The sequence below is a fragment of the Tsukamurella sp. II2bb genome (genome assembly GCF_057815145.1).
Window position 1 is genome coordinate 233,398 of sequence record NZ_JBYPZI010000003.1, and the last position, 57,671, is coordinate 291,068.

The 57,671-nt window shown below is 69.6% G+C and carries 50 protein-coding genes and 1 riboswitch (2 of these 51 only partly in view); of the genes, 32 read left to right on the top strand and 18 right to left on the bottom strand.

The genetic code is table 11. The annotated features are described in order from the left end of the window. Both AC21LY_RS09635 and asnB read right to left on the bottom strand, forming a co-directional pair. Positions 1–5,266 carry the 5' portion of an amino acid adenylation domain-containing protein gene (locus tag AC21LY_RS09635; protein ID WP_489046237.1) on the bottom strand. The gene continues 377 nt to the left of window position 1, outside the view, so only the first 5,266 of its 5,643 coding nucleotides appear in the window; the start codon lies at positions 5,264–5,266; the stop codon falls past the left edge of the window. A gap of 46 nt (positions 5,267–5,312) precedes the next feature. After that, the gene (gene asnB, locus AC21LY_RS09640) at positions 5,313–7,277 is read right to left on the bottom strand and encodes an asparagine synthase (glutamine-hydrolyzing) (protein ID WP_489046238.1); all 1,965 of its coding nucleotides are present in this window, start codon (positions 7,275–7,277) and stop codon (positions 5,313–5,315) included. 231 nt (positions 7,278–7,508) lie between these two features. Between asnB and ctaC the strand changes: the two genes are divergently transcribed. The 3 genes from ctaC to AC21LY_RS09655 all read left to right on the top strand — a co-directional run bounded on the left by ctaC (position 7,509) and on the right by AC21LY_RS09655 (position 9,888). Next, positions 7,509–8,615 (top strand): aa3-type cytochrome oxidase subunit II, encoded by a 1,107-nt coding sequence (gene ctaC, locus AC21LY_RS09645; protein ID WP_489046240.1) that lies wholly within the window; start codon positions 7,509–7,511, stop codon positions 8,613–8,615. A gap of 4 nt (positions 8,616–8,619) precedes the next feature. Continuing rightward, positions 8,620–9,051 carry a cytochrome c oxidase subunit 4 gene (locus AC21LY_RS09650; protein WP_489046241.1) on the top strand — a complete coding sequence of 144 codons (432 nt, stop codon included), beginning with the start codon at positions 8,620–8,622 and terminating at the stop codon, positions 9,049–9,051. Between the two features lie 114 nt (positions 9,052–9,165). After that, positions 9,166–9,888 (top strand): hypothetical protein, encoded by a 723-nt coding sequence (locus tag AC21LY_RS09655; protein ID WP_489046242.1) that lies wholly within the window; start codon positions 9,166–9,168, stop codon positions 9,886–9,888. 327 nt (positions 9,889–10,215) lie between these two features. On the opposite strand, the gene qcrB is transcribed toward AC21LY_RS09655, so the two are convergent. From qcrB to ctaE, 4 genes are read right to left on the bottom strand one after another with little or no spacing between them, the layout of a single operon-like run. After that, complete coding sequence (gene qcrB, locus AC21LY_RS09660; RefSeq protein ID WP_489046243.1) at positions 10,216–11,841, bottom strand: cytochrome bc1 complex cytochrome b subunit; 1,626 nt, start codon at positions 11,839–11,841, stop codon at positions 10,216–10,218. After that, positions 11,841–13,022 carry a cytochrome bc1 complex Rieske iron-sulfur subunit gene (gene qcrA, locus AC21LY_RS09665; protein ID WP_489046244.1) on the bottom strand — a complete coding sequence of 394 codons (1,182 nt, stop codon included), beginning with the start codon at positions 13,020–13,022 and terminating at the stop codon, positions 11,841–11,843. The genes qcrB and qcrA overlap by 1 nt, the downstream gene beginning before the upstream one ends. Continuing rightward, a complete protein-coding gene (gene qcrC / locus AC21LY_RS09670; protein WP_489046245.1) occupies positions 13,019–13,960 on the bottom strand; it encodes a cytochrome bc1 complex diheme cytochrome c subunit in 942 nt (313 codons plus the stop codon). The genes qcrA and qcrC overlap by 4 nt, the downstream gene beginning before the upstream one ends. Positions 13,961–13,998: 38 nt before the next feature. Further along, entirely contained in the window at positions 13,999–14,613 is a 615-nt protein-coding gene (ctaE, locus tag AC21LY_RS09675) for an aa3-type cytochrome oxidase subunit III (RefSeq protein WP_489046246.1), read from the bottom strand. Positions 14,614–14,762: 149 nt separating this feature from the next. Between ctaE and AC21LY_RS09680 the strand changes: the two genes are divergently transcribed. From AC21LY_RS09680 to AC21LY_RS09695, 4 genes are read left to right on the top strand one after another with little or no spacing between them, the layout of a single operon-like run. After that, a complete protein-coding gene (locus tag AC21LY_RS09680) occupies positions 14,763–15,218 on the top strand; it encodes a hypothetical protein (RefSeq protein ID WP_489046247.1) in 456 nt (151 codons plus the stop codon). Positions 15,219–15,240: 22 nt separating this feature from the next. Further along, a complete protein-coding gene (gene trpD / locus AC21LY_RS09685) occupies positions 15,241–16,287 on the top strand; it encodes an anthranilate phosphoribosyltransferase (RefSeq protein ID WP_489046248.1) in 1,047 nt (348 codons plus the stop codon). Further along, positions 16,284–16,751, top strand: coding sequence for an aminoacyl-tRNA deacylase (locus AC21LY_RS09690; protein ID WP_489046249.1), 468 nt, complete (start codon positions 16,284–16,286; stop codon positions 16,749–16,751). The genes trpD and AC21LY_RS09690 overlap by 4 nt, the downstream gene beginning before the upstream one ends. A 43-nt stretch (positions 16,752–16,794) precedes the next feature. Next, positions 16,795–17,652 (top strand): HpcH/HpaI aldolase/citrate lyase family protein, encoded by an 858-nt coding sequence (locus AC21LY_RS09695; protein ID WP_489046250.1) that lies wholly within the window; start codon positions 16,795–16,797, stop codon positions 17,650–17,652. Positions 17,653–17,685: 33 nt separating this feature from the next. Here the strand turns inward: AC21LY_RS09695 and AC21LY_RS09700 are convergent, their stop codons facing one another. Together AC21LY_RS09700 and AC21LY_RS09705 are read right to left on the bottom strand one after the other, a co-directional pair. Beyond that, on the bottom strand, positions 17,686–17,961 hold the full coding sequence (locus AC21LY_RS09700; protein WP_489046251.1) for an Lrp/AsnC family transcriptional regulator: 276 nt from the start codon (positions 17,959–17,961) through the stop codon (positions 17,686–17,688). Positions 17,962–17,986: 25 nt separating this feature from the next. Continuing rightward, positions 17,987–19,816 (bottom strand): DEDD exonuclease domain-containing protein, encoded by a 1,830-nt coding sequence (locus tag AC21LY_RS09705; protein ID WP_489046252.1) that lies wholly within the window; start codon positions 19,814–19,816, stop codon positions 17,987–17,989. A 118-nt stretch (positions 19,817–19,934) separates the two neighbouring features. On the opposite strand from AC21LY_RS09705, the gene AC21LY_RS09710 reads away from it, so the two are divergent. The 4 genes from AC21LY_RS09710 to AC21LY_RS09725 all read left to right on the top strand — a co-directional run bounded on the left by AC21LY_RS09710 (position 19,935) and on the right by AC21LY_RS09725 (position 23,476). Continuing rightward, positions 19,935–20,204 (top strand): hypothetical protein, encoded by a 270-nt coding sequence (locus tag AC21LY_RS09710; protein WP_489046253.1) that lies wholly within the window; start codon positions 19,935–19,937, stop codon positions 20,202–20,204. Between the two features lie 131 nt (positions 20,205–20,335). After that, positions 20,336–20,485: riboswitch (cyclic di-AMP (ydaO/yuaA leader) on the top strand. Positions 20,486–20,499: 14 nt separating this feature from the next. Then, the gene (locus AC21LY_RS09715) at positions 20,500–21,225 is read left to right on the top strand and encodes a C40 family peptidase (protein ID WP_489046254.1); all 726 of its coding nucleotides are present in this window, start codon (positions 20,500–20,502) and stop codon (positions 21,223–21,225) included. Positions 21,226–21,286: 61 nt separating this feature from the next. Further along, positions 21,287–22,330 (top strand): C40 family peptidase, encoded by a 1,044-nt coding sequence (locus AC21LY_RS09720; RefSeq protein WP_489046255.1) that lies wholly within the window; start codon positions 21,287–21,289, stop codon positions 22,328–22,330. Positions 22,331–22,345: 15 nt separating this feature from the next. After that, the gene (locus AC21LY_RS09725) at positions 22,346–23,476 is read left to right on the top strand and encodes a glycosyltransferase family 4 protein (protein ID WP_489046256.1); all 1,131 of its coding nucleotides are present in this window, start codon (positions 22,346–22,348) and stop codon (positions 23,474–23,476) included. 77 nt (positions 23,477–23,553) lie between these two features. Here AC21LY_RS09725 and AC21LY_RS09730 read toward each other — a convergent pair whose 3' ends face one another. Continuing rightward, entirely contained in the window at positions 23,554–25,353 is a 1,800-nt protein-coding gene (locus tag AC21LY_RS09730) for an AMP-dependent synthetase/ligase (RefSeq protein ID WP_489046257.1), read from the bottom strand. A gap of 144 nt (positions 25,354–25,497) precedes the next feature. Between AC21LY_RS09730 and AC21LY_RS09735 the strand changes: the two genes are divergently transcribed. From AC21LY_RS09735 to AC21LY_RS09795, 13 genes are all read left to right on the top strand, one after another. After that, positions 25,498–25,890 carry a hypothetical protein gene (locus tag AC21LY_RS09735; protein ID WP_489046258.1) on the top strand — a complete coding sequence of 131 codons (393 nt, stop codon included), beginning with the start codon at positions 25,498–25,500 and terminating at the stop codon, positions 25,888–25,890. Then, positions 25,883–26,347, top strand: a complete 465-nt coding sequence (locus AC21LY_RS09740) for an SRPBCC family protein (protein WP_489046259.1) — start codon at positions 25,883–25,885, stop codon at positions 26,345–26,347. The genes AC21LY_RS09735 and AC21LY_RS09740 overlap by 8 nt, the downstream gene beginning before the upstream one ends. Beyond that, positions 26,347–27,570: an ArsA family ATPase gene (locus AC21LY_RS09745; RefSeq protein ID WP_489046260.1), complete on the top strand. Its 1,224-nt coding sequence runs from the start codon at positions 26,347–26,349 to the stop codon at positions 27,568–27,570. Before AC21LY_RS09740 ends, AC21LY_RS09745 begins: the two co-directional genes overlap by 1 nt. Continuing rightward, positions 27,563–28,006, top strand: a complete 444-nt coding sequence (locus tag AC21LY_RS09750; RefSeq protein WP_489046261.1) for a hypothetical protein — start codon at positions 27,563–27,565, stop codon at positions 28,004–28,006. The genes AC21LY_RS09745 and AC21LY_RS09750 overlap by 8 nt, the downstream gene beginning before the upstream one ends. Further along, positions 28,003–28,956, top strand: a complete 954-nt coding sequence (locus tag AC21LY_RS09755) for an ROK family protein (RefSeq protein ID WP_489046262.1) — start codon at positions 28,003–28,005, stop codon at positions 28,954–28,956. The genes AC21LY_RS09750 and AC21LY_RS09755 overlap by 4 nt, the downstream gene beginning before the upstream one ends. A 61-nt stretch (positions 28,957–29,017) precedes the next feature. Continuing rightward, on the top strand, positions 29,018–30,817 hold the full coding sequence (locus tag AC21LY_RS09760) for an ABC transporter substrate-binding protein/permease (protein ID WP_489046263.1): 1,800 nt from the start codon (positions 29,018–29,020) through the stop codon (positions 30,815–30,817). Between the two features lie 5 nt (positions 30,818–30,822). Next, the gene (locus AC21LY_RS09765) at positions 30,823–31,599 is read left to right on the top strand and encodes an amino acid ABC transporter ATP-binding protein (protein ID WP_489046264.1); all 777 of its coding nucleotides are present in this window, start codon (positions 30,823–30,825) and stop codon (positions 31,597–31,599) included. Between the two features lie 125 nt (positions 31,600–31,724). Next, entirely contained in the window at positions 31,725–32,837 is a 1,113-nt protein-coding gene (locus AC21LY_RS09770) for an MspA family porin (RefSeq protein ID WP_489046265.1), read from the top strand. Between the two features lie 131 nt (positions 32,838–32,968). Beyond that, positions 32,969–34,363, top strand: a complete 1,395-nt coding sequence (locus AC21LY_RS09775; RefSeq protein ID WP_489046266.1) for a hypothetical protein — start codon at positions 32,969–32,971, stop codon at positions 34,361–34,363. 15 nt (positions 34,364–34,378) lie between these two features. Continuing rightward, positions 34,379–35,164, top strand: a complete 786-nt coding sequence (locus AC21LY_RS09780) for a DUF5642 family protein (protein WP_489046447.1) — start codon at positions 34,379–34,381, stop codon at positions 35,162–35,164. A gap of 20 nt (positions 35,165–35,184) precedes the next feature. Continuing rightward, entirely contained in the window at positions 35,185–35,943 is a 759-nt protein-coding gene (locus tag AC21LY_RS09785) for a hypothetical protein (protein WP_489046267.1), read from the top strand. 471 nt (positions 35,944–36,414) lie between these two features. Continuing rightward, positions 36,415–36,816, top strand: coding sequence for a hypothetical protein (locus AC21LY_RS09790; protein WP_489046268.1), 402 nt, complete (start codon positions 36,415–36,417; stop codon positions 36,814–36,816). A gap of 336 nt (positions 36,817–37,152) precedes the next feature. Further along, a complete protein-coding gene (locus tag AC21LY_RS09795; protein WP_489046269.1) occupies positions 37,153–37,695 on the top strand; it encodes a hypothetical protein in 543 nt (180 codons plus the stop codon). Positions 37,696–37,707: 12 nt separating this feature from the next. Here AC21LY_RS09795 and AC21LY_RS09800 read toward each other — a convergent pair whose 3' ends face one another. Next, complete coding sequence (locus AC21LY_RS09800; RefSeq protein ID WP_489046270.1) at positions 37,708–39,453, bottom strand: amidohydrolase; 1,746 nt, start codon at positions 39,451–39,453, stop codon at positions 37,708–37,710. Between the two features lie 184 nt (positions 39,454–39,637). Between AC21LY_RS09800 and AC21LY_RS09805 the strand changes: the two genes are divergently transcribed. From AC21LY_RS09805 to AC21LY_RS09825, 5 genes are read left to right on the top strand one after another with little or no spacing between them, the layout of a single operon-like run. Beyond that, on the top strand, positions 39,638–41,698 hold the full coding sequence (locus tag AC21LY_RS09805) for an adenylate/guanylate cyclase domain-containing protein (RefSeq protein WP_489046271.1): 2,061 nt from the start codon (positions 39,638–39,640) through the stop codon (positions 41,696–41,698). Then, complete coding sequence (locus AC21LY_RS09810; protein ID WP_489046272.1) at positions 41,695–43,152, top strand: mechanosensitive ion channel domain-containing protein; 1,458 nt, start codon at positions 41,695–41,697, stop codon at positions 43,150–43,152. Before AC21LY_RS09805 ends, AC21LY_RS09810 begins: the two co-directional genes overlap by 4 nt. A 36-nt stretch (positions 43,153–43,188) precedes the next feature. Next, positions 43,189–43,899 (top strand): lysophospholipid acyltransferase family protein, encoded by a 711-nt coding sequence (locus AC21LY_RS09815; protein WP_489046273.1) that lies wholly within the window; start codon positions 43,189–43,191, stop codon positions 43,897–43,899. Positions 43,900–43,910: 11 nt separating this feature from the next. Continuing rightward, entirely contained in the window at positions 43,911–44,384 is a 474-nt protein-coding gene (locus tag AC21LY_RS09820) for a polyadenylate-specific 3'-exoribonuclease AS (protein WP_489046274.1), read from the top strand. A 30-nt stretch (positions 44,385–44,414) separates the two neighbouring features. Then, a complete protein-coding gene (locus tag AC21LY_RS09825; protein WP_489046448.1) occupies positions 44,415–45,812 on the top strand; it encodes a class II 3-deoxy-7-phosphoheptulonate synthase in 1,398 nt (465 codons plus the stop codon). Here the strand turns inward: AC21LY_RS09825 and AC21LY_RS09830 are convergent. Continuing rightward, positions 45,809–46,681 carry a PhzF family phenazine biosynthesis protein gene (locus AC21LY_RS09830; RefSeq protein WP_489046275.1) on the bottom strand — a complete coding sequence of 291 codons (873 nt, stop codon included), beginning with the start codon at positions 46,679–46,681 and terminating at the stop codon, positions 45,809–45,811. The genes AC21LY_RS09825 and AC21LY_RS09830 overlap by 4 nt on opposite strands. Before the next feature lie 144 nt (positions 46,682–46,825). Beyond that, complete coding sequence (locus AC21LY_RS09835; RefSeq protein ID WP_489046276.1) at positions 46,826–47,614, bottom strand: NYN domain-containing protein; 789 nt, start codon at positions 47,612–47,614, stop codon at positions 46,826–46,828. 295 nt (positions 47,615–47,909) lie between these two features. Here AC21LY_RS09835 and AC21LY_RS09840 point away from each other — a divergent pair, with 295 nt between their 5' ends. Beyond that, entirely contained in the window at positions 47,910–48,137 is a 228-nt protein-coding gene (locus tag AC21LY_RS09840) for a hypothetical protein (protein WP_489046277.1), read from the top strand. A 176-nt stretch (positions 48,138–48,313) separates the two neighbouring features. Further along, a complete protein-coding gene (locus AC21LY_RS09845) occupies positions 48,314–50,188 on the top strand; it encodes an acetate--CoA ligase (RefSeq protein WP_489046278.1) in 1,875 nt (624 codons plus the stop codon). A 1-nt stretch (position 50,189) separates the two neighbouring features. Here AC21LY_RS09845 and AC21LY_RS09850 read toward each other — a convergent pair whose 3' ends face one another. Next, positions 50,190–51,302 carry an ElyC/SanA/YdcF family protein gene (locus AC21LY_RS09850; protein ID WP_489046279.1) on the bottom strand — a complete coding sequence of 371 codons (1,113 nt, stop codon included), beginning with the start codon at positions 51,300–51,302 and terminating at the stop codon, positions 50,190–50,192. Positions 51,303–51,343: 41 nt separating this feature from the next. Next, complete coding sequence (gene pknB / locus AC21LY_RS09855; protein WP_489046280.1) at positions 51,344–53,524, bottom strand: Stk1 family PASTA domain-containing Ser/Thr kinase; 2,181 nt, start codon at positions 53,522–53,524, stop codon at positions 51,344–51,346. Between the two features lie 97 nt (positions 53,525–53,621). Here pknB and AC21LY_RS09860 point away from each other — a divergent pair, with 97 nt between their 5' ends. Next, on the top strand, positions 53,622–54,002 hold the full coding sequence (locus AC21LY_RS09860) for an Rv2175c family DNA-binding protein (protein WP_489046281.1): 381 nt from the start codon (positions 53,622–53,624) through the stop codon (positions 54,000–54,002). 63 nt (positions 54,003–54,065) lie between these two features. Here AC21LY_RS09860 and AC21LY_RS09865 read toward each other — a convergent pair whose 3' ends face one another. The 4 genes in view from AC21LY_RS09865 to AC21LY_RS09880 are tightly spaced (at most 27 nt apart) and all read right to left on the bottom strand, a layout consistent with a single transcriptional unit that may run on beyond the window. Continuing rightward, positions 54,066–55,589 (bottom strand): alpha-(1->6)-mannopyranosyltransferase A, encoded by a 1,524-nt coding sequence (locus AC21LY_RS09865; RefSeq protein WP_489046282.1) that lies wholly within the window; start codon positions 55,587–55,589, stop codon positions 54,066–54,068. Between the two features lie 27 nt (positions 55,590–55,616). Continuing rightward, positions 55,617–56,429 (bottom strand): iron ABC transporter ATP-binding protein, encoded by an 813-nt coding sequence (locus AC21LY_RS09870; RefSeq protein WP_489046283.1) that lies wholly within the window; start codon positions 56,427–56,429, stop codon positions 55,617–55,619. After that, complete coding sequence (locus AC21LY_RS09875) at positions 56,426–57,454, bottom strand: iron chelate uptake ABC transporter family permease subunit (protein ID WP_489046284.1); 1,029 nt, start codon at positions 57,452–57,454, stop codon at positions 56,426–56,428. The genes AC21LY_RS09870 and AC21LY_RS09875 overlap by 4 nt, the downstream gene beginning before the upstream one ends. Next, a protein-coding gene (locus AC21LY_RS09880; RefSeq protein WP_489046285.1) for an ABC transporter permease crosses the window boundary here: on the bottom strand, positions 57,441–57,671 show its end. It continues 792 nt past the right edge of the window; the window shows 231 of its 1,023 coding nt (coding positions 793–1,023); its start codon lies beyond the right edge, outside the window; the stop codon is at positions 57,441–57,443. Before AC21LY_RS09880 ends, AC21LY_RS09875 begins: the two co-directional genes overlap by 14 nt.

Consider the following 57,671-nt stretch of genomic DNA (forward strand, 5'->3'; position numbering starts at 1 on the left):
CGCGCGTGCCGATCACCTCGACGTCGTGCGCCTCGTGCGCGGGGACGACGAAGGCGACGAGGCGACGGTCGAGTTCCTCGCCCACGGCCACGACGGCGGCCGCCGCGACGTCCGGATCCGCCGCCAGCACGGCCTCGATCTCGCCCGGCTCCACCCGGTGGCCGCGGACCTGCACCTGATCGTCCGCACGGCCGGCGTACACGAGGGTGCCGTCCCGCCGTTGGTGGACCAGGTCGCCCGTGCGGTACCCGGCGTGGGCGTGTCCGTCGCGCACGATCCGCGGGAAGGACTTCCGCTGCGCGGCGGCGTGACCGAGGTAGCCGGCGCTCACGTGCGGCCCGTAGACCAGGAGCTCCCCGGTCACGCCCGGTGGCAGCGGGCGGCCCTCGGCGTCGACGACCGCGGCGCCGGTGTGCGGCAGCGGCCGGCCGATCACGGACCCGGCGTCCGATTCCGCTGTCGCGAGGTCGATCTCGGCCATCGTCGTCAGGATCGTCGCCTCGGTGGGCCCGTACAGGTTGTACACCCTCGTCCCGGTGCGGGCGCGCAGGAGCGGGCGGACCGCGGCGGGTCGCAGCCGCTCGCCGCCGAGGAAGACCGTGCCGGGCGCGAGCGCGCGCCAGGTCTCCTCGGCCGCCGCCGCGGTCAGCATCTCCAGCGCGCTGGGCGTCAGGCAGAGCACGTCGGCGCGTACCGCCCGCAGCCACGCGAGGTAGCCGGCGGGATCGCGGCGGAGGCGCCGCGGCGGGACCAGGACCGTTCCTCCGCTCGTCAGGGCCCCGAAGATCTCCCAGATGCTGAAATCGAAAGCGGGCGAGTGGAAGAGTGTCCATCGGCCACCGGGAAGGCGAACGCCCTCGGTGGCGTCGAGCAGGCCCGCGACCGCGCCGTGCGTGATCGGCACCGCCTTCGGCCGGCCGGTGGAGCCCGAGGTGAAGATGACGTACGCCGGATCGGACGGAGCCGGGCCGGGCGCCGGAGCGCCCTCGCCCGTCAGGTCCGCCAGCGGGTGGCACTGCAACCCGCCCCGGTCCGGCCAGGGGGCGGCACCGTCGGTGATCACGTCCAGTCCGCCGAGGTCCGCGATCATCGCGTCCACCCGGTCCGGCGGCGCCTCGACGTCGATCGGGACGTAGGCCCGCCCCGCGTACAGGACGGCGAGCAGCGCGACGACGAGGTCCTCCGACGGTGCCATCGCGACCCCGACGAACGGCCCGTCGACGCGGGCCGTGATCGCCCTCGCGGCCGCCCGGGCGCGCCGATCCAGCTCCGCGTAGTCGACGCTGGCGGTCTCCGTGGAGACGGCGACCGCGTGGGGTTGGCGGCGCACGGCGGCCCGGAATCGGTCCAGCAGGGTTCCGGGGCGCGGGACGGTCACGGGCGGGCGGTCCGAGGCGGGCGGCCCGGGAACCGCCGGGTGCGACCACGGGATCGACGCCAGCGGGGTATCGGGCGCCTCGGCCGCCGACCGGAGCACCGAAGCGTAGATCGCGCCGATGTCCGTGCCGCGCAACGCCTCGCACTGCTCGACCCGCAGAGTCAGCTCGGTCCCGGAGCGCTCGACCACCACGGACAGCGGGAACTGCACGTGCCTGCGGCGCAGGACGTGCGTGGTCGCCGCGGCGCCGCCGATCGTCGGAGCCAGCGGGCGCGGGTAGACGGTGAAGGAGGTCGCCGCGTCGACGGCCGCTGCGACCCCCGGGATCCGATCGGCGTGGCGCACCAGGTCGAAGGACTCGATGCCGATGAGCAGGCCCACCTGACGGTCCACCTCCCGGGCCACGTCGGCGAACGACCGGCCCGGTCCGGACACGTCCACGACCACCGGCAGCGAGTTCACCAGCACCCCGCGGTGGTTCGCCGCGTCGGCGCCGGACCGGCGGTTCGCGAACGGCACCGACACCGTGACCACGGGGCCGGCGCCGAGGCACCCCGCCGTGACGGCGTGCGCCGCCAGGAGGAACGAGAACGGACGGACGCCGAGCGTCCGGCTCGCGGCGACGGCGCCGGCACCGTCGACCGTGGTGGTCGAGTCGGTGCCGGACAGTGGCGCCGCCCCGGCGCGGTGCGCCCATGCCGGGGCGGGCGAGGCGGTCGGGAGCAGCGCGGCGAAGTGCGCGATCGCCGCCGGCTCGTCCACCTCGCCCGGCGCGATCTCGTGCGGCGCCACGTCGTGCTGCGGCTCCCAGGCCGCGCCGTCGCGGTAGGCGGCGGCGATGTCGAGCACCGTCAGGTACCAGCCGAAGACGTCGGTGACCAGGTGCGAGGTGACGAGCACCGCGAACGTCCGCTCCCCGCACACGGCCACCTCGAGGTGGAACTGCGGCCACGTGTCGGGGGCGAAGACCGAGTCGTACACCCGCTCCGCGGTCGCCAGCACCGCCGCCCGGTCCGGGTAGGTCACGACCGGGACGTCGGGGCGTGCGTCGGGGTGCGGCACGCGGACCAGGGCGCCCGCGGTCCACGCCACGGTGTCGGTGACCGTGCCGGTCGCGGCCGCGACCGCGGCGATCGCCGTCGCCAGCCGGTGCGGGTCGATCCCGGTGAACTCCAGCACGGCGCCGATGTTCGCCGCCGGGTCCGCCGGGCGCGCGAACTGCGCCGCGGCGATGCGGGCCTGCGCCGGCGACGGCGGGAGCACCGCATCCGGCCGGTCCGGCGGCAGCGCGGTCCGCCACCGGCGGAGCAGGGCCGCCCGGTGCCCGTCGTCCGCGAGCATCGAATAGTGATCGCCCGCGACGTCGACGACGGTGACGGGGCCGTCGACGTACGGGGCCCAGTCGTGCGCGGGACGCACCCCGAGCGCCGGCAGGACGCCCGAGGAATCGGCCTCCGCCGCGCGGAAGACCGTGACCGGCGCCGTGATCCGGCCCGCCGGGCGATAGCCGACGAGCGCCCGGTGGTGCCGGCGCCAGCGCTCCGTGAAGTCCCGCAGGTGGCTCGCGTCCAGGTCGGTGAACCGCTGGGCCACCCGGACGGCGGCGTCCCGGTGGGCATCGTCGTCCACCGCCTCGACGGGAGTCCGGTACGAGTCCGGCGACAACGCGTCCAGCAGCAGGACGTGCGCCACCTCCGTCCCGTCCCGCTCGGCCTGCAGCGCCATCTCGACGGCGACGGTGCCGCCGAAGGAGTAGCCGCCCAGCCAGAGCGGCCCGCGGACGTCGGCCGGGATCGCGGCGAGAGCGTCGGCCGCGATCTCGGGTATCGACCGATCCCGGGCCGGCACGGTGAAGACGCCGATCGGGGCGTCGCCGAGGTCGCGCGCGAGCTGCCGGTACCCGAGCGTGGTCCCGCCGGCCGGCGGATGCAGCAGCCAGCGCGGACCGGGCCTGCTCCAGTCCCCGTACCGCACGAGCGTCACGGGTTCGGCGGTGCCGGTTCCCTCGATCTGCCCGACCAGGACGTCGATCATCCGGCCGACGGTCGTGGCCGCGTCGAGCGCGTCGAAGTCGATCCGGCAGTCGAACCGGGTCTCGAGCCCGGCGACCAGTTCCACGAGCATCACCGATTCGCCGCCCGCATCCATGAAGTCGGCCGCGCGCAGGTCCTCGTCGTCCGCGACGTCCCCGTCGTCCTCGATGCCGAGCGCGGAGACGAAAGCGGCCCGGACCGCCTCGCGGACCGCGCCGTCGGCCGGTTCGGCGCGCGCGGTCATCGCCGGGCCGCTCGTCGCCCCCGAGTCCGGCGGCAGGTCGACGTGGGTCTCGTCGAACGGCGTGGGCGGGAGCAGCGCGAACCGGCCCCCGGCCGGGGCGGGGCCCGGCGGTGCCGGTTCCGGGTCCGACGGTGCCTCGAGCGCGCGCACGAGGTCGGGGAGGGTCTCCGCGTGCACGGCGACGGTGTGGTTCCCGGATTCCGCCCGCCGGTGCAGCGTGAGCGCGACATCGGCGACGCCGATGTCGCTCCGCCCCCGCAGCGCCTCGGCCAGGCGCGACCGGTACGCGCGGAGCGTCGCCTCCGACGGCGCCCGGAGCACGACGGTGCCGCCGGCCTCCGTCGGCGCGGGGCGCGGAGGAGCGGGCACCAGGACCGCGGAGACGTTGCCGCCGCCCATCCCGAACGAGTTGACGGCGACCGCCGCACCCTCGGGCAGGGCCGACGCGGCGCCGGCGATCCCGAACCGTGTGTCCTCGAGCCCGAGCGCCGGGTGGGCGGCGCCGAAATCCGGCTGCGGCGGCACGGTCCCGTGCCTCAGGGCCAGTGCGGCCTTGAGCAGCCCCGCCACCCCGGCCGCCACGTCGAGGTGCCCGAAGTTCGCTTTGAGGGACCCCAGGAGGCAGTGGGGACCGGCGCCGTGGGCCCGGTCCAGGCCGCGGATCTCGATCGGATCGCCGAGGGCGGTGCCGGTGCCGTGCGTCTCCACGTAGCGGATCCGCTCCGCTGCGATGCCGGACCGCGCGATCGCGGCCTCCTGCACCGCCGCCTGACTCCCCGGGTGGGGGTGCGTGAACGAGCCGGCGGCGGCACCGTCGTTGTTGGCGGCGGTGCCCGCGATCACGGCGAGCACGTCCGCCCCCTGCTCCACCGCCCGGTGCAGGCGCGTGAGGACCACCGCGGCACCGCCCTGGCCGGGCACCACGCCGTCGGCGCGCGCGTCGAAGGGTCGGCACCGTCCGGACGGCGAGAGCACGTCCCCGCCCGAGGCGATGTAGCCCGAGACGCCCGGGACGGAGAGGGAGGCGGCGACGACGATCGCGACGTCGATGTCGCCCTGCGCGAGCGCGGCCGTCGCCTGGTGCACCGCCATCAGGGAGGAGGAGCACGCGCTCTGCACGGCCAGGGCCGGCCCCGTCAGGCCGAGTTTGCGTGCGACCCGAGCGGCCGCGAACGCGGGGTCGTTCCCCAGCAGGGCGGGGTAGGGGATCGCGGCGCCGCCGAGCCGGGGCGCGAGCCGGCGCAGCAGGTAGGTGGGCGCGGAGACCGAACTGAACGTGCCGACGACGGACTCCGCCGGGTCGACGCCCGATACCTGAAGGGCTTCGGCGGCGAGCTTGAGGACCAGTCGCTGCTGCGGGTCGATCAGCTCCGCCTCCCCGCGGGGCAGCCGGAATCTGTGCAGGTCGATCGCGCCGGCGTCGTCGATCCGGGTACCGATGGGAACGTACCGGGGGTCGGCCAGGTCGGCGGCGGAGACGCCGTGGGCGAGGGCATCGCGGTCCCCGATCGGTTCCGTGCCGATGCGGCCGTCGGAGAGGGCTCGCCAGAACCCGTCGACGGTATTGCAACCCGAAAGTCTTACCGCTGCACCGATAATCGCGGAGTCCACCACGAGGACCCTACCGATTCGACCGTTTTCGGGTGGGTATTACCGATTACAGGCGCACCGGGTAGACCGGCTCGTCGATCTGCGGGTGGATGCGATCCTCGACGAAGATGCCATGCCAGATCATGAAGATCAGGACGGTCCAGATCCGCCGGGAATGGTCGGTGCCACCCGGCCAGCCCTCGGGGGCCTTCGCCCGGTGCTCGTCGAGCATGGCGAGCACCGCGCGACGGTCGATCCACTCGTCGGTCTGCGACTGCTCGATGACGTTCCGGGCCCAGTCGTAGAGCTCCGGGCCCGCCAGCCAGTGCCGCAGCGGCACCGGGAAGCCGAGCTTCTTCCGGTGCAGCACGTGCGGCGGGATGATCTCCTCCAGCGCGCGCCGCAGCGCGTACTTCGAGGTGCCGCCGGCCAGCTTGAGGTCCGCCGGCAGGGTCTCCGCGACGCGGAAGACCTCCTTGTCGAGGAAGGGCACGCGCAGCTCGAGGGAGTTGGCCATCGTCATCTTGTCGGCCTTGACCAGGATGTCGCCGCGGAGCCAGGTGAACTGGTCCAGGTGCTGCATCCGCTCGACGGGGCCCCAGCCGCGGGTCTTGGCGTAGATCGGGGCGGTGACGTCGGTGTGCGTCCACTCCTCGCGGAAGCCGGGCAGCACGGAGCGCAGCTGCGCGTCGTTGAAGGAGCGCGCGTTGCCGTAGTACCGCTCCTCCAGCGGCAGGGAGCCGCGCTGCAGCAGCGACTTGCCGCGTTGTCCCTCGGGCATCCGGTCGCCGATCCTCCCCGCGGTGCGGCGGGCCCACGCGGGCAGGCGGTCGAAGGGCGCGAGCGACAGGGGCTCCTTGTAGATGGTGTACCCGCCGAAGAGCTCGTCGGCGCCCTCGCCCGAGAGCACGACCTTGACGTGCTTGCGGGCCTCCTTGGCCAGGTAGTAGAGGGGCACAAGCGACGGGTCGGCCACCGGATCGTCGAGGTACCAGACGATGGCGGGGATCGCGTCCCGGAACTCCTCGGGGGAGACCGTCTTCACGACGTGCCGCGCGCCGATCGCCTCCGCCGACTCCGCGGCCACGTCGATCTCGCTGTAGCCCTCCCGCTGGAAACCGGTGGTGATGGTGATCAGGTCCGGGTTGTGCTGGATGGCCAGCGCCGCGACGGCCGTGGAGTCGATGCCGCCCGAGAGGAAGGATCCGACGGTGACGTCCGCGCGCATGTGCATCTTCACGGAGTCGCGCAGGGCGTCCGCGATGTCCCGGTAGATCGCCTTCGCCTCGGCCGACTCCAGGCCGCCGGTCAGCGGCTTGACCGGGAAGCGGGGCTCGAAGTAGCGCCTGCCCTCGACCTTCCCGCCCGGCACCACGGTGGCGTAGCAACCGGACTCGAGCCGGCGGATGCCCAGGTGCATCGACTCGGGCTCCGGCACGTACTGCAACACCGTGTAGTGCTGTACGGCCCGCGGATCCAGGCCCGGCGTCAGCCCGGCATCGTCGGCGAGCGCCAGGACGGACTTCTTCTCACTGGAGAAGACGGTGCCCTTCGATCCGGTCGCGACGTAGAGGGGCTTGATGCCGAACGGGTCGCGCGCCAGGGTGAGCTCGCGGCGCTCGGTGTCCCAGAGGGCGAAGGCGAACATGCCGCGCAGGCGGTCGAGGACGCCGTCGACGCCCCAGTAGTGGAAGCCGGCGACGATGGCCTCCCCGTCGCCCTCGGTGCGGAACCGTGCCCCGAACTCCTCGGCGAGGCGCTGTCGCAGCTCCAGGTAGTTGTAGATCTCGCCGTTGAAGGTCAGCGCGTACCGGTCCGGGTTCTCCGGCGGGCCCCAGCGCAGCGGCTGGTGGGCGTGCTCGATGTCGATGAAGGAGAGCCGGTTGAAGGTGAGCGCCAGGTCGTCGTCGTGCCACGAGCCTCCGGTCTCGTCCGGGCCGCGGTGCCGCATGCAGCGGCCGGCAGCGGTCACCGCGTCGACGACGTCGCCCGCGTGTCGGTCGGCGGACAGGAATCCCAGAAGGCCACACACGGTGGACCAGTATGCCGGAACGGCTCCTCCAGCCGGAACAGCGCAGGCCCGAGCTGCGGGCATGCGAAACGCCGCGCCATTTGCCGACCCCGCAACGTGTACCCCGCCCCGTTGGTCTACGCTGCGTAGTACAAGGGGAACGTGCAGCCCCGGCCGTGAGTTCCCGGACGGGGGAGGCGGTCCGGATCGGGCCCCGTAGCACTGACCGTGTTTCAGCAGGAAGGCGCGACATTGGCACCCGGAAGTAACGCCCACGGTGGGGCCGCGTCCTGGCGTAAGCGCCTGGTTCTGGCCGCCGGGCTCGTCGCTGGCATGTTCGCTCTGGCGGGCTGCTCGGCCGACGAGGTGATGCGTTTCGGTTGGCCCGAGGGTGTGACTCCTCAGGCCCGCGACATGACAGAACTGTGGAGCTGGTCCTGTGTGGCCGCCCTGATTCTCGGCGTTCTCGTGTGGGGCATGACGTTCTGGACGATCACGTTCCACCGGAAGAAGGCCGGTTCGGAGGACTTCCCCCGGCAGACGGCGTACAACGTGCCGCTGGAGCTGACGCTGACCGCGGTGCCCTTCCTGATCATCGCGATCCTGTTCTACTTCACGGTCATCGTGCAGACCAAGGTCGAGAAGCTCGAGGACAACCCCGGCGTCACGGTCGACGTGACCGCCTTCCAGTGGAACTGGCGCTTCGCGTACCGCGAGGTCACCCTCGGCGGTACCAAGATCAAGCTCGAGCGGGAGAACCCGTACGGCAAGCAGCCCGATCTCGCGAAGCTCAACGAAGAGGCCGCGAAGATGAAGGAGCACGGCCACGTCGAGGTGCAGCCCGAGCGCGGCCCGAACCACGGCCGCTTCCAGGACATCCGCGACTACCTGAAGTTCAGCACCGTCGAGGTGCAGGGCTCGACGGCCGAGATCCCCGTCCTGGTGCTGCCCACCGACACCCGGATCCAGTTCGACCTCGCGTCGGCCGACGTCGTGCACTCCTTCTACGTTCCGCAGTTCGCGTTCAAGCGCGACGTGATGCCGAACCCGGTGCAGAACCACTCGCAGAACAAGTTCCAGGTGTCCAGCATCGACCGGCCCGGCGCCTTCGTGGGCCGCTGCGCCGAGATGTGCGGCGACTACCACTCGATGATGAACTTCGAGATCCGCGCCGTGACGCCGGACAACTTCAAGAAGTACATCGAGGCGCGTCAGGCCGGTAAGGACAACGCCGCCGCGCTCGAGTCCATCGGCGAGGTGGGCGTCTCGACGAGCACCTTCCCGTTCGACACCCGCCGGACCGGCCGCGAAGCCTCGGGCACCAACACCGCTCCCGTCAACGCAGAAGGAGTGAAGTAACCCCATGAAGGTCGAAGCGAAACTCTTCGAGTTCCTCACCGCGTTCTTCTTCCTCGCCGGCATCCTGTACACCGTCGTGACCGCCGTCTGGGGCCCGGGCTACGGCTACGGCGCCGTGGAGTGGGTCGGTGTGACCGGCATGTTCCTGACCGGCGGCCTGACGCTGATCGTCGGCACCTACTTCCGGTTCGTCTCCAACCGCGTCGACACCCGCCCCGAGGACTACGAGGACGCCGAGGTCTCCGACGGTGCCGGTGAGCTGGGCTTCTTCAGCCCGCACTCGTGGTGGCCGATCCTGCTCTCGGCGTCGGTGGCCGTCGTCGGCATCGCTGTCGCCCTGCAGCTGTACTGGCTGTGGGTCGTCGGTGGCTTCCTGGTGGTCGGCGCGGCCTGGGGCCTCGTCTTCGAGTACCACAAGGGACCCGAGAAGCACTAGCAAGACCCGTCGGCGACGCCCGCCCCGGCCTGAGGAGACTCAGTTCACCGGGGCGGGCGTCGCTCTTTCGTCTGCGTTCACCGGACCGTCGCTACGGCGTGATTGCATGCACCCATGACGCAGGGCAAGCCGGGACTGTCCGTCCGTAAGCTCACGGCCGACGAGATCCGGGGGCGGGGCGGCACCGTCGTCGCGCCGAAGCGCAAGTTCGACTTCGCCGAGCACGAGTCCGAGGGCTACGGGGCGGGGGCGTACGGCACCGTCGGGCACATCGGCGTGGTCGCCGCCCCTGAGCGCGCCTACCTGGCCGTGGACACCGTCGGCAGCCCGCGCACCTCCGAGGACTTCCGCGCGGCCGCCGAGGCCCTCTACGCGGCCGCCTACGGCGTCAAGGTGCGCAACAAGTTCCTCGCGCGCCGCGAGACCCCCGGCACCGACGGCTCCGTCCGGAGCGACTTCCGCGTCCCGCCGCTCGAACGCCTCCGCGGCGACGTGGCGCCCCACGACACCGACACGGCGCGCTGGACGCTGCTCCTGCGCCGGCCCGCCTGGATCGACGAGGCCGAGGTGGGGGACGTGCTCGAACAGCTCGAGGTCAGCAAGGGGATGAGCCTCGCCCGCGTGCACTGCCTGGACCTGCCCGCATCGTCGTACCTGCAGACCCGCGTCGACGGCCGCTGGTCCGCCGCCCTGACGCCCACGTCGAAGGCCTTCGACGTGCAGCTGCGCGAGCGCGGCCTGACCGCGGTCGACGACGCCTGGCACGAGGTCTGCCTCGGCGAGCCCGGGGCGCCCGTCGGGCAGAGCAGCTACCTGCTCCGTCGCCGCCTGGTGTGACATCGGTCGGGCCGCCTGCCGGCGGCCCGCCTCCGGCTCGGCGGTGACCGTCGTTTCCGCTCTGGAGCCGTGCGCGTGGCTCCTGCGCGGACCATCTGCGCACCCGACGCTGCTGTGCGCCTGTGCCGCGTGCGCACAGGCGTGCCCGGTTCGCGGATGTGCGCGTGGTGTGCGCAGGTTCGCGGGACGTGGATGGAGCACGGCCGCCGCATGCACTGATCGTCTCCGCGGGGTAGGGGAGGGGCCCGCCGAGCCGTGTCGGGACCCGGAGACGACTGCGGCCCCTCCCCGAAGTGGGGGAGGGGCCGCAGTGGCTGGTGTCAGGACTTACTCGACGTCGATCTTGCCGCCGTTGTCCTGGACCTTCTTGAGGGCCTCGAGCGCCTTGAGCTCGTTCGCGTGATCGCGCTCGGCGTTGTCGCGCTGCTCCTCGGGCGAGTCCGGACGCAGGAACGAGCCGGTACCGGGCTTGCCCGCTGCGCCGAGCTGGTTCGCCTTGGTCGGCACCACAGCGCCCTCGTACGGGAGCGGAACGGCGTGACCGTGGTCGTCGACCGGGCCGAGCGGCTGGTGGAGCTCGATGAACTCACCGTTCGGGCGGCGGACGATGATGCCGGTCTCGATGCCGTGCTCGAGCACCGCGCGGTCGGCGCGCTGCAGGCCGATGCAGAACCGGTAGGCCAGCCAGTAGGCGATCGGCGGCACGATGACCAGACCGATGCGGAAGATCCACGTGGTCGCGTTCAGCGAGATGTGGAACTTCAGCGCGATGATGTCGTTCACGCAGGCCAGCGTCAGCAGGATGTAGAACGACAGCGCCATGGCACCGATCGCGGTCCGCACCGGGACGTCGCGGGGACGCTGCAGGATGTTGTGGTGCGCATCGTCGCCGGTGAGCTTCTTCTCGACCCAGGGGTAGATGAACATCAGGGTGATGATCAGGCCCACGATCATCGCGACGAACGCCGCGCCGGGGACCGTGTGACCCCAGAAGTAGAGCTCCCATGCCGGCCACAGACGGGCCAGGCCGTCGGTCCACATCATGTAGATGTCGGGCTGCGAACCTGCGGAGACCTTCGCCGGATCGTAGGGGCCGATCGTCCAGACGGGGTTGATCGTGAAGACGCCGGCCATGAGGGCGAGGATGCCGAAGGTGGCCGCGAAGTAGGCGCCGGTCTTGACCGCGAAGACGGGGAGGATGCGGACACCCACCACGTTCTCCTCGGTGCGGCCGGGGCCCGCGAACTGCGTGTGCTTCTGGTACCAGACGAGCGCGAGGTGCCCGGCGATGAGCGCCAGGATGATGCCCGGGAAGAGCAGGATGTGCGCGACGTACAAGCGGGGGATCAGGAGCGTGCCGGGGAAGTCACCGCCGAAGATGAGCCAGTGCAGCCAGGTACCGATGACCGGCAGGCCGACCACGATGCCCGACATGGCGGCGCGGACACCGGTGCCCGAGAGCAGGTCGTCCGGGATCGAGTAGCCGAAGAAGCCCTCGAACATCGCCAGCAGCAGCAGGGCGCAGCCGATGACCCAGTTGGCCTCGCGCGGGCGGCGGAAGGCACCCGTGAAGAAGATGCGGGCCATGTGGATGATGATCGACGCGGCGAACATCAGCGCGGCCCAGTGGTGGATCTGGCGGACGAACAGGCCGCCGCGCACCTCGAACGAGATGTCCAGGGTGGTGGCGTAGGCGCGCGACATTGCGACGCCGTGGAGGGGCTCGTACGCGCCCTCGTAGTGGACCTCGGCCAGGGACGGGTCGAAGAACAGCGTGAGGTACACGCCGGACAGCAGCAGGATCACGAAGCTGTACAGCGCGATCTCGCCCAGCATGAAGGACCAGTGCGTGGGGAAGACCTTGTTGATCTGGCGGCGGATACCGGGCGCGAGGTGGTACCGGGAGTCCACCTCGTTGGCCTGGTGCCCGACGCGCTCGCCGAGTGTCGTCATCAGTGCGTCGCCTCCCAGAAGGCCGGTCCGACCTGTTCGATGAAGTCGCCGTTGGCGACCATGTAGCCCTGCTCGTTGACCGAGATCGGCAGCTGCGCGAGCGCACGGGCCGCGGGGCCGAAGATCGGCTTGCCGTACTCGAGCGCGTTGAACTGCGACTGGTGGCAGGGGCAGAGGATGCGGTTGGTCTGCTGCTCGTACAGCGACGTGGGGCAGCCGAAGTGGCTGCAGACCTTGGTGTAGGCCCAGTAGTCGCCGTAGTTGAAGCTCTCCTGACCCTGCCGCTTGATGGCGCGGACGCCGTCCTCCGGGCGGAGGCGGATCAGCATGACGGGGTTACGGATGCCCTTGAGCCCGTGCAGCAGCTTGAGGCGCGATTCCTCGGTCTCGCCGAAGCCGTCGGAGACGCGCCAGGGGAAGACGGTCATCATGCCGCCGGCGTCGAGGTCCTCGGCCTTGACCAGCTTGACCTTGTACGGATCGCCCACGTCGCTGCGCAGGAAGACGGTCTCGTGGTTGAGCTCGTGGGAGAAGTCGTTCTCCAGCGAGTTCCAGTACGGCGACCAACCGGTGTGCCACAGCGGCGATGCGTCGCGCTTGGCCCACGGGTTCTTGATGAAACCGCCGATGAAGCCCGCCGCGGCGCCCAGGCCGAGCACGCCGACACCGAAGCCGGCCGAGGCCAGGATCATCTTGCGGCGGGGGAGGGTGGAGGTCTCCAGCGCGTCCTTGAACAGGGCCGCCGTGGTGCTCTTGTCCAGCTTGGACGAGCCGCCGGCGTCGTGCCGCTGCTGGACCGCGATCTCCTCCGGGATGAACTTCTTCGTGAACTGCACGGTGCCCGCGAAGACGCAGAGCAGCGACAGGCCGAAGGTGATGCCCAGCATCGGGGTGTAGAGCGTGTACCACCAGTAGTGGGCGTCGTCGATGCCCTGGTACTTCCACGGCCAGAACAGGAAGACACCGAGCAGCGCGGCGCCGAAGACGCCGGCGAGGGCGAACCACAGGGCGACGGTGCGCTCCGCGCGCTTCTCGGCGCGGGTGCCCGGGACGGGCCAGCGCGGCTCACGGTAGACCAGCTCGACACCGTCGAGGTTGGTACCGAGCTTCACCAGCTCGTCGTGCGAGAGGTTGTCCAGTTCGTCGTCCGAGGGGACGTTGTTCAACGGCTTGGCGGTCAATTCCTGCTCCCAACCCACATCGCGGCGCCGACCACGGCGATCATCCCGGTAGCCCACATCACCATGCCCTCGGCAGCGGGGCCGAAGCCGCCGATGCCGGAGCCGCCGGGGGACTGGGTCTCGCCGACGTTCTTGATGAAGCCGATGATGTTCTTCTTCTCCTCGGGCGACAGTGCGCGGTCCGAGAACTTGGGCATGTTCTGCGGGCCGGTCAGCATCGCGGCGTAGATCTCCTGCTCGTTGGCGGGATCCAGCGGAGGTGCGAACTTGCCACTGGACAGGGCGCCGCCCCGGCCGGTGAAGTTGTGGCACGAGGCGCAGTTGAGGCGGAAGAGCTCAGCGCCGGCGCCGAGGTTCTTGCCCCGCAGCGAGTCCTGGGCGATGACGCGATCGCCGTTCTCGTTGCGCTTGATCGAGCCGTCCGGGTTGTACTCCCACACGATCGACGGTCCGCCGCCGATCGACTGGATGTAGGTGCCCATGGCGTCGATCTGCTTGGCGTCGAACTTGGCGGGCTTGCGTACGATCTGCGCCGAGTTCACGGTCGCGGGCATGCGGCCCGAGTGCACCTGGAAGTACACGGCCGCGTCGCCGACACCGACGAGGCTCGGGCCGCGGTCCTTGACACCCTCGAGGCTGGCGCCGTGACAGCTGATGCACGAGGTCTCGTACAGGCGCTTGCCGGACTCCACCTGCGCGGCGTCGAAGTCGTCGGCGATGGCGACCTGGGGAGTGGGGCTGGCGATCGTGGCGACACCGCCCGCGGCGAGCAGGCCGCCGACCAGCAGCGCGCCGCTCGCGAACTTGCGGCGGAGCTTGCGCTGCCTGCGGGCCTTCTGTGCGGTGGCGCGGTCGGGCCCCGCGCCCGAAGCGATGGTGCGCTCCGCGCCGCTGGGCTCGCCTCCCTCGCCGGCGGGCTCAAAGTTGGCTGAACTCATCTGCTATCCCTCTGTGATGGCGACTGAGATAAACGTCTTTAGCGAATGATGTAAATGACGGCGAAGAGGCCGATCCACACCACGTCGACGAAGTGCCAGTAGTAGCTGACGACGATCGCCGAGGTCGCCTGGGCGGGCGTGAACTTCGAGGCGCGGCTGCGGGCCAGGATGAAGACGAAGGCCACCAGGCCGCCCATCACGTGCAGGCCGTGGAAGCCGGTGGCCATGTAGAAGACCGAGCCGTACACCGACGAGCTGAGGGTCATGCCCTCGCCGATCAGCGTGTAGTACTCGTGGAGCTGGCCGGCGATGAACGCCGCACCCATGATCAGCGAGATCACGTACCAGATGCGGAACTTGAAGACGTCGCCCTTCTCCGCGGCGAAGACGCCCAGCTGGCAGGTGACCGACGAGGCGATCAGCACGATGGTCGGCGGCAGGGCCGCGGCCAGGCTGATGTTCGTGTCGGCGGGCGGCCATCCGTTCTCCCCCGCGCCGGCTCGCGCCACGAAGTACATGGCGAAGAGCCCGGCGAAGAACATGAGCTCGCTCGACAGCCAGACGATGGTCCCGACGCTGACCATGTTGGGCCGGTTGAGTGAGTGCACGCGCTGGGTGATGGCTGTAGCTGAGGTCGGTGCGGCGCTAGTCACCTCGCAAGTATGACCGGTCGTAGTATCGAATGCCTACCCGGGTCGAAGATTGGGCGCGTCGAATGTCACGGGCAGGCCCCCGGCCTCCCGTTCGGACACCCGAAGTGCCACGTCAGCGACTTTTTATCCACCGGCAGATAAGGCGCACCTTGCCCTACGACCTCAACGGCAGACCCGAGCAGCGGACCCGCCTGGGACGGCTGCTGGGCCGCCTCTCCACGCGCACCGTCGAGGAGTTAACGCCCGAGCACCCCGGATTGGTTCCCGTCGCCGGATCGGACGACGACGCGGCCGCCGCGTCGTCGGTCCTCGATGCCGCCCCGGGCTTCGATCCCGAGGCGCAGAGCGTGTTGCGGCACGTGCTCGAACTCCCGCCCGGCGAGGTCGGCGAGGTGCTGCGGCTCGTCGCGCAGGACCGCTACGAGCGGGTGGCCTTCGACGGTGCCGGGGCGCCCGGCCCGGCGGGGATGGAGACCGTCGTGGTCGCGCGGGTGCAGAAGGTCGACGCACTGCACGTCTCCCAGGAGCGGTCGCGGATGGCGGGGGTGACCGCGCGGCACGGCGGGCGGGCCGTGTTGTGGCAGGTGCTCCAGATACCCGCTTGAACCACCCCACTACGCTGTGGGCATGGATTGGCCGACGGTTCTCACCGAGCTCACCTCCCAGCGCGATCTGAGCGCGGAGCAGGCGCGGTGGGCGATGACCGAGATCATGAGCGACGGTGCCACCCCGTCGCAGATCTCGGCGTTCGGCGTGGCGATGAAGATGAAGGGCCCGTCGCCCGTCGAGGTGCGGGCGCTGGCCGATGTCATGCTCTCGCTCACCACCCCCGTGCCCTTCGCGGCGCGCGCCGTCGACATCGTCGGCACCGGCGGCGACCGCTCGCATTCGGTGAACATCTCCACGATGAGCTCGATCGTCGTGGCCGCGGCGGGCGTGCCGGTGCTCAAGCACGGCAACCGCGCGGCATCGTCGAAGTCGGGCGGCGCGGACTGCCTGGAGGCGCTCGGCGTGGCGATCGGGCTGAACGCCGACGGTGTCGCACGCACGACCGCCGAGCTGGGCATCGGCTTCTGCCTCGCCTCCGTCTTCCACTCGGGCCTGCGCTTCGCGGGCGCCACGCGCAAGGAGATCGGGATCCCGACGGTCTTCAACGTGCTCGGCCCGCTGGCCAACCCGGGCCGGCCCACCGCGGGCCTGGTCGGATGCGCCTTCGCCGATCTCGCGCCCGTCGTCGCGCAGGCCTTCGCCGACCGCGGCGGGCAGGACCACGTCATCGTCGTGCGCGGCGACGACGGCCTCGACGAGCTGACCACCACGTCGACCTCCACGGTTTGGCGGGTGCAGGAGGACGGGGTGGGGGTCGAGTCCGTCGATCCGCGCGAGCTGGGGCTGCCGCGGGTGACGATGGAGGACCTGCGCGGCGGCGACGCGACGGTCAACGCCGCGATCGCGCGCGCCTTCCTCGCCGGCGAGCGGGGACCCGTGCGCGACGCGGTCCTGCTGAACTCCGCCGGCGCCGTCGCGGCCTACGAGGGCCTGACCGCGGGGGAGCCGGTGCAGGACGCGCTCGCCGCGCACCTGCCGCGGGTCGCCGAGGCGGTCGATTCGGGCGCGGCGGCCGCCCTGCTCGACCGCTGGGTCGCGCTGTCGCAGGAGATCGCGGGCGCGTGAGCGAGACGGGGCTGGACCGGATGCGCGCCGACGCCGCCTCCCGTGGCCTGACGGTGACCGTCCGGGCCCGGCCCGCCGCGCGCAGCCTGGAGGAGGCGGCCGCCCTCATGGACCTCCCGCCGTCGCAGCTGGTCAAGTCCCTGGTCGTGCGGAGGGGCGAGGGTGACTACCTGTTCGCACTGGTCCCGGGCGACCGGTCGATCGCGTGGCCCAAACTGCGCGCCGTGGTCGGCGTGAACCGGTTGGCGATGCCGCCCGCGGACGAGGCGCTCGAGGCCACCGGCTACGAGCGCGGCACCATCACCCCGGTCGGCGCCCGTGGCGGCTGGCCCGTGTACGTCGACGAGCGGATCGCCGGGGCGACGGTGGCCCTCGGCGCGGGTGCCCACGGGTACAGCGCGCTCGTCGAGGCGGACGCGCTCGTCGCCGCGTACGGCGCCGCGGTCGCCGATATTTCGGAATAGAATTCCGTTTCGTGGAATTTCAGGGCGCTCGCCGACTAAACTGATGCGGGTGAGCAAGCGCACCGTTTCCCCCCAGATCGCCCGTTCCTGGCTGCTCGTCCCGGCCTCGCATCCCGAGTTGTTCGCCATCGCCCAGGCGAGCGAGGCCGATGCCGTGATCATCGACATGGAGGACGCCGTCGCGGCCAACGACAAGAAGCAGGCGCGGCTCGACACCGTCGAATGGCTGACCACCGGTCATCGGGCCTGGGTGCGCATCAACGACGCCGCCAGTGAGTTCTGGAGCGAGGACTGCGCCGCGCTCAAGCACTGCGAGGGCCTCGAGGGCATCATGCTCGCGAAGTCCGAATCCGCGAGCCACCTGGACGACACCGCCGACCGCCTGGCCGACGGCACCCGGATTCTCGCCCTGGTCGAGACGGCGCGCGGCGTGCAGAACGTCGCGCAGATCGCGTCCGCCCCGTCCACCTTCCGGATCGCCTTCGGCACCGGCGATTTCAAGCGGGACACCGCCGCGGGCGACGATCCCATCGCGCTCGCCTACGCCCGCTCGCAGCTCGTGATCGCCTCCCGCGCCGCGCGGCTGCCCGCTCCGATCGACGGCCCGACGCTCAACGTCACGCACTTGCCGACCGGCACCGCGCACGCCAAGGAGATGGGCATGTCCGGCAAGCTGTGCCTCACGCACGAGCATGCCGGCATCATCAACGCCGGGCTCAGCCCCAGCGACGCGGACGTCTCCTGGGCGCACGGCTTCATCGACGCCTTCGAGAAGTCGGGCGGCAAGATCACCGACGGTTCGGACCTGCCGCGGCTGGCCCGCGCGCAGAAGATCGTCCAGCAGGCCGCCGACTTCGGGATCGAGGCCGACGCCGCCGAGGTGAGCCACAGCGGCTACTGACCTACTGGCCGCGGCGGGGCGGTCGGTCCCCGGTCAGTTCCCGATGTCGAACCCCGCGTCGACGTCCGCCGAGGAGTACTCGCGGAAGGCGATGTGGGTGGACGTGCTCGCCACGCCGTCGATGCGGTTGATCTTCTCGGTGACCACCGCGGCGATCTCGTCGTGGTGCCGCACGCGCACCTTCGCGATCAGGTCGATGTCTCCCGCGCACGAGTAGACCTCGGTCACGCCCTCGACGTTCGCGACGGCCTGCGCGGTTTCGGGGATGCGGTGCACGTCGGCGTTGATGAGGACGATCGCGGTGATCACGTACGCGGCCTTTCGTTCGCTCTACTCACGCGGCATGCGTGACCTCCTCACTGTATTGCCTTGCCGTCCCTCGCGGATGCGCCGCCGCCGCGCGGGCGTCGCGCCCCGCCTCGGAGGCGCGCCCGGCCCACTCCAGCCAGCGGCCCGCGCCGGAGACGGGCTCGGCCCACGCGCCTTGCACGTCGACGATGCGCGTCCCCGGGCGCAGCGCCCAGCGGCGCAGCAGCGCGGCCTCCTCGGGGCTGGCGCCGTGCAGGATGTCGGCCGGGAAGAGGGTGTCGGGTACGTCCGGCGCGGCCAGGGGATCACCGCCGGCCTCGTAGACCGCCTCCGCGCCGGCCCGCAGGCGCTCGAAGACCGGCATCGGGGGCACCCCGCGGGGTGCGACCCCGGCCGCCGCGAGCCGGCCGTGCCGGACGATCGACAGCTCCCAGCCGCCGCTACCGTCCGGGTGGGCGATCGACAGCTCCGCCACGCCGGCGAAGGCGAGCAGGGCGTGCGAGCGGGCCACCGCGTCGACCAGCCGGGCCGCACGATCGCGCAGCCGCGCCGCCGATTCGAAGAACTCCCGCTCCGCCAGCGCCGCCAGGCGCGCCTCCAGCGCGCCGAAGACCTCCGACGAGGCGCCGGTCAGCGCCGCGGTCGCCCGGTCCGCCCGGGGCCGGTACAGCGCCGCCGGCTCGGGCGCGGCGGTCGAGGCCAGGCACCCGCCGAGGGGACGCGCCCCGTCGGGCCCGAGGGCGCAGGAGTGCACGGCCCCGGCCCGCAGCCGCGTGGCGCACGTGCGGAGCCCACAGGTCTCCGCGAGGAGCTCCGCCAGATCCGCCGCGTCGGTCCGCGAACGGACCGGGCCGATGCACGGCGTGCCCGGCGGCGCGGCCCGGCGCACGGCGAGCCGGGGGAAGGGCTCCGCGGTCAGGCAGATCCACCAGCCGCGTTTCGGGTACTTCGACCGGCGGTTGTACGGGGGAGTGTGTGCCGCGATGAGGCGCAGCTCCCGCGCCGCCGCCTCGAGCGCGTGCGCGCACTCCACGTGGTCCACCCGCTCCGCGAGGCCGACCATCTCCTTGATCCGGCCCCGCGTCTCCCCGGAGGTGAAGTAGCTGCGCACGCGCCGGCGCAGGTTCCCCGACGTGCCCACGTAGAGCACCTCGTTGCCCGGCCCCCGGAAGAGGTACACGCCGGGCCGTTCCGGGAGCGGGTCCGCCAGGTGGCGCTTGGCGCGCTGCTGCGGGGTCACGGTGGGCAGGTGCCCGCGCAGCTCCCCGAGGGTGTGGATGCCCTGGTTGCCCACCCGGCCGATCAGCCCGTGCAGTACCTCGACGGTGGCGCGGGCATCGTCGAGCGCGCGGTGGTTGGGCGTGGTCTCGGTACGGAACAGCCGCGCGAGCTCGCTGAGCTTGACCGACGGTGCCTCGTCCCGCGTGAGTACCCGCCGAGCCAGCTGGACCGTGCACAGCGACGCCGGCTTGGGCCACGGCGTGCCGGTAGCGGCCGCGGCGGCCTTGAGGAAGCCGAGGTCGAACCGGGCGTTGTGCGCCACCAGGACCGCGCCGTGCGCGAACTCCAGGAAGGACGGCAGGACCGACTCGATCCGCGGGGCGCCGGTGACCATCGCGGTGGTGATGCCGGTGAGGTGGGTGATGTGCGGTGAGATCCCCCGTCCCGGATCGACCAGGGTGGCGAACTCGCCGAGCACCTCGCCGCCGCGCACCTTGACCGCACCGATCTCGGTGATCGCATCGCCGCCCGTGGGGGAGCCTCCGGTGGTCTCCAGATCGACCACGACGAAGGTCACCTCCCGCAGCGGCGGATCGACGACATCCGTCGCGCACTCGTCCAGGCTCAGCTGCATGCCGTGACCGTAGAACACCCCACCGACAGGTTCGGCCCGACCGAACGGGCGCGCGAAACATGTCAGTCGGTGCGGCTAGCGTCGCAGCCGATCGAGACCGATGACGAAGGGAAACACCATGGCACTGCATGTCGACTGCTCCGTCTGCCCCGCCCGGCCCCGGGCGTGCGGCGACTGCTCCGTGGGGCTGCTGCTCGGCCCGGTGGTCGTCGCCGCGCCGTCCGTCCCCTCGTCCGGTCCGACACGGCCGCGGGTCCCTGAGGAGCGGGTTGAGAGTTCAACGATCACGGCGGATCCGGGCCTGCGCGAGGCCATCGCGGCGTTCGCGGGCGAGGGGATGCTGCCGCGCCTGCGAATCGTTCCTGACCAGGTGAAACGCGCCGGATGACGGGCGCCCCCAGGGGAACCCCGGGGAACTTTCACGGCGGATTCGGCGCGTTCGGCTAGACAGGTGCGTTTCCATTTCGTAATCTTTCTGAGACCTTGCGGAGGTGCCCGGGGCGAAAACCGCCCCGTCTCCCGAGGTCACCGCCTAAGAGGCCGCACGGCCTCGCCGGGGACCCACACGTGTTATCCGGGGTGAATCGCCGGAGGCTCACGCCTCCGGGGTAGGGCATCTTCCTCGCCCGAACCCGTCAGCTAACTCGGTCGGCGGTCGGGAAGAAACTTAGGAGAATCGCTTCGTGGCGAAACACCGACTTCAGCCGCAGCCCAGCCGGGGCGCCACCGCCGCCCGCGGTGCACTGGCAGCGGGTGCCGTGACCATCGGTACGTTCGCGGCCCCCACGGCCGCCTTCGCAGCTCCCGCGCCGGCTCCCGCAGCGCCGGTTCCGGCCCCCGGAGCGCCCGTCCCCGCGGCGCCCAACGCGAAGCCCGCCGTCAAGCCCGCTCCGGCGGCCGCCGTCAAGCCCGGCGTGGCACCTGCGGCGCAGGGGAAGCCCGGCGCGCCGGCGAAGCCCGCGCAGACCGTGGCCACTCGCAACACCGCCGCGCGCCCCGATGTGGTCAGCGGCGTGTCCATCGCCCCCAAGCCCGGCATCACCACCGTCGCCGGTGTGCAGCCCGGCGGTGCCAAGGCCCAGGTCGTCCAGGCGGCACTGTCGCGCACCGGCCTGCCCTACTCGTACGGCTCCGCCGGCCCCAACTCGTTCGACTGCTCGGGCCTGGTCTACTGGTCCATGAAGCAGGCCGGAATCACGGTTCCCCGCGACAGCTGGGGCCAGCTCGGCGGCGGGCGTTCGGTGCCGATCTCGGACCTGCAGCCCGGCGACATCGTGATCTACAACGGCGGCAGCCACGCCGCGCTGTACATCGGCAACGGCAAGGTCGTGCACTCGGTGAACTACGGGATCCCCGTCAAGGTGAGCCCCCTCAACGAGATGTCCGTGTACTCCGCTCGTCGGTACTGACGTAACCTGGCAACGATTGCCCTCGCAATCGCGCTCCAGCTTCGGAAGGACTCGCTCGGCCGTGTCATCGACGTTCCATCCCCGCTCTTCTGCCGCGCGCGGCGCCGCCGCGTCGGCGGCGCTCGTCCTCGTCGCGGGCCTGACCGTGGTCGGGAGCGCCACCGCCGATCCCGATACGGCCGACGCCGCACTGAAGCAGTACCAGGCGCTCTCGGAGCAGGCCTCCGGCACGAACGAGGCGGCCAAGGCCGCCCAGGAGGAGGCCGACAAGGCCGCCGCGGCCAAACGCGCCGCGGACGCGACCCTGGTCGCGGCGAAGCGTGAGATCGCCGCCGTGCAGGCGCGGCAGGCGGCGCTGCAGCCCCAGATCGACGCCGTGATCGTCGCCAACTACAAGGGCGCGCGCACCAACCGGACGTACGCGCTGCTCGTGAGCGATTCTCCGCAGCAGATGCTCGACCAGATGTCCACCCTCGACTTCATCAACCGGGACGTCGTGGCCACGGTCGACGCCTACAAGAAGTCGAAGGCCGCCGCCGAGTCCGCCGCCACCCGCGCGTCGGAGGCGGCGAAGTCGGCCGAGTCAGCCCGCACCGACGCCGAGCGCAAGGTCTCCGATCTCAAGCAGAAGAAGTCGCGCCTGGCCCAGGAGATCGCCCGGATCAAGGCCATCTACGACCGCCTGACCGGTGCGCAGCGCCAGACGCTGATCGGCCCGCCGACCCCCTTCGATCCGAGCAAGGTGCCGGCGGGGAGCACGGCCGAGCTCGCGGCCGTGCGCGCCGCGCTGACGCGGATCGGCTCGCCCTACTCCTTCGGCGCCACCGGTCCGGGCCAGTTCGACTGCTCGGGCCTGATGGTGTGGGCCTACCAGCAGGCGGGGAAGTCCCTGCCGCGCACGTCCCAGGCGCAGCTGGCCGGCGGGCGGCCGGTGTCGCGCGATCAGCTGCAGCCGGGCGACATCGTCGTCTACTACTCGGCCGCCACGCACGTGGGCATGTACATCGGCGACGGCAAGGTCGTGCACGCGTCCACCTACGGTGTGCCCGTCAAGGTCGTCCCGGTCGACGCGGCGGGCCCCTACAAGTCGGCGGTCCGCTACTAGCTAGGCTTGGTCACCATGCCGCGCACGCTGCTGGTCACCAATGACTTCCCGCCCCGGCCCGGTGGCATACAGACCTACCTCCAGGCCTTCGTCCGGCAGTTGCCCGCTGACGAGATCGTCGTCTACGCCTCCCGCTGGCGCGGCAGCGAGGAGTACGACGCGGCGCAGCCCTTCGAGGTCGTCCGGCACCCGACGACGCTGCTGCTGCCCACTCCGGACGCCTTCGCCCGCGCCCGCGACCTGGTGCGCGGCCTCGACATCGACACCGTCTGGTTCGGTGCCGCCGCGCCGCTGGCCCTGCTGGGGGCCCCGCTCAAGGACGCGGGCGCGCGGCGCACCGTCGCGTCCACGCACGGCCACGAGGTGGGCTGGTCGATGCTGCAACCCTCGCGCGCCTGTCTGCGCCGGATCGGCGACACCACCGACGTCACCACGTTCGTGAGCAAGTACACCCGCGGCCGGTTCGCCGCAGCCTTCGGCCCGCGGGCCGCGCTGGAGCACCTCCCGCCCGGCGTCGACACCGACGTCTTCAAGCCCGACGATGCCGCCCGCGCGGCCCTGCGGGCGCGGTACGGGCTGGGCGCCGACGAGCCCGTGGTGCTGTGCCTGTCGCGGCTCGTGCCGCGTAAGGGGCAGGACATGCTGATCCGCGCCCTGCCGCGGATCCGGGAGCAGGTGCCCGGCGCCAAGCTGGTGATCGTGGGCGGCGGCCCGTACGCGGAGACCCTGCACGCGCTGGTGCGGCGCGTCGGCGTCGAGGAGCAGGTGGTCTTCACGGGGACGGTCCCGTTCGATGAACTCGCCGCGCACCACAACCTGGGCGACGTCTTCGCCATGCCCTGCCGGACCCGCGGCGCGGGTCTCGACGTCGAGGGCCTCGGCATCGTCTTCCTCGAGGCGTCCGCGACCGGAAAGCCAGTCGTCGCCGGCGATTCCGGCGGCGCGCCGGAGACGGTGTGGGAGGGGGAGTCCGGCCACGTCGTGCCCGGCCGCGACGTGGAGGCGATCGCCGACGCCGTCGCCGGCCTGCTCGCCGACCCCGACCGCGCCGCGACGATGGGCGCGCGCGGCCGCGAGCTCGTCGCCGAGCACTTCGACTGGCGGCGCCTCGGGCACCGCCTGCAGACCCTGCTCGGCCCGTACTGAGCCCGCGGGCACCGTCGAACCGGAGAACGCGGACCGCCGCACCGGAAGTCCGGTGCGGCGGTCCGTCGTCGGGGGTCCTACGCGTAGATCTCGGCGATGTCGTCGGCGTACTTCTGCGAGACGACGTTCCGCTTGACCTTCATGGTGGGCGTCATCTCGCCGGTCTCCTCGGAGAAGTCCTCCGGCAGGACGCGCACCTTCTTGATGGCCTCGGCCTTGGAGACGGTGTCGTTGGCGACCGCGACGGCGCGGTTGATCTCGGCCACCAGATCGGGATCGCTGCGCAGGTCGGCGACGGTCGCGGAGGCGGGCTTGCCGTTCGCCTCCTTCCACTGCGGGAAGGCCTCCGGGTCGATGGTGACCAGCGCGGCGATGAAGGGCTGCGCGTCGCCCACGACCATGGCCTGCGAGATCAGCGGATTGCTGCGCAGCGCGTCCTCGAGGCCGGCGGGCGAGACGTTCTTGCCGCCCGCCGTGACGATGAGCTCCTTCTTGCGCCCGGTGATCGACAGGAAGCCGTCGTCGTCGATCGAGCCCAGGTCGCCGGTGTGGAACCAGCCGTCCTCGATGGCGGCCTTCGTGGCCTCCTCGTTGCGCCAGTACCCGCGGAAGACCACGGAGCCCTTGAGCAGGATCTCGCCGTCCTCGGCGATCTTCGCCGCCTGGCCGCCGAGCGGACGCCCGACGGTGCCGATCTTCTGCGCGCCCGCCACGTTGACCGTGATGGCCGCGGTGGTCTCGGTGAGGCCGTAGCCCTCCATGACGGTGACGCCGACGCCGCGGAAGAAGTGGCCCAGGCGCGCGCCCAGCGGCGCGCCGCCCGAGATCGCGACCTTGCAGTTCCCGCCGAGCGCCGACTTGAGCTTGCCGTAGACCAGCTTGTCGAAGAGCGTGTGCTTGGCCTTGAGGATCAGGCCCGCGCCGCCGGTGTCCTGCGCCTGGCTGTACTCGATCGCGGTCTGCACGGCCGCCTCGAAGATCTTGCCCTTGCCGCCGTCGACGGCGCTCTGCTGCGCGGAGGCGAAGACCTTCTCGAAGACGCGCGGCACCGAGAGGATCAGTGTGGGCTGGAAGACCGAGAACTGCGGCACCAGGTTCTTGGTGTCGTTGAAGTGGCCGACCACCGCGCCGCCCTTGAAGCAGGCGATGTTCACGGCGCGGGCCAGCACGTGCGCCAGCGGCAGGAACATGACGTTGGAACCACCGCGGATCGCGTCGCCGAAGGGGGAGGCGAGGATCGCATCGGCCTCGCTCATGAGGTTCGAGTGCATGAGCTCGCAGCCCTTGGGACGCCCGGTGGTGCCGGACGTGTAGATCAGGGTGGCGAGGTCGTCCGCCGTGACATCGGCGCGCCCCGCGTGGACCTGCTCGTCGGTGACGCCCTCGCCCTCGGCGGTGAGGATCTCGACGGCGCCCTTCTCACCCTCCTCCGGCTCGATCCGCAGGACCCGCTGCACCTTGTGCAGATCCGTCAGCTCCGCGACCTCGGCGGCCTGCTTCGGACCCTCGATGATCAGCAGGACCGCGTCGGAGTCCTCGAGGATCCAGTCGATCTGGCCGGAGGAGCTGGTCTCGTAGACCGGCACGGTCACGGCGCCGACGGCCCAGATCGCGAAGTCGATGAGCGGCCATTCGTAGCGCGTCGAGGACACCAGCGCCACCCGGTCCCCGGGCCTCACCCCCTGCGCGACGAGTCCCTTGGCGACGCCGAGGATCTCCCGCTCGTACTGCTTGGAGGTCACCGGCTCCCAGTTCCCCGCGACGAGGCGCTTGACGCGGACGCTGTCCGGGTCCGTGCGGGCCACGTCGAAGACGACATCGACCGTCGAGGCCGAGGGGTCGATGGTGTAGTTGGCGGGGACGCTGATCTCGCGCACGAATCCTCCGGGTCGCAAACGACGGTTTTGTGGGGAACCTTACACCGCTGCACAGGGCCCGTTCCGAGCTTGCGCGGGGCCCGTTCCGAACTCGAACGGACCCGGCACCGTCCGCCCGGCGGGGGGATGTGTGAAGCTTAGGAGGTGAGCACCATCCAAGTGGCCGACGTCGCCTTCGTCGCCGCCCACCCGAGTGCCGTGGCCGCCGCGATGGCGGGCGCGCAGCGGTGGCGCGGTTGGTTCCCCGACCTGCGCCTGACCGTCACCGAGGACCGGGGCGATCTCGGCATCCGGTGGAAGGTCGACGGTGCCGTCACCGGGACCTCGGAGTTCTGGATCGAGCCCCACCTCGACGGGAGCCTGCTGCACTACTTCCTGCACGCCGAGCCGAAGGGCCCGATGACGCCCGAGCGGATCGCGGCCGATGTGCGCGAGCGCCGGGTCCGCGGCCACGACGTGATGTTCGACGTGAAGTTCGCCGCCGAGGACGGACGGGTCCTGGGCGGTCCCGCGGTCGGGGAGGTGGAGCGTGTCTGACGCGGACCGCACCCGCGAATCCATCGTCATCGCGGCGCCGCCGGAGTCGATCATGGCCGCGATCTCCGGTTTCGACCGCTACCCCGAGTGGGTGTCGGCGGCCCGTGAGGTCACCGTGCTCGAGACCACCGCGGACGGCATGCCCCGGCGCGTGCGCTTCGTCCTGGAGGAGGGCTTCCTCCGCGACACCTACGAGCTCGAGTACCGGTGGGCTCCGGGCGGTCGGTCGGTCGAGTGGGACCTCGCGGCGAGCACCCTGCAGAGCACGCAGCACGGCCGGTACGACCTGACGCCGACGGCCGACGGCGCCGGCACCACCGTCACCTACACGCTCGAGGTCACCCTGCAGATCCCGATGCTCGGCATGCTCCGCCGCAAGGCGGAGAAGGCGATCACCGACACCGCCCTGCGGGAGCTCAAGCGCCACGTCGAGGGCGAGTCGGCGGCGCAATCCTGATGCCCGCGCAGGGCCCCGCGACCCGATTGCTGCTGGTGTCCGGCGCCGGGGGAGCGGGCCGGACCACCGTGGCGACGGCGCTCGCCGCCCGGGCCGCCGAACGCGGCCGCGCGCTGCTGGTCACCGTCGGGCGGACCGTCGATCCGTTGCTGGCGGACGGGAGCGGCCCGTTCGACCACGTGCACCTCAACCCCGTCGAGCTGCTCGCGCAGTGGTGGGGGAGCCTGTCCGCGACCGTCCGCGCCGGGCGCGGGCTCGGGGAGGCCGACGGCGGGGCGTCCGGCTTCGACCCGTTCGCCCTCGAGCCGCCCGAGCTGACCGGCCTCGCCGACGCCGAGCACGTTCTCGTCCTCCGCGCCGTCCGCGGGCACGTCGACTCCGGGGAGTACCGCACCGTCGTGGTGGACGGTCCGGCCTTCGACGGCCTGGTCTCCCTGCTCACCGCACCCGCGTCCCTCGCCGCCTACCTCGAGCGGGTCTGGCCGCGGCACGTCCGGCTGTCCGGCCCGGCGTCGGGGCCCGCCGCGGGTGCGCTGGCCGCGCTGCTCCTCGCCGAACCCCTCGCCGGGCTCGCCGACCGGCTGGCCGCGTTCGTCGCCGACCGGACGGTGCTCGAACTGGTGCACGTCACGACCGGCGACGGCGGCCGTCCCGCTCTGGCGCGCGCGGAACTCGCGGCGCTCGAGGTCCTGGGCCTGCGGCCGGTCGCGTTGGTACTCAGTCGCCTGATCGACGTCGACGACCGGTTCGCGCTGGACCTGCCGCACCCCGCGGTCCGGCTGGTGCGCGCCCGCGTGGCGGCGCAGGACGATGCGCGCGAGGCGCTGGCCGAGGTGGCGACGGAGCTCGACCGTCCCGTCATCGAGGTGGCCGAGGCCGCGGAGCCGCTCCGGACCGCTGCGCAGGCCGCCGCGCTCGACTGGGACGCGGGGGCGATCCTCGACGCCGCGCCCGCGGTGGTTCCCGTGCCCGCCGTCCGTGCGCTGGGCGGCCCGGGGCTCGACGCGCGGTACGAATGGTCGATCGCGTTGCCGCTGGTGGACCCCACCACGATCGGGCTGGGCCGCGTCGAGGAGGATGTCGTCGTCGAAGCGCAGGGTGTGCGGCGGCGCTTGCGGCTACCGTCGGTGCTGCGCCGGTGCGTCGTCGCGGGCGCCACCTACGAGGAGGGGGAGTTGCGCGTGACCTTCGTCCCCGATCCGGAGGTGTGGCCCCGTGGCTGACCCCACTCCCGACCCGTCGGAGGAGTTCTTCGCCTCCGCCGCGCGCCTGTTCGAGACGGCTCGCCCGTGGATCGCGGCGGCGCTCGCCGAGCACTCCGCGCATCCCGACGGGGATCCCGGCTCCTGCCGGCTGTGCGCGCTCGGCGGCGCCGTGGCCCGGCACATCGAGCCCTTCGCGGTGGAGGCCTCGAAGTCCCTCGGGCACTTCGCCGACGAGGTGCTCGCCGACCTGCTGCGGCTCGCGGAGGAGTTGCTGGGCAGTGCCCGGACGGCGGCGGCGGCCGTCGCCGCCGATTACCTGTCGACGGTGAACGGAACCGGCACGGCGGAGCCGGCCGAGCCCGGCGCGGCGCCCACCGCGCCGTCGTCGCAGGCCGGCGGGTACGAGCGCATCGACGTCCGGCTGTCCAGCCCCGAGGAGGAGCCCCCGGTATGACCCTGACGATCGGCATCGACATCGGCGGCACCTCGGTCCGCGCCGGCGTGGTGACGGACGACGGGACCGTCATCGACACCGCGCGGGCCGAGACGCCGCGCAGCGCCGCGGCCCTCGAACGGTGCCTGGACCGCGTCGTGCAGGAGTTGTGCGTCGAGCACGACGTGCGCGCCGTCGGCCTGGCCGTGGCGGGCTTCCTCGATCCCGCGCGGCAGCGGGTCGCCTTCGCCCCGCACCTGCCGTGGCGCGAGGCGGCGGTGCCCGCCGAGATGGCCGCGCGGATCGGTCTGCCGGTGGTCATGGAGCACGATGCGAACTCCGCCGCGTGGGCCGAGTTCGTCCACGGTGCGGCCCGGCAGGCGCGCGTGACCTGCGTCGTCGCCCTGGGGACCGGCATCGGCGCGGGGCTGCTCATCGACGGCGAGATCTACCGCGGGGCCTTCGGGGTCGCGCCGGAACTGGGGCACCTGCAGGTGATGCCCGACGGCCGGCCGTGCGACTGCGGCAAGTCCGGGTGCTGGGAGCGCTACTGCAGCGGCACCGCGCTGGTGGAGACGGCGATCGACCTGATGGGCGGTTCCGGGTCGCGGGGGGTGCTGCTCTCGCGGGAGCTGGCCGACGATCCCGGCTCGCTGACGGGGCGCAAGGTCGCGGCCGCTGCCGAGGCGGGCGATCCGGTGGCGCAGGAGGCGGTTGGCGAGCTCGCGCGGTGGCTCGGCATCGGCCTGGCGATGGTCAGCGACGTCTTCGACCCGGACCTCATCGTGCTCTCCGGCGGTGTCGGCGCGTCCTCGCGCCTGTTCCTCGACGATGCGCGCGAGCACTACGCCAAGCAGGTGACCGGCGGACGGTACCGCCGCAAAGCCCGGATCCGGGCGACGGAGCTGGGCGAACGCGCCGGCATGCTCGGCGCGGCCGCGCTCGCGCGGGACGCGGTCCTGGGCCGCTGAGTTGGGATCATGCGCGATGCAAAATATCGTCTCGGGATCGGAAACACCGTAAGGTTCACGCGTGACTGCACCCAGAACGGGCGGAGGCCTCCGGCTTCTCGCCGTGATCCCGCTGCTCGGACTCCTTCTCGCACTGGTGTCGCCGGCGGGCATCGCCGCCGCCGCGCCCGACCCCGGGAAGTGCTCCCCGCCCGGTGAGGCGTCCGCATCGGCGGCGCCCGTCAACCTCGCCGCGGCGGGCAACCAGGACGTCGACAAGTACACGACGCCGGGCGTCGTGCCGCTGGAGTCCATCGATAAGAACGCGCTCGGGCTGATCACGCCGGGCACGATCACCGTCGGGACCCTGGGCGACGCCCCGCCGAGCATCTGCCTGAACCAGGCCACCGGCCAGTACACGGGCTTCGACAACGAGCTGCTCAAGGCGATCGCCCAGAAGCTGGGCCTGAAGATCGAGTTCTCCGGCACCGAGTTCTCGGGCCTGCTCTCGGCCGTGGCGACCAAGCGCTACGACGTCGGCTCGTCGTCCATCACCACCACGGACGCGCGGCGGCAGACGGTGGCGTTCACCAACGGCTACGACTTCGGCTACTTCTCCCTGGTGGTGAAGTCCGGCTCGCCGCTCACCGGGTTCGACAAGCTCACCGCCGCCAACCGGATCGGCGTGGTCCAGGGCACGGTGCAGGACGAGTACGTCCGGAACGTGCTCAAGTTGCAGCCGGTGCAGTACCCCGATTACGCCACCGCCTACGCGAACCTGCGTTCGGGCCAGATCGACGCGTGGATCGCACCGTCGGCCCAGGCGGACGGCCAGGTCAAGCCCAGCGACGGCACGGCCATCGTGGAGAACACCTTCTCGGTGAACAACTTCGTCGGCTGGGCCGTGGCGAAGGGGAACCAGCCCCTGGTGGACGCCCTGAACTCGGGTCTGGACGCGATCATCGCCGACGGCACCTACGCCAAGCTGTACACGGACTGGGCCCCGCGGGAGATGCCGAAGGGCTGGAAGCCCGGGTCGAAGGCGGCGCCCGCGCCGCACCTGCCCGACTTCGCGGCGATCGCCAAGCAGCACGCGGCCGACAAGCCGGCACCGTCGGGGGCCACGGAGCAGAAGGGCACCCTCGCGCAGCTCGGCGAGACCTTCTTCGACTGGAAGCTCTACCGCGAGGCGTTCCCGTACCTGCTCAAGACGGGCCTGCCGAACACGCTGATCCTGGCGGTCGTCTCCGGCCTGATCGGCACCGTGCTCGGGCTGCTGCTCGCGGTGGCGGGGATCTCCCGCACCCGCTGGCTGCGCTGGCCGGCCCGGGTGTACACCGACGTCTTCCGCGGTCTCCCCGCGGTGGTCGTGATCCTGCTGTTCGGTCTCGGGATCGGGCCGGTGGTCAAGGACATCACCGGGAACAATCCGTACTGGCTCGGCGCCGTGGCCCTCGGCCTGCTGGCGGCGGCGTACATCGGCGAGATCTTCCGCTCCGGCATCCAGTCGGTGGAGTCGGGCCAGATGGAGGCGGCGCGCGCGATCGGTTTCAGCTACCGGCAGTCGATGTCGCTCGTGGTGATCCCGCAAGGCGTGCGGCGGGTGCTCCCGGCGCTGATGAACCAGTTCATCTCGCTGATCAAGGACAGCTCGCTGATCTACTTCCTCGGCCTGCTGGCGACGCAGCGCGAGCTCTTCGCCGTCGGTCGTGACCTCAACGCCAACACCGGTAACCTCTCGCCCCTGGTGGCCGCGGGCCTGTTCTACCTGGTCCTGACGGTGCCGCTGACCCACCTGGTGAACTACATCGACGCGCGGCTGCGCTCGGGCAAGCGGGAGCAGACCCCCGTCGAGCTCGACCTGGCCGTGGAGAAGGGCTGACCGCCGTGACCGAGAACCAGACCGCCGCGCCGTCCGTGCCCGGCAAGACGCCGATCGTGCCCGTCTCGCTCGAGGGCAAGGGCCTGCACCTCGCCTTCGGCGCCAACCACGTGCTGCGGGGCGTGGACATCGACGTCCCCGCCGGCACCACGACGACGGTGATCGGACCGTCCGGGTCCGGCAAGTCGACGCTGCTGCGCGTGCTCAACCGGCTGCACGAGCCCCAGTCGGGCGACATCCTGCTCGATGGTCGTTCCGTGCTGAAGGACGATCCGGACGAGCTGCGCCGCCGGATCGGCATGGTCTTCCAGCAGTTCAACCTGTTCCCGCACAAGTCCGTCGTGGACAACGTGGCCCTCGGACCGCGGAAGCTGCGAGGCTTGAGCGCGGAGGAGGCGCGGGAGCTCGCGCTCGCCGAGCTGGAGGTGGTGGGCCTGCGGGAGAAGGCCGACAAGCGCCCGTCGAGCCTGTCGGGCGGCCAGCAGCAGCGCGTGGCCATCGCGCGGGCGCTGGCCATGCGGCCGCAGGTGATGTTCTTCGACGAGGCCACCTCGGCCCTGGACCCCGAGCTGGTCAAGGGCATCCTCGCGCTGATGACGGAGTGCTCCGCCGAGGGGATGACGATGGTGGTGGTGACCCACGAGATGGGCTACGCGCGCAGCGTCTCCGACAACGTGGTCTTCATGGATGCCGGCAAGGTCATCGAGGCCGGGCCGCCGGACAAGCTGTTCGAGGACGCCGAGAGCGAGCGCCTGCGCACCTTCCTCTCCCAGGTGCTCTGATCAGCGCCGCGCGGCGGTTGTGCGGCAGGTATGCGCCTGGGCTCAGGATTACGTTCCCATAACGATCACGCTTTGCGCTTGGAGAAACCTTAAATCTAAGGTTGAGTGTTACAAGAGTTGCCAAAGTGGCCAATGTGATCTCCAGGGAGCGGGACAACGTGACGAGCAAGAGGATCGACCGCGCTGCGCGGCATGGGGGAGAGCCGGAGCGGCGGCGGCGTGATCAACATTTCCGCTGGATTCTGTGGAAACTCGCTGTGGTCGGTGTCGCGGTCAGCGCGATCCTGGCTGGCGGTGTTGCTGCGGCGGATCCGCCGGCGCCGGATGTGCCGAGCCGTCCCGGTGATATTCGCGGTGGATTGTTCGCGGATACCAGTCGCGCGATCGAGACCCGCGAGGGCCATGTCCTGAGGGTGTGGAAATATGCGGAGAACCTGCGTTCGACTTTGCCGATCGGTCGGGGCTTGAACAGTTATGAGGCGTGGTCACAGCTTGCGGGGGAAGCGACGATCACGCCCAAAGATCCGAGGCGCAAGCCCAAGAGTCCGGTGCTGGCAGCGAGTTTGACGATCGGCGTTCAACTCGGATGCCCAGCCCAGGCTCAGTCGCTGCAAATCGGCGGTACGTTGTCAAACGCAGTTTACGCCAGTGTGACGCCCGGTTTGTCCGCTACTGTCGGGGCGACTGCGGGTGGCTCCGGCGGATCCAGCGGCGGCGAGGGGAACGGCTCAGTGAACGGGTCGGTCACCCCGAGCATCAGTGGCACTTTCGGTGACACGGTCACTACTACTGGAACAATAACTGGAACAATCGGCGCCGGGCAAACTCGGGACTTCACGATTGCTACGAAGAACCTTGCGGGTGGATCTGCATACATTGTGATCCGAGAAACTCGCCTGAGTTTCGACGGCTGCCTCGGCGGCGCACAGGTGCGTTCTTTTGCTACCGCCACTATTGTTACTGCCGAGGGGACTTCGAGCCAGAGCACCTACGGCAAAGTGTTGTGGATCGAACGAGACAACCCAGGCAAGGCCGATGTTCCTCCTCCGGTGACCGAAGCACCTGCCAACGCTAGCATTGCAGGCGCACAGCCGACAAGCCCTGCAAAGCCTGTCTCGTCCGGTGCCGCCGTGGCCAAGCCCGTCGCCGGTTCGGCGAAACCGAGTGCTCCCAAGCCTTCCGTGCAGCCTTCCCCCGGGCGTCCTGTCTTGAAGCCGGCATCTCCCGCTGTCCCATAGTCGGGCCCACGAAACGGTTCCGGGTCGCCGCGATATTCGCGATATCGCGGGTTGACACTTCGAGGTAGCAAAGTTCGCGGTAGTGTTCTCGTGGATCGTTCGATGTTGTTGACAGTGTGGGGGGGAACGTCATGCGTGTGGGGAAGCCTCGATCAAAGGCGGCGCCATGGATCGCCGCGTTCCTGATCTTCATGCTCGCGGTGACCGGAAACGTACTGCTTCCGCAGTACGTGGTCCCGGTAGCGGTCGCCGACCCGAACGGCCCGGGATGGCCGCCTGGGCCCGGGACCGGGCCCGGAACCGGCAGTGGATCTGGACAGGGGGCGGTGCCGGGGCAGGTCGCGCCGCAGGCCCCCATCAACCCCGGTCAAGTCCTTCCCGGCCAAGTCGCGCCCGGCCAGGCCCCGCCCAACCCGGCCGTCTCGCCCAATGCAGGGAACACCGGAAATTCGGGAAACACCGGCCCCAGGGTTCAGACCCCGAATATCCCCAATCCGCCAGCGGATGGAAAGCCGATTGTCGATGGGGATCAATCGGTACCGCAGGCAGACCAGAATTCGGGCCGGCAGCAGGAGCAGACGTCTGATCGTCAAACCCAGACGTCCAGAGAACAGCGCGATGCGGCACGAAAGAAGAAGCGCGAGGAGGCCAAGTGTGAAGACAACCCTTGGTTCAGCCCTAAGCCAGACGGAAAGTTCGATAGTGATGAAGACCGGCAGAAGTGGTTGAAATTCGAGGATGAAGCGCGGAAGGCGCCGAACTATAAACGGCTGGGGAGGCTGAGGAATAAGCTGGGATATGATGATCATATTGATCATATTATACCGTTGAAACGGTTGTGGGGAATGGACGGATTCAAGGGGCTGAGTCTATCTGCGCAGATTGCGATAGCTGACGATGTTTCGAATTTGATGTTCCTGCACGGGCCTTGGAACGGATCTAAGAACGACAATCTCTTCTCCGAGTATGGCGTGCGACCAGGATGGGGCGCGAGAGACAGGATCGACTCTGAGATTTCTGTGGACCAGCTCGCCGAGATGTGTCGACGTGAAAAGGCGATCTCGCCCAAGCTTCACAAGATGATTACAAATGCGCGAGCGGCTAAACAGGCCGCGGGAGCGGGATCCTCCGGTGAGGCAACGGACTCCGCGGGCGGCGACGGAACTCAGGTGACACCAGCTGACCCGGATTCGGGCACGCTCGATCGTACGATTCCGCCGATGACGAGCGATCTGCCCGCCACAACTACGTACGTATCGCCGCCGACTGAAACAATGCCGACGTCTCAGGCGCCTACCGCGCCGGAGACGACAGTGGTTGCGCCACCGGCTCCGAATGTCACGACATCGAATCCACCGACCAGTTCGCCCGCTGAGGTTCCCGCTAAACCGGGTATCGAGCTTCCCGCATGGCCGACACTGGCTGCGGTAGGGTGTGGAGCGGCTCCGACGGTTTGTGGGGGTGCCGCAGTTGTGGTTGTTGGCGGTGCAGCGCTCCTATTCATAGGGTTTGTTCTCGCTAGTTAGGGAGAAAGGGTGACTATGGCCGGTAGTGATGAAAATGGAAAGCCTGATGGTGACGCTGGAGTGAGTTCGCGCGATGAAGGGGTGTCAAATACTTCATCCTCCGGAAGGCGGATTCTAAAGCGTCCAGCTTGGCTGGTCGTCGTTCTTGCTCTCAGCCTGATTGGGGGAACGGTCATCATAGCGACCACTGGCTCCTCGGACGAGGAACCGGTAGGTCGCGATTCGTCGCGCATTTACGGTGTATCGAAGATGTTCCCACCGGGAGTGACCGTGAATGATTCGGGGAGGAAAGAAATCACTCTCGGGGCTGACGTTCCGGCGGCCGTGAATGCACAGAGGGCGATAGTGACGCCGACCACGTGCCAGGGTTTCGCTGACGAGATCGTTCGTCCAGGTCGGACGGTGGGTTCAAAAGTTCGTACGGTGGGCGCCTCCGTGAAAGGCGTGCAGTTTACGATTATCAGCCAGGAAATTCCGAGCACCGCCTTGCCTCGACGCACCGACGACTCCTGTCGGGACATGTCGCTCAGGTATCCCGACGGCTCCTATGCGCTGGTGACCGAGCCCGATGACCTTCCACGAGTCGAAGGGGCTGACGTAGAGGGAACGCGCGGTGTGATAAGCACGATCGACGGCAAGGTGATTGATTCGTTTACCTTCAAGGCGTGGTTTGATCAGTATCACGTAGTCACCGTCCAAGCGAAGTCTGATCCAGACTTCCGGCCTGCATCGAACCCGATCGATCCATCGTTTTCGAAGGCGTTGTTGATTGAAGCGGCGCGACTGGTGCGAGGTGCGTAGCGTGGATGTAGGATACTGATATGCGTAGTCAAGAACTCATTGATCGATTGAATGTGGGAGGCGTTCGAGGGATCGGTGGCGAACTCGCCCCTGTTCGGGGGTACTCCGGTGTTCCGGGGTGGTGGTCCGAGTTGGGCGATGACTGCGGGGAGAACGGGTTGATCGCGTCGCGGGCGTGGGAGGCGGTGGGGGCGGGGTTCCATGAGGTTGCGTCTGTGGTGAGGCAGACGGATGTCACACTTGCTCAAGTGCGGGAAGTAGGTGGAGAGGCGCGCCCGGTTGTAGCGTACCTCTTCCCGCCGGACGGTGTTGATAGCGACGACTCTGAGCGGGTTGGTTGCGTCGGTTTCCTGCCCGCTTGCGACGTGGAATCAGCGATTCTGACGCGCATGAATTCTGATGTACAGGAGTTCTACAAGAGCGTTCATGACGGGTTTGTGCTGGATATTCGTATACGGGAACGACACGTTGCAGCGCTTGCAGATATCGTGTCGTGGGCAGACTGGGTCGGAATCGGCGAACCGGAGTATTTTGCGGAGGATGCGAGTTTCGGATATAAGGTGCCGTATTTTCCGGATCCACGGAATCTGATGATGATCTTAAACGGAGATGTGGGTACGGTGTTGTGCGATGTCACCAGTCCTGACTCGCCGTGGTACCGGGCGGGTGATGTGTTCGAATGTCCGACGGTCGATGTTACGGGTGCGCCGGTGACTCCGCTGCTGGTGCTGTCGCGGTTCATACTTCGGACGCTCGGGTACTCCCCGCCACTCATGTGAAGTATCGTGGCGCATTCCGCGTATCGAAGCCGCCCCACTGTTGCCGGTGGCGGCATGCTCGTCGGATGTGAGGCGGCCGGGTGGACGCTGTCTGTAGGGGCGATCGTGTGGTGGGATACTGATATGCGTAGTCGGGAGCTCATTGATCGGTTGAATGCGGGTGGGGTTCGGGGGATCGGTGGAGAACTCGTTCCGGTTCGGGGGGAATCTGGTGTTCCGGGGTGGTGGTCTGAGTTGGGTGATGATTGTCGGGAGAATGGGTTGATCGCCTCGCGTGCGTGGGAGGCGGTGGGGGCGGGGTTCTATGAGATCACAGCTGCCGTGAGACATGCGGATGTAGCACGCGCTGAAGTATGTGGCGTAGATGGAGAGGTACGCCCTGTTGTGGCGTACCTGTTCCAGTCGGGCAGAGACGATTCTAGACGTGTTGGTTGCGTCGGTTTCCTGCCTGTTCATGATGTGGAGTCACCGATGCTGACGCGCATGAATGCCGGCGTGCAGGTGTTCTATAAGGGTGTCCATGACGGATTCGTGCTGGATATCCGTGCGCCGGGGGACGATGTAGCGGCACTAGAAGATATTGAATCATGGGCAGACTGGGTCGGAATCGGTGAGCCCGAGTACTTCGCGGAGGATGCGAGTTTCGGTTATGGGGTGCCGTATTTTCCGGATCCACGGAATCTGATGATGATCTTAAACGGAGATGTGGGTACGGTGTTGTGTGATGTCACCAGTCCTGACTCGCCGTGGTACCGGGCGGGTGATGTGTTCGAATGTCCGACGGTCGATGTCACTGGTGCGACGGTGACTCCGCTGCTGGTGCTGTCGCGGTTCATACTGCGGACGCTCGGGTATTCCCCGCCACTCATGTGAAGTATCGTGGCGCGTTCCGCGTATCGAAGCCGCCCCACTGTTGCCGGTGGCGGCATGCCCGTCGGATGTGAGGCGGCCGGGTAGACGCTATCTGTAGGGGCGATCGTGTGGTGGGATACTGATGTGCGGAGTCGAGAGCTCGTTGATCGATTGAATTCGGGTGGCGTTCGGCGGATCGGTGGCGAACTTGTTCCGGTTCGGGGGGACTCTGTTGTTCCGGGGTGGTGGTCCGAACTCGGTGATGATTGCCGGGAGAACGGGTTGATCGCCTCGCGGGCGTGGGAGGCGGTGGGGGCGGGGTTTCATGAGGTTGCGTCTGTAGTGAGGCAGGCGGATGTGGCGCTCGCTGAAGTGCGTGGCGGAGGGGGCGAGTCACGTCTCGTTGTGGCGTACCTCTTCCAGTCGGGCAGTGCTGACGACTATCCCGGACGCGTTGGTTGCGTTGGTTTCCTGCCTGTTCATGATGTGGAGTCGCCGATGTTGACGCGCATGAATGCCAGCGTGCAGGAGTTCTACAAGAGCGTTCATGACGGCTTTGTGCTAGATATTCGCGCGCCGGGGGACCGTGTTGCGCCGCTAGCGGAAATCATATCGTGGGCGGACTGGGTCGGAATCGATGAGCCCGAGTATTTTGCTGAGGATGCGAGTTTCGGTTATAAGGTGCCGTATTACCCGGATCCGCGGAATCTCATGATGGTTTTCAATGGTGATGTGGGCGCGGTGTTCTGCGATATCACCAGTCCTGACTCGCCGTGGTATCTGGCGGGCGATGAGTTCGGTTGTCCGGCAGTTGATGTTACGGGTGCTCCGGTGACTCCCCTTCTGGTGCTCTCGCGGTTCATACTGTGGACGCTCGGGTACTCCCCGCCACTCCTGTGAGACATGTCGAGTTCATGCCGTGAAGGTGTTCCTCCCCGCGAGGTAGGTCTCGGACACCGTGATGTCGCGGATCTTGTCCGGTGCGACGGCGGTGGGATCGTTCGACAGGACGACGAGGTCGGCGTACTTGCCGGGTTCGAGGCTGCCGGTCTCGGTGTCGAGGTGCAGCTGCCAGGCGGCGTCGATGGTCTGGGCACGGATCGCCTGCTCCACGGTGATGCGCTCCTCCGGAGCGAGAACGCGGCCACTGCCCTTGGCGGTCCGCGTGACGGCGGTGGCGATGTTGCCGATCGGATCGGGCGGAGCGACGTTGCCGTCGTTGTGGAACGAAATGCGATTGCCCGCCTTCAGAGCGGAATTGGCGGCCATCCAATGCGCGCCGTGCTCCTCGCCGAAGAGTTCGTCGATGAGGGCGTCGCCCCAGTAGTAGACGTGCTCGATGAAGAGACTGGGCGTGATGCCGAGTTTCTGGGCCCGCTCGAACTGGGCCGGCGTCATCGCCCCGGTGTGTTCGAGGCGCGAGCGGACGGCGGCGGGGGACTGGGCGGTCTGATACGCGTCGAGAACGACGTCGATCGCAGAATCCCCGTGCACATGGCACGACAATTGCCAGCCCTGCTTGATGTAGGCGGTCGCCAGATCGGTGATCTGTTCCTTCGTGTAGTTCATTCCGCCGTGATGGTGCGGTTCCAGCCCCATGCGCCGGGTCGCGGCGGTATCGAGGTACGGGAAGGAGGTGAAGATGTTCCCCTGCCACGGCGACCCGTCGGCCCACAGCTTCATCCCGATCTGCGCGAACATCTGATCGGCCCCGACGGGCTTGCCGGCCTTGTGGTTCGGGTCCTTCGCGTTGTCCGGGGTGCCGATCTCGTAGGCGCGGATCCGCAGCTTGACGTTCGGGTCCGCCGCGATCGTGGCGTAGAGCTTCTCCTGCTGCGCGCGGTTGTAGGTGTGCTCGCTGGCGGTGGCGATGCCCGCGGCCGCGAGCTGGCCGAACGCCCACTGCAGATTCTCGTACGCCTTGGGCTGCGCCACTTTCGTGATGTACGGGGTCGCCAAGGCGGTGAGCGCCGCGGCCTCGAGCACCTCACCGGTCAGCTCGCCGTCCGGACCGCGCACGTACTCCGCGCCGACGGGGTTCGGCGTGTCCTTGGTGATGCCGGCCAGCGCGAACGACGCCGTGTTGGCATAGGCGGCGTGGCCGCTGTTGGCCACCAGGATCACCGGGTTGTTCGGCGCGAGCTGATCGAGCTGTACCCGCGTCGGCAACTGCAGGTCCGGCTGCAGCACCACGTCGATCCCGTACAGCAGTATCTGCGTGCCGGCCGGCGTCTTCGCGACGGTATCGGCCAGTTTCTGCATGACGCCGGCGCCCGTCGGCACGACGAACGGCCGGACGTCGACGGCGGGCGGGCCCAGTGTCTCGGCGATCTGGATGGGGTGGCTGTGCGGTTCGACGAACGCGGGGAGCAGCGCGCGACCCTTGAGGTCGACGACCTTCGTGTCCTTCGACCGGTGGCTCATCACGTCCGCCTGGGAGCCGACGGCGAGGATCTTCCCCCCGCTGATCGCGACCGCCTCGGCGCGGGTGTTCTTGGCATCGACCGTGATCACGGGGCCGCCGATGAAGATCATCTCCGCGTTCCGGGGGCCGGCGGTGGCACCGTCGTTGTTCCCGCACGCGGCGAGGGCCGCCACTCCGGCCACCCCGGCCACCCCCGCCCCGCCCACCAGGAACTGCCTACGGTTGATCGTCATCGTGCTCCTGTGATCGGGGGGAACTGCCTGAGAAACCTCGTCGCACTATATAACTAGCACCATGCGAATTTCCCTGGGTCGCGTGGAGACCGAGCGCGGCGGCGACGAAACGTCGAAAACGGGCGGAAAGCCCAGGTACGTGGCTCCGCTGCGTAAAGTAGGAATCCAAACGAAGCTCCTGGTGATGCTGTTCGTGACGAGCATCGTGTCCGCGGCGGTGGTCGGATTCGTCGGCCATCAGAATGGAAAGGAGTCCCTTCAGCAGGCCGCGTTCGATCGCCTCACGCTGGTGCGGGAACTGCAGGTGAGGCAGTTGGGCCTGTCCGTCGCCGCCCTCCGCAATTCGGTGCAGAGCTACGCCTCCGGCGATACGGTCAAATCGGCGCTCGACGGATTCTCGCGAGGGTACGACGCGCTGCGATCCACCCCGCCACCGACACCCGCGCAGCAGGCGACGCTGTCGGACTATTACACCAAGAACTTCCATGATCGTCGAAGTGAAACGACGGGGGAGAAGATCAATGTGGAGGCGCTCGTGCCGCGGACGAATCCGCAGGCGACGTTGCAGCTTCTCTACACCGTTCCGAACAATGCCGGAAATCAGCCGATCGTGGTCGACCCCGCGGGCGATCAACGCGAATGGTCCGCGACGGCGGCGCGCTACGCACCGTTCTTCCGGAGCGTCGTCGCGCGGCAGACGTTCACCGATCTCCTCCTGATGAATTCGCGCGGCGACGTCGTCTACAGCGCACTTCAGGGCGCGGATCTCGGTTCGAACGTCGTTACCGGAACATATGCGGGTGGAAGGCTCGGCGCGGTGTTCCAGGACGCACTGAATTCGAACACCGACGACGCCGTGGTGATCTCCGACGAGGAGTACTACCTGCCGTCGGGAGGCCCGGTCGCGTGGATCGTCTCCAGGGTGGGCAGCAAGGAGCAACGCGGCGGAGTTCTTGCGGCGCGGGTCTCCCTGGGCGAACTGGAGCGGATCATGACCTTCGATCGGCGCTGGGAGGAGAACGGACTCGGTAGGACCGGCGAGACCTTCATCGTCGGTTCGGATCACCTGATGCGGTCCAACTCGCGCCGGCTCATCGAGAACAAGGACGCGTACCGGGCCGAGGTGGCCGCCGCCGGAACCGATTCGACGGTGGCCGACCGTGCCGTGCGCCTCGGATCGACGGTCCTCGTGCAGCCGGCCGGCGGCGCGGCGGACGAGGCGCTCCACGGTCGCCCGGGGACCCTCGTGGGCACGGACTACCTCGGCCGTTCGACGCTGCAGTCCTACGGTCGCGTGGACATCCCCGGCCTGCAGTGGGCCGTGATCGCCAAGGTCGACGTCGATGAGGCGTTCGCGCCCGTGTCGCAGTTCACGCGGAAGGTGGTGATCACCACGGTCGTGATCATCTTCCTCGTCTGCTTGTTGTCGATGTTCGTGGCGCGCGTGTTCGTGCAGCCCCTGCGGGCACTCGAAGGCGGAGTCGAGCGGATCAGCGCGGGCGATTACCGCACCGTTCTGCCGGTGACGTCCAACGACGAGTACGGCGATCTGACCAAGGCGTTCAACGGGATGAGCCGGAGCCTGCTGGTGAAGGAGGAACTGCTCGAGGAACAACGCCGGGAGAACGAACGGTTACTCCAATCGCTCATGCCGGAGTCGGTAGCGGAAAGGTACCTCGAGGGCGAGGACACGATCTTCGATGAGCACGATGATGTGACCGTCCTGTACGCGGAGCTGACCGGGCTGGACGATTTCGTCACCTCCACGGACTCGGCAGCGGCGGTGGATTTCGTCAACGGCGTGGTCCATGAGATCGATGTCGTGGCCGAACGGTTCGGGGTGGAGAAGGTCGGCGCCATTCATCACGGCTATCTGGCGAGTTGCGGCGTCGCGACACCGCGGATCGACAATGTGCGGCGAACCGTGGACTTCGCGCGAGAGATGATGCGGATCGTCGAGCGCACGTCGCTGACGATGAACGCGGGCCTGCAGGTTCGCATCGGTATCGCGACGGGCTCGGCGACCAGTGGGCTCGTCGGACGCTCGAATCTGGCGTACGACATGTGGGGCTCCACCGTGAACATCGCTCGCGAAGCTCAGCGGAAGTGGGCCGGACCGGGCATCTACGTCACTGATCGCGTGCGGCTCGCCGTCAAGGACGGAGTCGGCTTCGAGCGGGTGGGTGAGATCACGGTCGCCGGGACGGAGGAGCTGATCTGGCGCCTGGACGAGGACGAGCGATGAGCGGCGTGCTGCAATCGAGTTGGCTGTACTGGGCGATCGGGGTCGCCATCGGCATGCCGGTGGTGCTGATCGCGCTCACCGAGCTGCAGAACTCGCTCCGCCGGAGGGGGAGCGAGCTCGCCTCGGCGGTGCAGCTGGCGCGCATCCTCCTCGTCCCCTCGATCGCGCTGCTGGTCCTGCTCGTCAAGGCCGCGGAGATGCCGGTACAGGCGACGGGGGTGCGCCTGGTCGCGACCGCGGTCGGCATCGTCGTGCTGATACTCGCGCTGTCCGGGCTGCGCGCCTCCCTGTTCCGGGGTGCCTCGGCCAGTAGCTGGAGGTCCCGGGTCCCGTCGATCTTCGTCGACGTCGCCCGCTTCGTCGTCATCGTCGTAGGCATCGCGATCATCATGTCGTCGGTCTGGGGGACCAACGTCGGGGGCATCTTCACCGCCCTGGGGGTCACATCGATCGTCATCGGCCTGGCGCTCCAGAACGCCGCGGGACAGATCGTGTCCGGGTTGTTGCTGCTGTTCGAGCAGCCCTTCCGCATCGGCGACTGGGTGGACACCCCGGCGGCCAGGGGGCGGGTCATCGAGGTCAACTGGCGGGCCACCCACATCGACACCGGGTCCCGGGTGCAGATCACCCCGAACTCGGTGCTGGCGGGTGCCTCCTTCGCCAACCTGAGTCATGCGCGCATCGCGCACTCGATCGCCGTCGAGACCGAGTTCGATCTGCACGATTCGGCCGATCTGGTGTGCCGGACCCTGGTCGCCGTCGCCTCCGCGTCGCCGTACCTGACCGACGGCGCTGTCCCGTCGTCCGTCCCGGTCGGTGCGGGGGTCTACCGGACGACGATCCCCGTCCGCTCACCGTCCGACGACTCGCGCGCCCGTGCGACCTTTCTCCGGTGGATCTGGTTCGCCTCCCGGCGGGCGGGCCTGCACCTCGACGGTGCGCAGGACCTGCCGCCGAGCGCCGCGGATCTGGCGGCGGCGCGCGCGGTCGTCGATCGGACGCTGCGACTGTCCGGCGAACACACCGACCGCGTGATGGACGTCGCCGAACTCGTCCGGTTCGGCACGGACGAGACGGTCCTGCGTACCGGCAGCGTCCCCGAGACGATGGCGCTCGTGATCGCCGGCCGCATCCGGCTCACCGTCAAGGGGGACAGCGGTGCCGTCGCCGTGGTCCGGGTCCTCGAACCCGGCGACATCATCGGCCAGACCGCGCTCACCCGTCAGCCGTCGCTCGTCGATGCCGTCGCGCTCGAGGAGGTACTGCTCGTCTCCGTTCCGCGGGAGACGGTGGAGTCGATCAGTCGCGCCGACGCCCGCCTGCTCCGCGTCCTCGGGCACACGATCGACAGCCGGCGGCGAGACGCACAACGCCTACTGAACCGGATGGCGGAGGGCAAGCCGGTGAGCGACGGCGCTGGGGTATCGGGGGGCGGCGCACCGTCGGTAGAGTGAGGTCGGACACGTCAGGCGGACCGGGAGCTGGGCGACATGTGGTGGTTGATCTTCAAGTGGGTGCTGATCGGGCCGGTCCTGCGGCTGCTGGGCCGGCCGCGCGTGGTCGGGGTCGAGAACCTGCCCAAGGACGGTCCGGCGATCCTCGCGAGTAATCATCTGGCGGTGATGGATTCGTTCTTCCTGCCGCTCATGGTGCCGCGGCCGATCAAGTTCCTGGCGAAGAGCGAGTACTTCACGGGTAAGGGCGTCAAGGGCGCCTTCAAGAAGTGGTTCTTCTCGTCGGTGGGGTGCATCCCGATCGTTCGCGGCAGTGCGAGCGCGGCGCAGGACGCGCTCAACGCCGGCGTCGGCGCGCTGCGGGACGGCCAGCTCCTCGGTCTGTACCCGGAGGGCACCCGCAGCCCCGACGGACGTCTGTACAAGGGCAAGACGGGGATGGCCCGCATGGCGCTCGAGACCGGCGCGCCGATCATCCCCGTCGCGATGGTGGACACCGAGAAGTTCAACCCGCCCGGCTCCACCCTTCCGCATCCCACCCAGGTGCGGATCCGGATCGGGAAGCCGCTCGACTTCTCCCGGTTCGAGGGCATGTCCGGCAACCGGTTCATCGAGCGCGCCATCACCGACGAGGTCATGTACGAGCTGATGAAGCTGTCCGGCCAGGCCTACGTCGACGTCTACGCGCAGGACGTGAAAGACGGTGTCGTCGTCCCGGGCGAGGAGCGCGAGACCGGCGCAGCGTAGCGTCGACCCCCGTGAAGTACTTCTATGACCTGGAATTCATTGAGGACGGGAGGGTCATAGACCTCGTCTCGATCGGCATCGTCGCCGAGGACGGGCGCGAGTTCTACGCCGTCTCCACCGAGTTCGATCCCGAGCGGGCGGGGCCCTGGGTGCGGGTCAACGTGCTGCCGAAGCTGCCGCCGCCGGCGAGCAAGTCGTGGCGGTCGCGCGCCGCGATCCGCGACGGGATCCTCGACTTCCTCACCGCGGGGCCGGGCGACATCGAGCTGTGGGCGTGGGTCGCTGCCTACGACCACGTCGCGTTGTGCCAGCTCTGGGGCCCGATGACGGCCCTGCCGCGGTCCATGCCGCGGTTCACCCGCGAGCTCAAGCAGCTGTGGGACGAGCGGGGTCGCCCACCGCTGCCGGCGGCACCGTCGGATGCCCACGACGCGCTGGCGGACGCCCGGCACAACCTGGCCAAGTACCGGGCGATCGTCGGATGACGAACGCCGCGTAACCTGATCGTCGTGGCAGTGAACTGGACCGTCGACGTCCCCATCGATACCCTCCCCAAGCTCCCGGCGCTTCCGGGTGACCTGCGTGAGCGCCTCGACGACGCGCTGGCCAAGCCGGCGCTCCAGCAGCCGAGCTGGCCGCGGGAGCAGGCCGATGCGATGCGCACCGTCCTCGAATCGGTGCCGCCGATCACCGTGGCGCCCGAGATCCAGTCGCTGCAGGACCAGCTGGCCGAGGTCGCGCTCGGCCGCGCCTTCCTCCTGCAGGGCGGTGACTGCGCCGAGACCTTCGTCGACAACACCGAGCCGCACATCACCGGCAACATCCGCACCCTGCTGCAGATGGCGGTGGCGCTGACCTACGGCGCATCGATGCCGGTGGTGAAGGTCGCGCGGATCGCCGGCCAGTACGCCAAGCCCCGCTCGTCGGACACCGACGCCCTGGGCCTGACCAGCTACCGCGGTGACATGATCAACGGCTTCCCGCCCGACGAGGCCGTGCGCAAGCACGACCCGTCGCGCCTCATCCGCGCGTACGCCAACGCGAGCGCCGCGATGAACCTGGTGCGCGCCGTCACCGGCTCCGGCATGGCGGACCTGCACAAGGTGCACGAATGGAACCGCGAGTTCGTCGCGAACTCGCCCGCCGGCGCCCGGTACGAGGCGCTGGCCGCCGAGATCGACGGCGGTCTGCGGTTCATGGCCGCCTGCGGCGTCGAGGACCGCAACCTGAAGTCGGCCACCATCTTCTCCAGCCACGAGGCGCTGGTGCTCGACTACGAGCGGGGCCTGCTGCGGCTCGCGGACAACCCGGACGATCCCGAGGCCCAGCAGGTGCTCTACAACCTCTCGGCGCACTTCCTGTGGATCGGGGAGCGGACCCGCCAGCTCGACGGTGCCCACGTCGCCCTGATGGAGCTGATCCACAACCCGATCGGCGTGAAGATCGGTCCCACGACCACCCCCGAGCAGGCGGTCGAGTACGTCGAGCGCCTGGACCCGCGCAACAAGCCGGGCAGGCTCACGCTGATCTCCCGCATGGGCAACGGCAACGTGCGCACCGCGCTGCCGCCGATCGTCGAGGCCGTCGAAGCCACCGGCCACAAGGTCATCTGGCAGTGCGATCCGATGCACGGCAACACCCACGAGTCCTCCACCGGTTTCAAGACGCGGCACTTCGACCGCATCGTCGACGAGGTGCAGGGATTCTTCGAGGTGCACCGCGCGATCGGCTCGCACCCGGGTGGCGTGCACGTGGAGCTCACCGGCGAGAACGTCACCGAGTGCCTCGGCGGGGCGCAGGACATCTCCGACGCCGACCTCGCAGGCCGCTACGAGACCGCCTGCGACCCGCGCCTGAACACCCAACAGTCGCTGGAGCTGGCCTTCCTCGTCGCGGAGATGCTGCGCGGCTAAGCGTTGTGGATCGGCGCTGCGCCGCCGGAGACGGTGATGCCGCCCGCGGCGGGGATGTCCACGATCAGGCGGCTGGGGCGCCCGACGTGTGCGCCCTGCAGGATCGTCACTCGACGGTTCGCGGGCACCTTTCCGATCTCCCGGAGATAGGCGCCGGTCGACGCGGCCGCCGAGCCGGTCGCCGGGTCCTGGGTGATCCGCCCGACGGGGAACAGGTTCCGCGCTTCGTACGTCTCGTCGTCGAGGCGGCTGAGCACCGTGACAGTGCCGGCCCACTCCTCGCCCATGAGTTCGGCGAGGGGCTGCGGGGCGAACGAGAACTGGTGGAACAGTTCGCGGTCCGCCAGTACGAGCATCGGGTGCCACGCCCCGGCGAAGGACTGTAACGGCGGGTAGCCGGCTGCGAGGTCGGCGCGGGTCAGGCCCAGCAGGCCGAAGAGCGCATCCAGCCGTTCGTCCGGGATCGGCTTCGTCGCCGGTTCGACACTCGTGAACGCGACGGTGACGGCACTCTCGCCCGCGTCGGCCGCCCGGCTCGTCTCCAGGCGCACGTCGCCCGACTGCGTGGTGAAGACGAACGGGCCCGGGCCCTCGCGCTCGGCGAGCGCGGACGCCAGGGCGACGGTGGCGTGCCCGCAGAAGGGCACCTCCGCCGCAGGGGAGAAGTACCGGACCCGCAGCCGACGGGGCTCGCCCGGCGCCGTGCCGATGCGCTCGATGACGAACGCGGTCTCGGAGTACCCGACCTCGCCCGCGATCCGGAGCATGTCCTGCTCCGACAGGCCCGAGGCGTCGAGTACCAGTCCGGCAGGGTTGCCGCCGTGCGGTGCGTCGGCGAAGGCGACGTAGCGGAGTATCTCAGCGTCCATGGTCCGGGACAACAGACGCCGTTGCCCCGCTATTCCGTGCCCTTGCCGAGGGCGGCGGCCCCATTGTGGTCCGGGCAGAAAAAATCCCGGCCCACGAGGGGCCGGGGGGGTTATGACGTCAAGAGTAGCGGACGATCCGTGGTTTCACCACATGTCCGGCTTGCGGAAATGTCCGACGACATCGGGGAGCTGGTTCCCGGTGAAGTCATGCGGCTGGAGATTCCGGTTCCAGTGCGGTCCGGCGCCCGGCGCGTGATTCGGGCGGAGGTCGCCGACGGCGTTACGCGAGTTCCGCGGGTTGATCACGCCTACGGGGATCAACGTCCTGGTGTGCGCCACAGGGAAGCGGAGGTCGCTGTCGTTCGAGACCACGATCGCGGCGTCGATGGTCGACGCCATCGCGTCGATGATCAGGTGACATCCGACGTTGACGTCGGACCCCTTCTCCTCGTTATGCCAGACCGAGACCATGAAGCGTGCGTCCCGGACGTCCTCGCCGGTGGGGGCCTGAACCATCACCGGCCACTGCGATGTGACCAGTCGCGGCACACCTGTTGATCGATCGTTCACGGCCAACGGTGCCACCTTCGTCCGTGTCGTGTACCTGCCGTACTCGATGACGTCCACCGAGCCGTGCGCGCGGATCGCCTTGAGATACGCGTCTTGGTCGATCGGCGCTGATGGGTTCTGATGCGGGTTCACCCGCGCGGTGCAGTACACGACCCTCGAGATCCGGGAGCCGTCCCATGTCGCGGCCGCGTTCGTCCATCCCGAGGCGTGCATGAACGAGATCTGGTCGTGCAGGACGGATTCCGCGAGCCATCGGATGTCGAGCCACTTCCACTGCGCGGACCCGTTTCCGCAGTGGGCCTTTCCGCCGTAATACAGGTTGTAGCCATCGACGTACACGCCGACGCGCAAGGGCTGGGTCATGGTGATTCCCCCGTCCGGCGCGGCCCCCACCGCGCACTGCTCCAACGAGACTACGCGAGTACCCCTGGGTACAGGGAGAGCGCCGTTGTCGGGATATCGGATAGAGGTAGGGGATCGACCCCCGCGCCTTCCGCAGAGCGTTGGCGAGCTGCCGTAGTTCATAGGTGGGCGCATGCACCCCTCGGGGGGGGAGAGACCGGGGGCATTCATGATCAGACCGTCGTACGTTTGCGGCATAGGGTAGTCGGGGGCGTCGTGTTGTTTCGTGCTCGAAATCAAATGAAAGGATCGACCGATGGCAGCTCTCGAAGACCTCAGTCAGCATGTTGCTGCAAACACAGCCGCGGTGGAAAACTTGACTCAGAACGTGACAGCGCTCGCAGCCGCTGTACGGGATCTGACCGCGGCCACGAAAGAGCAGACCCAGCAGGCAAATTCGAGCGGTATCAACGTCGCAATGGGCAAGCTTGAGGGTCGGCTATCGGACCTGACCGTTGCGCTCATGAAGTCGTCCAACTTCTAAGTCCTGTTGTCTGGTAACCATACTGTTTCGCGTTTGCCGTTGCCGCGCGCGATTCCGCACCTGACCCCATGGGCCGGATCAGCGTTCGTTGAGCGGCAGCGGTCCGTCGCTGTGCGCGCCCTTGGAGAGAGCCGAAATCACGCACGCCCTGTGGAACGGACCGTAGGGTCGGCCGTATGGGTATGTACAGCGACGAGTACCGGCGCAGCACGATCGATCCGGAGGGCTTCTGGGCGGAACAGGCCGCCGCGATCGACTGGATCGTGCCGCCGTCACGGATCCTCGACGATACCGACGCCCCGCTGTACCGGTGGTTCCCGGGTGCGGAGCTGAACACGTGCGTGAACGCGGTCGACCGGCACGTGGCGGCGGGCCGGGGTGATCAGCCTGCGGTGATCCACGATTCGGCGATCACCGGCGAGGTGCACACGCTGACCTATGCGCAGCTACTGGAGCGGGTCGCGAAATTCGCCGGTGTGCTCGCCGGACTCGGCGTGACCAAGGGCGAGCGGGTGGTGATCTACCTGCCGATGATCACCGAGGCGGTGGTCGCGATGCTCGCGTGCGCGCGGATCGGCGCGGTGCACTCGGTCGTCTTCGGCGGCTTCGCGGCGCCGGAGCTCGCGGCCCGGCTCGACGACGCGCGGCCGAAGGTCATCGTCACCGCATCGTGCGGGCTCGAGGGCACCAAGGTGCTGCCGTACCTGCCCATCGTGCACGCCGCGATCGACGCGGCCACGGCGAAGCCGGATGCCGTCGTGGTGTGGCAGCGCCCGCAGCTGACGGCGGAACTCGGCTCCCGCGATCACGATTGGGCCGCCGCGGAGGCGGCGGCGCAGCCCGCCGGACCGGTCGCGGTGGCCGCCACCGACCCGCTGTACATCCTCTACACCTCCGGCACCACGGGGAAGCCCAAGGGCGTGGTGCGCGACAACGGCGGCCATGCGGTGGCGCTGGCCTACTCGATGCGCGCGATCTACGACGCGCATCCGGGTGAGGTCTGGTGGACCGCCTCCGACGTCGGCTGGGTCGTCGGCCACAGCTACATCGTCTACGCGCCGTTGATCATCGGCGCGACCACGGTGGTCTATGAGGGCAAGCCCGTGGGTACCCCGGACGCGGGCACCTTCTGGCGGGTGATCGAGCGGCACGGCGTGTGCAACCTGTTCACCGCGCCCACGGCCCTGCGCGCCATCCGCAAGGAGGACCCGGACGCGGAATTCCTGTCCCGCAGCGACATCTCGAGCCTGCGGACGCTGTTCCTGGCCGGCGAACGGCTCGATCCGGACACCTACGAGTGGGCGTCGGCGAAGCTCGGCGTGCCGGTGATCGACCACTGGTGGCAGACCGAGACCGGCTGGCCCATCGCGGCGAATCTCCGTGGCGTGGAGCCGATGCCGGTCAAGCCCGGCAGCGCCACGGTCCCGGTGCCGGGGTTCCGGGTGCGCATCGTCGACGATGCCGGACAGGACGTTCCGGCGGGAACCGAAGGCGCGGTGGTGATCTCGCTGCCGCTGCCACCCGGGACGCTGCCGACGCTGTGGGGCGCGGACCAGCGGTACATCGACTCGTACCTGTCCGCGTTCCCGGGGAACTACCTCACCGGTGACGGCGGTTACCTCGACGAAGACGGCTACCTGTTCGTCATGGGCCGCACCGACGACGTGATCAACGTTGCGGGGCACCGTCTCTCGACCGGTGCACTGGAGGCGGCGATCGCCGGGCACCCGGCGGTCGCGGAGTGCGCCGTGATCGGTGTGGCGGACCAGCTCAAGGGGCAGCTGCCGCGGGCGCTGGTGGCGCTCAAGGCCGGCGGCGACTGGGACCACGAGACGGTGCGCGCCGAGATCGTGCAGCGGGTGCGCGAGACGATCGGCGCCGTGGCCGCGCTCCGAGAGGTCTCGATCGTCGCCGCCCTGCCGAAGACGCGTTCCGGAAAGATCCTGCGGCGCAGCATGCGCGCCATCGCCGAGGGCCGCGACGAGGCGGTCCCGTCGACCATCGAGAATCCCGCCGTCCTCGACGACCTGCGCGGGGTGCTGCGGGGCTGAGTCAGCGCTGCAGCAGCGGCGCGCTCCGGTAGCTCCACATTCCGAGGGTGCTCAGCGCGTCACGGTAGATGCTGCGCAGTTCGTCGGCCGACGGGGTGGCCAGGTCGGCGAGCGGCTTGTCCACCGCCGCCACGGCACTCACGGTGAACGTGGCGGGCAGGTTCTCCCGCGCGGCCAGCACCAGGTCGACGGTGCCGCGCCGCACGTGGCTCGCGGAGCTCACCAGGACGGCGTGCTCGGACCGCTTCGACGCGAGCACGTACGAGCTGTACAGCGCGTTCTCGACGGTGGTCCGGGCGAAGTTCTCGTCGGTGATCCGCGCGCCGTCGACCCCGTGCTCCACGAGCCACGTCTTCATCAGCGCGCCCTCGGTGTTCCCCGCCTGCTCGACGCCGCCGGTCACCACGATCGGGGCGGCGGGCACGGCACGCGCCACCTCGAGCGTCTTCTCGAGCCGGCTGATCAGCGGCGCGTCCATCGTGCCGTCCTTCTTCAGCGCGTAGCCGAGCACCACGATGGCGGTGTTCGGCGGCACGATCGACGGCGCGGCGTCCGTGAGCGGCGCGCGCACGGCACCGTCGACGGCCGCGAACAGGGCCTCGACCTCCGGGACCCGGTCGGGCGCGATCCGGCGCAGCTGCTCGACCTCGGCGGCCGAGCCCGCGGTGTCGCCGAGGAAGCGGTTCCACACCGCGAGGTAGGTGTGCGCATCGTCGTCGTCCGGGGCGAAGCCGAGCACCTGGCGGTACAGCTCCACGGCGCCGGCCACGTTCTTCTGCGCGATCCGCGCCGACGCGGCGCTGAACAGCAGATCGGCGCGGTAGGGGACGAGCGCGGAGGCCGCCAGCAGCTTCTGCTCGACGACGGCCATGTTGTCGACCGTCTTATCGGTGTTGCCGGCGGTGGAGACCCGGGTGGGGGAGTCGAAGGCCTCCTTGGCCTGCGCGAGCAGGGCCGCGACCCGGGAGGAGACGCCGCCCTGCGCCGCCGACGGGGCCGGCGAGGACGATGCCGACGACGTGCTCGATCCCGAGTCGGTACCGCAGCCGGTGAGCGCGATCGAGCCGATCGCCGCGAGGGCGAGGACGCGGGTCAGGACGGTGCTTCGGTTCATGGGGCACACGCTATCCCGCAGCGGGGCGCGGCGAGAGGCGATCAGGGCAAGGCCGTGACGGTCACCGTCGAACCCGCCTGCACGCGCGTGCCGCCGCCCGGGTCCTGCCAGATGACCTGCGACTTGTCGGAGGCGAAGATGCCGTTGACCTTGACCTGCAGGCCGGCGTCGCGGAGCACCGAACGGGCCTGACCGACGTTCATGCCCGTCACGGAGGGCACCGTCACCCGGGAGGCCATCGTGACGGTGACCCGCGTGTTCGCCGGATCCACGCGCCCACCCGCGGACGGGCTCGTCGAGGTGACCACGGCACCCGAGCCGGTGTCGCCGGTGAGTTCGGCGACGAGCCCCGCGCGCTGCAGCAGCTGCTGCGCCTCGACGGCGGTCTTGCCGGTCACATCGGGCACCGTCAGCGCATTGGAGACGAGCAGCGTGACGCTGCCGCCCTTGTTGACCTGGCCGGACGGGTCGGTGCCGAAGACCTTCCCGGCCTCGGTGCCCGAGTCGAACTGCTGCTTGGTCTCCTTCACCGACAGGCCCGCCGACCGCAGCAGCGCGGTGGCCTCGTCGGGCGTCCGGCCGCGTACGTCGGGGATGTCGACGGGCTGGTTGCCCGCGGAGGCGACCACCGTCACCGTCGAACCGACGGGGACGCGCGTGCCGGGCGTCGGGGAGAGGCCGATGACGCCGCCCTGCGCGATGTCGCGGCTGAACTGGGCGGGACCGCGCTTGGGCACGAGGCCGTTGTCGCGCAGCTGTTTCTCCACGTTCTCGGGGCTGTCGCCGGCGCGGAACTGCGGGACCGTCGGCCGGCCGCGCGAGTACTGGATGGTGACGGTGCCGAACCGGCTGATCCGGCTGCCGGCGGCGGGGGTGAGGCCGGTGACGGTGTCCTCGGTGATGTCGTTGCTGAAGGTGCCGTCGAGTGCCACGTCCAGGCCCGCGTTCGTGATGGCCCTCTCCGCGGCCGGACGGTCCATGCCCGTCACGTTCGGGACCGACGTGTACTGCCCCGATGCCAGCCACCAGCCGCCGAAGGCGAGCAGCAGCGAGATCGCCGCGATCACCGCCACGACGACCCAGGACCGGGCGCGCTTCTTCGCCGGCGGCACCCACTGCGGCGACGCGCTCTCGGCGGGCAGCGGCTCGTGCAGGGTCTCGGCACGGGTGTGCTGCACCGGCGTCGGCGGCACGGCGGGCTGCGCGAGCGTGTGCGGCGGCGCGACCGGGGGCATGCCGGGCACCGGCTGGCCCGGCATGAGGGCGCCCGTGGGCTCCGCGGCGGCCGGGATCAGCGGCTCGCCCTGCTGCGCGTACATCGCGGCCGCGGCGCGCTGCTCGGCGCTCGACTGCGGGGCGGGGACCGTGAACGGCGGCAGGTCGAGCTCGTCCGCCATCGTGGCGAGCGCCTCGGCCATGGCGAAGCCGTCGGCGTAGCGCTGCGCCGGGTCGCGGTGGGTGGCGCGGGCGACGAACTCGTCGAACTCCTCGGGCACGCCGGCGATCGCGGCGCTCGGCCGCGGGACGTCGTTGTGCAGCCGCTGGTAGGCGAGGGAGATCGCGGTGTCACCGGTGAACGGGACCTGGCCCGTCAGCAGCTCGTAGACGAGGATGCCGCTGGAGTAGACGTCGGAGCGGGGGTCGGCGTTGCCCGACTCCACCTGTTCCGGGGAGAGGTAGGCGGCCGTGCCGAGGATCACCGACGAGCTGGTCACCGACGCCGCGGCGATGGCGCGGACGAGACCGAAATCGGCGACCTTGACCTCGCCCGCGTCGGAGATGAGGACATTCTCGGGTTTGACGTCGCGGTGCACGAGGCCGGCGCGGTGCGCGGTGCCCAGCGCCGTGAGCACCGGACCCATCACGGCGGCCACGGCGTGCGGCGGCATCGGGCCGCGCTCGCCGAGCAGCTCGCGCAACGTGCCGCCGGTGATGAGCTCCATGACCATGTACGCCAGATCGCCGTCGACGCCCTGGTCGTAGACGGCCACCAGGCCGGGGTCCTTGAGCTTGGCGACGGCGCGCGCCTCGAACTCGAAGCGGGAGACGAACTGCGCGTCGGCCGCGTACTTCGGGTCCATCACCTTGATCGCGATCGGGCGGTCGAGCCGCAGGTCGAGGCCCATGTAGACGGTGGACATGCCGCCGCGCGCGATCACCGCATCAATGCGGTAGCGGCCCTCGATACGGGCACCGATGAGCCGGTCGCGCGGGATGTTCACCTTCTCCGGGTCCTCTCGATGTGGGCGGTGCCGACAGTTCAGCCTAGCGACCCCGGGGTAGGAAGTGCCGAATCCCCGCGCTCGGTACAGTGTGACGGTGAGTTCCGTCCCGCATCTCAGCGACGATCTGCTGCCCGAGGGCACCGCCACCTACAACCTCGCGACCGTGTCCAAGGGCCTCGGCGTGTCGCAGTCGAAGGTCCTGCAGCTGCTGCGCGACCGGCAGCTGCTCGCGGTGCGGCGAGGCGGCGACCTGCACGTCCCCCGCCTGTTCTTCGGCGAGGTCGACGGGCGCTTCTCGATCGCCAAGCACTTCACCGGCCTGCTCGTCGTGCTCCACGACGGCGGCTTCCGCGACGAGGAGATCCTGCGCTGGCTGTTCGAGCCGCAGGAGGACCTCGGCGCGTGCCCGGCCGAGCTGCTGCACACCGACTCCGCGCGCGAGGTCATCCGCCGCGCGCAGTCGATGGCCTTCTAATCCGATTGAACACCGTTATGGAGACGGTGACCTGCGGTTTTCCTCTCCATAACGGTGTTCAATTCAGACGGGGGTGGGGGTCAGACCGAGGCGGGGGCGGACCTGCAGCGGGTCGGGCCGCAGGAGCGACCGGCCGGCCAGCGCGCCGAGGGCGACGGCCAGGGCCACGTTCCACAGCGAGTACAGGCCGATCGAGCCGGTGGGCATGAAGACCACCATGAGCCACACGGACAGGCCCGCGATGATCGCGAGCGTGCGCCGCGACCAGGTGAACGCGCCCGCCACGGCCAGCGGCCAGGTGTAGTACCAGGGCAGGGACGCGGGGGAGAGCACGCACACCGCGAGCAGGCCCAGCAGGATGCCCGTCACGTTGCGCCGCTCGTTCTGCCGGAACCGCCACCACAGCACCACCAGGGTGATCGCGAGCGCCGCGATGCCCAGCGCCCGCGTCACGATGAGGATCGGCGCGAGGTGCAGGTCGGTGAACGGCCCGGCGATCATGGCGAACAGCTGCGCCAGCGCGGTCGGCAGCGTGATGTAGTTGATGATCTTGATCGACCCGGCGAGCGCCGTGGTCCAGCCCAGGCCCACGCCCGCGATGAGCGAGAACGCCGCGAACAGCGCCGCGAAGGCGCCCAGCGACGCCGCCAGCACCGTGCCGAAGGCCTTCGCCGCCGACTCCTCCGGCCGCGCCTCGCGACGGTGGTGGAACCAGATCCACACCACGAAGGGCAGCGCGATCGCCGCGGTGCCCTTCACGGCGACGCCGACCACGATCACCGCGACGCCGAACAGGTGCCGGCGGTCCAGGACGAGCGCGATCCCCGAGACCATCAGGCCGACCATGAGCGCCTCGTTGTGCACGCCGCCCACCAGGTGGACGATCACCAGCGGGTTGAGCACTGCCAGCCAGAGCGAGACCGCGGGCTTCGCGCCGAAGTGGCGGGCCAGCTTCGTCACGCCCCAGACCGATAGCGCGATGCCCGGCAGCATCACCAGCCGCAGCGCGATCACGCCGGCGAGCACGTTGTCGCCGCACAGCTGGGTGACCCACTTCGCGATCAGGATGAACAGCGGACCGTACGGGGCGGTGGTGGTGGTCCAGATGCCGCTGACGTCGTCGAGCAGGCCGTTGGGGTTCACGACGGGGCCGTGCACGTACGGATCGAAACCGTCGCGCAGCAGGGCGCCCTGCGCGAGGTAGGAGTAGGCGTCGCGCGAGTACAGCGGGACCGCCACGAGCAGCGGTGCGATCCACAGGGCGACGGTGCCGGCGACCTGGGAGGTCTCCAGCCGCCCCGCGAGCGCGCCGCGCCCCAGCCGGATCCACGCGATCACCAGGAGTGCGATCCCCGTCCAGAACAGGATCGAGCTGAGCACCAGTCCGTGCCCCCACCGCAGCCACGACAGGTGCGTGGCCTCGAGCGTCGTGTCGTGCACGCGGATCGCGCCGGCGCCGAAACTGCCCAGCGTCGTCACGAGGGCGCCGAGGAGCCCCAGCCATGCGGCGCGTCCCTCGGGGGAGTGCCGCGCCGAGCGCAGGAACGTGCTGTAGCCGCGCAGCGCGGACTGAACTGATCCGGACATCCCCGCCAGTCTAGGCTGCGGGCACCGTCAGGCCAGCCCCGCGTACACGGCGACCGGGCCGCCCTCGAGCACGTGCACGGCGACGGGGGTCTCGAAGATCTCGGTGAGCAGCTCGGCGTTCATGATCTCCGACGGTGCCCCCGACGCCGCGATCGTGCCCTTCTTCAGGGCGACGATGCGGTTCGAGTAGGCGGCGGCGAAGTTCAGGTCGTGCACCACCAGGATGATCGTCTTGCCCAGCTCGTCGGCGGCGCGGCGCAGCCGCCGCATCATCGAGACCTGGTGCCGCATGTCGAGGTTGTTGAGCGGCTCGTCGAGCAGGATCACGTCGGTGTCCTGCGCCAGCGTCATCGCGACGTAGGCGCGCTGGCGCTGCCCGCCGGAGAGCTCGTCGAGGAAGCGGTCCGCGAACTCCGTCAGGCCGAGGAAGCCCAGAGCCTCGTCGACGTGCCGCTCGTCGTCGGCCGTCATCCGGCCCCGGCTGTGCGGGAACCGGCCGAAGGCGACGAGGTCGCGCACCGTCAGCCGGGCGTTGACGCCGTTCTCCTGCCGGAGGACGGCGAGCTTGCGCGCCACCGCCGTCGGCTTCATGGAGCGGATGTCGACACCCTCGAGCAGTGCCGTGCCGCTGTCCGGGGTCAGCAGGCGGCCCAGGATCGTCAGCAGCGTCGACTTGCCGGCGCCGTTGGGTCCGACGAGCGCGGTGACGCCGCCGCGGGAGAACTCCCCGGTGACCGGGCCCAGCACCACGGTCTCGGCGTACCTCTTGGTCAGGTCCGCGAAGGCGATCGCGGGGACGGTCGCGGCTCGGGCAGTTGTGTCGTTGACCGTCTTGGTCACATCGTCCCCTTTCGGCGCAGCAGCATGGCGAGGAACAGGATCCCGCCGGCGAACTCGATGATCACCGTGAGCATCCCGTTGGCGTAGAAGATGTTGTGCAGCACGAACTGCCCGGCGGCGAGCATGATCACGCCGATCAGGAAGGCCATCGGCAGCGTCGCGCGGTGCCGCCAGTCGCCCGCGAGCTGGTAGGAAAGGGTGGCGACGATGAAGCCGAAGAACATCATCGGGCCCACCAGCGCGGTGCTCACCGAGACCAGCACGGCGATGAGCACCAGTGCCAGCGTCAGCTCGTAGCGGTGCCGCACCCCCAGCGCCACAGCGGGATCGCGGCCCAGCAGCAGCACGTCGAGCACGCGGCGGCGCTGCCAGACGATCACACCGACGATCAGGCACGCGGTCGCGGCGATCGGCAGCAGGTCCGCGTTGACGGCGGTGAGACGGCCGTACAGCTTGATCGAGAGAGCATCGAAATCGGTGGGGGAGAGCAGGCGCTGCAGGAACTCGGAGAGTGACCGGAAGGCCAGCCCCAGAACGACGCCCGCGAGCAGCAGCAGGAACATGCTGGCGAACCGGCCGGAGAAGAGCCACCCGTAGAGCACCGCCGCGAAGGCCACCATGGCCGCGGTCTGGGCGAGGAACTGCGGCACCGAGTCCCCGTTGTCCACGAACCGCTTGCCCACCAGGTACACGCCCACGGTCTGGATCAGCACGTACAGCCAGTCCAGGCCGATGATCTGCGGGGTCAGGATCCGGTTGTCCGTGACCGTGTGGAAGAGCACCGTCGAGACCGCCCCGGCGAAGGCGGCGATGAGGATGGCGGCCACGGTGCGTGCCCGGCGCTCGAAGGACAGGCCGAACTGGAAGTCCCAGCGCAGCACGTCATCCGCGCCGGTGCGGATCAGCAGGTAGAGCGCGACGCTCACCAGGGCGAGCGCCCCCGCGATCGCCAGCCGGGTGCGCCAGCTGATGCGGCCCGCGCCCCCGTCGATCGACGGTGCCGAGGTCATCTCACGCAGCGACACGATTCCTCCTCGAGAGCACGATCGTGAGGAAGGTGATCGAGCCGATCACGCCCATGATCACCGAGACGGGGATCTCCATGGGCCGCACCACGACCCGGCCGATCAGGTCGCAGCCCACGATCAGTGCCGTGGCGAGCACGGCCACCCAGGGCAGCCCGCTGCGCACGTCGTCGCCGCGCAGCGCGCTGATGATGTTCGGCACCACCAGGCCGAGGAA

Coding starts and splice junctions, on each gene's coding strand:
- AC21LY_RS09800 (WP_489046270.1), bottom strand. CDS start 39,453: ATGACGATCAACCGTAGGCAGTTCCTGGTGGGCGGGGCGGGGGTGGCC.
- AC21LY_RS09655 (WP_489046242.1), top strand. CDS start 9,166: ATGACGCAGGGCAAGCCGGGACTGTCCGTCCGTAAGCTCACGGCCGAC.
- AC21LY_RS09745 (WP_489046260.1), top strand. CDS start 26,347: ATGCCCGCGCAGGGCCCCGCGACCCGATTGCTGCTGGTGTCCGGCGCC.
- AC21LY_RS09805 (WP_489046271.1), top strand. CDS start 39,638: ATGCTGTTCGTGACGAGCATCGTGTCCGCGGCGGTGGTCGGATTCGTC.
- AC21LY_RS09850 (WP_489046279.1), bottom strand. CDS start 51,302: ATGAACCGAAGCACCGTCCTGACCCGCGTCCTCGCCCTCGCGGCGATC.
- qcrB (WP_489046243.1), bottom strand. CDS start 11,841: ATGACGACACTCGGCGAGCGCGTCGGGCACCAGGCCAACGAGGTGGAC.
- AC21LY_RS09865 (WP_489046282.1), bottom strand. CDS start 55,589: ATGTCCGGATCAGTTCAGTCCGCGCTGCGCGGCTACAGCACGTTCCTG.
- AC21LY_RS09790 (WP_489046268.1), top strand. CDS start 36,415: ATGCTGACGCGCATGAATGCCGGCGTGCAGGTGTTCTATAAGGGTGTC.
- trpD (WP_489046248.1), top strand. CDS start 15,241: ATGGATTGGCCGACGGTTCTCACCGAGCTCACCTCCCAGCGCGATCTG.
- AC21LY_RS09705 (WP_489046252.1), bottom strand. CDS start 19,816: ATGCAGCTGAGCCTGGACGAGTGCGCGACGGATGTCGTCGATCCGCCG.
- AC21LY_RS09830 (WP_489046275.1), bottom strand. CDS start 46,681: ATGGACGCTGAGATACTCCGCTACGTCGCCTTCGCCGACGCACCGCAC.
- AC21LY_RS09785 (WP_489046267.1), top strand. CDS start 35,185: ATGCGTAGTCAAGAACTCATTGATCGATTGAATGTGGGAGGCGTTCGA.
- AC21LY_RS09695 (WP_489046250.1), top strand. CDS start 16,795: ATGCGGGTGAGCAAGCGCACCGTTTCCCCCCAGATCGCCCGTTCCTGG.
- AC21LY_RS09775 (WP_489046266.1), top strand. CDS start 32,969: ATGCGTGTGGGGAAGCCTCGATCAAAGGCGGCGCCATGGATCGCCGCG.
- AC21LY_RS09710 (WP_489046253.1), top strand. CDS start 19,935: ATGGCACTGCATGTCGACTGCTCCGTCTGCCCCGCCCGGCCCCGGGCG.
- AC21LY_RS09780 (WP_489046447.1), top strand. CDS start 34,379: ATGGCCGGTAGTGATGAAAATGGAAAGCCTGATGGTGACGCTGGAGTG.
- AC21LY_RS09840 (WP_489046277.1), top strand. CDS start 47,910: ATGGCAGCTCTCGAAGACCTCAGTCAGCATGTTGCTGCAAACACAGCC.
- AC21LY_RS09725 (WP_489046256.1), top strand. CDS start 22,346: ATGCCGCGCACGCTGCTGGTCACCAATGACTTCCCGCCCCGGCCCGGT.
- qcrC (WP_489046245.1), bottom strand. CDS start 13,960: ATGAGTTCAGCCAACTTTGAGCCCGCCGGCGAGGGAGGCGAGCCCAGC.
- AC21LY_RS09810 (WP_489046272.1), top strand. CDS start 41,695: ATGAGCGGCGTGCTGCAATCGAGTTGGCTGTACTGGGCGATCGGGGTC.
- AC21LY_RS09845 (WP_489046278.1), top strand. CDS start 48,314: ATGGGTATGTACAGCGACGAGTACCGGCGCAGCACGATCGATCCGGAG.
- AC21LY_RS09835 (WP_489046276.1), bottom strand. CDS start 47,614: ATGACCCAGCCCTTGCGCGTCGGCGTGTACGTCGATGGCTACAACCTG.
- AC21LY_RS09755 (WP_489046262.1), top strand. CDS start 28,003: ATGACCCTGACGATCGGCATCGACATCGGCGGCACCTCGGTCCGCGCC.
- AC21LY_RS09650 (WP_489046241.1), top strand. CDS start 8,620: ATGAAGGTCGAAGCGAAACTCTTCGAGTTCCTCACCGCGTTCTTCTTC.
- AC21LY_RS09815 (WP_489046273.1), top strand. CDS start 43,189: ATGTGGTGGTTGATCTTCAAGTGGGTGCTGATCGGGCCGGTCCTGCGG.